Genomic DNA, 55,515 nt, shown 5'->3' with positions numbered 1-55,515 from the left:
GGTGGCGGCCATCGCGCGCAACTGTTCGGTGGCGGCGAAGCGGTCGCCATGGGCGGCCCACAACCGATCCAGCACGGCGACGACATGGGCGATGCCGACCGTGTCCATATGCGCGAAGGGACCGCCGGTATAAGGCGCAAAGCCCCAGCCGAAGATCGCGCCAATGTCGCCATCTTCCGGCGTTTCCAGCACGCCTTCCTCATAGCAGCGGGCGCATTCGATAAGCTGGCGATAGAGGAGGCGTTCCTTCACCGCTTCGACATCGGGCTGATCGTCGGCGCGGGGGAAGAGGTCGGCAATGCCCGACCACAGCATCTTCTTGCCGCCTTCGGGATAGTCGTACCAGCCCTTGCCATTTTTGCGGCCGAGACGGTCGCGTTCGACCATCTGCGTCATGACGTCGTCGGAACGCTGCACGACATAGGCGTCGCCCAATTCCTTCTTCGCGGCCGTCATGACTTTATAGCCAAGCTCGATCGAGACTTCGTCGCTGACCGCGAGCGGGCCGACCGGCATGCCAAGCTGCTTGCCGGCATTTTCGATGAGCGCCGGGTTGATCCCCTCGGCGACCAGTTCGGCGCCTTCCTGTACATAGGTGCCGAAGCAGCGCGAGGTGTAGAAGCCACGGCTGTCATTGACGACGATCGGCGTCTTTTTGATCTGGGCGACGAAATCGAGTGCCTTGGCAATGGCGGCCGGGCCAGTTTCTTTGCCGAGGATGATTTCCACCAGCGGCATTTTTTCGACCGGCGAGAAGAAATGGACGCCGATGAAATTGGCGGGCTTGGACCAGGCGGTCGCCAGCTTGGTGATCGGCAGGGTGGAAGTGTTGGAGCCGAAGATGACGTCTGGACCGAGGACCGCTTCGACCTGTTTGGTGACTTCGGCCTTGATCGTTACATCCTCGAATACCGCTTCGATCACGAAGTCCGCACCGGCGAGATCGGCATAGTCGGCGGTGGGGGTTACGCGGGCGAGCGTTGCCGCCACTTTCTCCGGCGTCATGCCTTTGCCCAGGCGCTTCTTGAGCACCGTTTCGACATGGGCCTTGCCCTTTTCCGCATAGGCGATGTCACGGTCGAACAGCACGACCTCCATCCCCGCCTGCGCGGCGACGGTGGCGATGCCAGCGCCCATCATGCCCGCGCCGAGCATGGCGAGCTTCGTGGTGGGCACCTTGGGTTCAGCCTTGGGACGGCGCGCGCCGCGTTCGGCAGCCTGTTTGTTGACGAACAGGCTGCGGATCATGTTGCTTGCCTGCGGATCGGCGGCGACCCTGGCGAAATATTTGCTTTCGATGCGGATTGCGCGGTCGAAGGGGAGTTGCGCGCCTTCATAGACGGCCGAGAGCAGGGCGATCGGCGCGTTCATGTTGCGCTGGGTCTGCTTGAGGGTCATGGGCAGCGCGCCGACCATCGTCTGGACGAAGCCGGGGTTGAACTGACCGACGCCGCCGGGGAATTTGAAGCCCTTGACGTCCCAGGGCTGGGTGTTGGCGGTGGGGTTGGCCTTCACCCATTCGCGTGCTGCCTCGACTGCCGTGCCCTGCGGCACGACCTGATCCACCACCTTTAGCATGGCGGCTTCGGCGGGGCGGAACAGCTTGCCCTGCAGCATGTACATGAGGGCGGCCTGCACACCCATCAGGCGCGGCAGACGCTGCGAACCGCCGCCGCCGGGGAAGAGGCCGATGAGGATTTCGGGCAGGCCAAGCTGGGTTTTGCTGCTGTCGCCGACAAAACGGCGGTGGCAGGCGAGCGCGAGTTCGAAACCGCCGCCGACGCAGGTGCCCTCGATCGCGCAGGCTACCGGCTTGCCGCAGGTTTCGAGGCGACGGAACAACTGGTTGAGGATGAAAACCTGGTCGAAGATGGCGGCGGGGGCAGGACGGCTGCCATCCTTGGTCGCGAGCATGGAGCCGAAATATTTAAGGTCCATACCGGCCATGAAGCCGCTGTCCTTGCCCGATGCGATGACTGCGCCCTTGATCGCTTCCTCGGACGCGATGCGGGTGATGGCGGTGTCGAGATCGGCCAGGAAGTCGGGGCCGATGACGTTCATCGACTGGTCGGGAACGTCGATCGTCAGCGTGGCGATGCCGTCGGCGTCGGTGGTGAATGCGATGGTCTGCATGATGATGCTGCCTCTTCCAACTCCGTTCGTCCTGAGTAGCCATTGAGCCTGTCGAAATGGCGTATCGAAGGGTGCTTCGATACGGGGCTTCGACTTCGCTCAGCCCCTACTCAGCACGAACGGATTTTGTTGTTTCTTAAATACGCTCGATGATGATGCCGGTGCCCATGCCCGCGCCAACGCACAGGTTGATGAGCGCGGTGCCCTTGCCCGATCGTTCCAGTTCGTCGAGCGCAGTGCCCAGCACCATCGCGCCGGTCGCGCCCAGCGGATGGCCCATCGCGATTGCGCCGCCATTGACGTTGATCTGGTCATGGTCGAGCTTCATCGCCTGCATATAGCGCAGCACGACGCTGGCGAAGGCTTCATTGAGTTCCCACAGGTCGATGTCGGCGGTGGTCATGCCCGCGCGGGCGAGCAGCTTGCCCGCGACGAATTCCGGGCCGGTCAGCATGATCAGCGGTTCAGAGCCGATCGAGGCCATGGCGCGGATGCGGGCGCGGGGTTTGATGCCATATTTGTCGCCCATATCCTTGTTGCCCACCAGCACGGCGGCCGCGCCGTCGACGATGCCGCTGCTGTTGCCGGCATGGTGGATATGGTTGACCCGCTCCAATTCGGGGTAGCGGAGCAGGGCGACGGTGTCGAAGCCGGGCATTTCCTCACCCATCGCGGTGAAGGCGGGCTTGAGCGCACCGAGCGACTGCATAGTCGCTTCGGGACGCATATGTTCGTCATGGTCGAGGACGACCTGGCCCATCACGTCGCGAACGGGGACGATCGACTTGGCGAAACGGCCTTCGTCCCACGCCATCTTGGCGCGCTTCTGGCTCTCGACGGCATAGGCGTCGGCATCGTCGCGGCTGATGCCGAATTTGGTGGCGATGACGTCGGCGCCGATGCCCTGGGGGGCGAAATAGGTTTTGTACGCGACCGCCGGGTCCATGGCGAGCGCGCCGCCATCCGATGCCATCGGCACGCGGCTCATGGACTCGACGCCGCCGCCGATGGCGAACAGGGCTTCGCCAGACAGCACCTTGGCCGCGGCGATATTTACGGCTTCAAGGCCGGAGGCGCAGAAGCGGTTGACCTGAACGCCTGGCGTGGTCAGGGCATAGTCGGCGTTGAGGACGGCGGTGCGGGCAATGTCCGCGCCTTGTTCACCGACCGGCGTCACGCAGCCCAGAATGACGTCGTCGACATCGACGGTGTCGATCGCGGCGCGATCGCGGATCGCCTCAAGCATTTGCGTCGCGAGCTGAACGGGGGTGATTTCGTGCAGCGAACCGTCCGGCTTGCCCCGGCCACGGGGTGTCCTGACGGCGTCGTAAATATAAGCTTCCATGTGGCTTTCCTCTCCGTGGGTCGCCCCTGCCGGGCGCATCGGATACCGGCACTGAATGTATTTACGTTTACGTAAAGTGCAAGCGGGAAATATGTTTTTCTGCCCCTACTGGCCCTGACGTAGCGGCAGTTTGCGCCCGTTGCGGGTTTGACGCTGCGGTCCAATTCCGCTTCATGGGGGGCGTGTCCCCAGCCGAGTCTCCCCCCGCGCCGTCGCCCTTCTCCGTCCCTACCTTTCGCGCGATCTGGATGGCGAGCCTGGCGTCCAATTTCGGCGGGCTGATCCAGTCGGTCGGCGCGGCGTGGATGATGATTTCGCTATCGGCGTCGCCGATGCTGATTGCGCTGGTGCCTGCGGCAACGACGCTGCCGATCATGCTGCTGTCGCTGTGGGCGGGGGCGGTCGCCGACAATCTGGACCGGCGCAAGGTGATGATCGCCTGCCAGAGCTGGATGCTGGTGGTGTCGGCGTTGCTGGCGGTCACGGCCTGGGCCGGGTGGATGACGCCCTGGCTGCTGCTCGCGTTCACTTTTGCGCTGGGATGCGCCACGGCGATCAATGGCCCGGCCTGGCAAGCGGCGGTCGGCGACATGGTGCCGCGCGCGATCTTGCCGAGCGCGGTGGCAATGAACTCGATGGGCTTCAACCTGGCGCGAAGCGTCGGCCCGGCGCTGGGCGGCGTCATCGTCGCGACGGCGGGGGCGGCGGCGGCGTTCCTGACCAATGCGGTCAGCTATGTCGGGCTGCTGGTAGTGCTGTCTCGCTGGGAGCCTGAACTGCCGCCCAAGATCTTGCCGCGCGAGCGGCTGGCGTTGGCGATGCGGGCGGGGGTTCGGTATGTCGCGATGTCGCCCAATATCCAGTTGGTGCTGCTGCGCGCGGCGGTGTTCGGCATTGGCGCGAGCGCCGTGTCGGCACTGATGCCGCTGGTGGCGCGCGACATATTGGGGGGCGGCGCGCTGACCTTCGGCCTCACCAGCGGCGCGTTCGGGTTGGGGGCGGTGACGGGGGCCTTGTCGACCCGGCACTTGCGCGCGCGGCTGTCGGTCGAACATATCGTGCGCTATGCGGCGCTAATGCTGGCGCTGGGGACGGCGATCACCGGTATGAGCAGTTGGCTGGGGCTGGCGCTGCTTGGCTATCTGCTGGCCGGGTTCGGCTGGGTCACGGCGCTGTCGACCTTCAACGTGTCGGTGCAGATGTCCGCGCCGCGCTGGGTGGTGGCGCGGTCGGTTTCGCTCTATCAGATGAGTGCTTTTGGCGGGATGGCGATCGGTGCTTGGCTATTCGGCTGGCTGGCCGAAAGCCAGGGCGTGGTCGAGGCGCTTTATGCGTCGGCGGCGGTGCAGTTCGTGGCGGCGCTGATCGGTCTGATGCGCCCGCTGCCGCAGATTGGCGACGATAATCTGGACCTGCAGAATAGGTGGCGGGAGCCGGATACGGCGGTGCCGGTCGAGCCGCGCAGCGGGCCGGTGGTGGTGACGATCGAATATCGCATTCCGGCCGGATCGGTCGTGCCGTTCCTGACCGCGATGAGCGAGCGGCGGCGGATAAGGCGGCGCGATGGGGCGCATGGCTGGTCATTGATGCGGGATTTGAGCGATCCTGAACTGTGGATCGAGCGCTATCATGTGTCGACCTGGCTCGATTATGTGCGGCATAATCAGCGGCGGACCGTCGCCGACATCGCCAATAGCGATGCCATCTGGGCCTTGCATACGGGGCCGGTGCCGCCGGTGGTGCATCGGATGCTGGAACGGCAGACCGGATCGCTGCCGCTCAGCCGTGCGCCCGATCCACGCGAGATGGCCGATGCGATGACCGACCCGACCCGATCAAGTTGATCCGCCGGGTACTGGCGGCACGCTGCTCACCAGATCCTCCGGCGTGTCGATATCGTGCAGGATGCCGACGCTGGTGTCGATCTGGAGGCCATGGCTGAGCAAGGCGCGCGCGCCCTGATCCCCGCGCAGGCGCAGCAATTCGGGGAAATGCTTGCGGCCGATGAAGGCGGGGGGCGAGGAGGAGAAGCCGTCGGTGCTGGCGACGACCGAGCGGATATCCTCGGCCGCGAGGCAGATGCGGTTATAATGGCTTTGCGGCACGTCGGGCATGTCGGCGAGGCAGATGAGGATGCCGCGCACGCTGTTGATCGGCATGAGATGTTCGACCGCGCGCACGATACTGCCCGAAATGCCGTCTTCGGGGCGGTCATTGACGATGATAGTGTAGCCGCGTCGATCCAGTTTGCGGTGGAGGACCGGGGCGACGTCGATCGGCCGGACCACCGCGACCAGTTCGGCAAAGGCCATGGAGGCGACGGTTTCCAACGTGTGCGCTGCGACGGGCTTGCCACGCAGGTCGGCCATGAGCTTGTCATCTTCGCCGAAGCGGGACGACATGCCCGCGGCCAGAAGCACGGCGGCGATCCGTTCAGTGCGCATGAGGTAATTGTTTGAAGGTCATTATTGTTCGTTCACGATCCCGTTCGGTGCCGATTTGCCACCCGTGCGATACCATGTCCAGTCATCCCGAAAGGGCTGGCCATTACAGGATCAAATCCTTATATGCGGGGCAATTAAGAAGGAGTGGCGCTGTTCATGGCATGTGATCCCGATGCGGAAACCGTTGGCAACGGCAAGGAGCCGGTTCCGTCCGAAGTGGCGGATGCGATCCGCACGTTGATCCGATGGTCGGGCGACATGCCGGAACGCGAAGGGCTGGTGGAAACGCCGGAGCGGGTCGCGCGGGCGTGGCGCGAATATTGCCGGGGCTATGGCGATGACCCGGCCTATCATCTCTCGCGCATCTTCCACGAAGTGGGCGGCTATGACGATGTCGTGTTGCTGAAGGACATTCCGTTCCAGTCGCATTGCGAACATCATATGGCGCCGATCGTCGGCAAGGCGCATATCGCCTATCTGCCCGGCGATTATGTGGTCGGCATTTCCAAGCTGGCGCGCGTGCTGCATGCTTTTGCCAACCGCTTGCAGGTGCAGGAACGGCTGACGTCCGAAGTCGCCAACTGCATCTGGGAGCATCTGAAACCCCAGGGCGTGGCCGTGGTGATCGAGGCGACGCATGGCTGCATGACCGGGCGGGGCGTTCGCACGCCGGGCGTCATCATGAAGACGAGCCGGATGCTGGGCGTGTTCCGCGACGATGAAAAGTCGCGCGAGGAAGTGCTGAAGCTCATCGGTTCATGAGCGAAGAAGAACGTCCCTATCGTCCATTGGGCAGCGCGCGGCCTTCCGTAGAGCCGGTCGGCGCGTTGCCGCTGGCAACCAAGCGGCTGGCGCTGGTCACGGGCGGGCATCGGCGGCTGGGCGGGATCATAAGCGGGGCATTGGCCAAGGCCGGCCATTCGCTCGCGATCCATGGCAGCCATGATACGCGGCTCGATTCCCACCTGGCGCTGACGCTGGAGGCGCAGGGCACCGAGTGGGACGGCTTCGTCGTGGATTTCGCCGACCCCGAAAATGCCGAGGAATTGATCGCGCGGGTGGCCGAGCGGTTCGGTCGTCCGCCCGACATATTGGTCAACAGCGCCGCGATGTTCGGGCAGGACCGGATCGACACGGTGACGGCGGATGAGTTGATGCGCCACTATGCGGTCAATTGCGCAGCGCCCGCGATGCTGACCAAGGCGTTCGCAACGGTTCCGGCCGGCACGGGCGATCGTTGCATCATCAATATTCTCGACCAGCGGATTGACCATCCCCATGGCGACCAACTGGCCTATACGCTGTCCAAGCTGGCGCTGGCGGGGCTGACGCAGACGAGCGCCAATGCGCTGGCGCCCAAGGTGCGGGTCAATGCGGTCGCGCCGGGGCTGACCATCGCGACGCCCGATTATGATCCCGACCAGATGGCCCGGCTGGAAGCGATGATGCCGCTTGGCCGGTTGCCGCAGGCCGACCAGATCGCGCAGGCTGTCCTCTATCTGGCCGATGCGACTGCGGTGACCGGGCAGACGCTCTATGTCGATGGCGGCGCGCACCTCAAAAGCTATGACCGGGATTTCATGCATCTGTGCCGATAGGCTTGGCGGAAATGCTAGGGCGCAAGGGGGTGGCGGATGGCGTCGCTTGTCCATAGAGCAGAGTGGATAATTGATCCTGCCCTGGAAGGGGAGGTGGCTGGCGCAGCCAGACGGAGGGGTGTCCCGCTATCGAGAGGGTGACACCCCTCCGTCAGCCCTGCGGGCTGCCACCTCCCCCACAGGGGGAGGATTTATCGGAATTGATGCGGTCTTGATTGGCAACGCAATAATGGGAGATGGCAATGACCTATGAAACGATCCTGGTCGAACAGCACGACGCGGTCACGCTGATCACGCTCAACCGGCCGCAGGCGTTGAATGCGCTCAACGGGCAGGTGCTGAGCGACCTGAGCGCCGCTTTCGCCGCCTATGATGCCGACCCGACCCAGCATTGCGCGATCCTGACCGGCAGCGAAAAGGCGTTTGCGGCGGGTGCGGACATCAAGGAGATGGTCGACAAGGACGGCGCCGATTTCTTCCTGCAGGATTTCTTTTCCGGCTGGCAGACCCATGTGGTCGCCACCCGCAAGCCGTGGATCGCGGCGGTCGCTGGCTTTGCGCTGGGCGGTGGGTGCGAACTGGCGATGATGGCGGATTTCATCATTGCGGCGGATACGGCGAAATTCGGCCAGCCTGAAATCAAGCTGGGCGTCGCGCCGGGCATGGGCGGATCGCAGCGCCTGACCCGCGCGGTCGGCAAGGCCAAGGCGATGGACATGTGCCTGACGGGTCGGATGATGGGCGCTGAGGAAGCCGAACGGTCGGGGCTGGTGAGCCGGATCGTGCCTGCCGCCGAGCTGCTGGACGATGCGCTCAAGACCGCGGCCGCCATCGCCGCGATGCCGCCGATGGCCGCAATGGTGAACAAGGAAATGGTGAATATCGCGTTCGAGACGGGCCTTGCCCAAGGATTGCTGACCGAGCGGCGCATGTTCCAGATACTCACTGCGACCGAGGACAAGAAGGAAGGCATGACGGCCTTCGTTGAAAAGCGGCCGGGGGTCTGGAAGGGCCGCTAAGTCTGTGTGACGGATCGGCAACAGACGCGGATTTTGTGACAGATTGATGGCGGCTTTTCCCAGCACCCTCGTTTCAGAAGGAAACTGAATAACGAAATATGGAGAGGTGCGACGCCCTGCGCGTCACCCTGATCGGCTCATGACACCCAGGGAGCCTCTTCATGTCCGTCCATTTTGTCGTCCGTCCGTCCACTCGCGCGCTGCTGCTGGCCTGTGCCGCCGCAGCCCTGGTTCCTGCCGCCCATGCGCAGGAGCCGGTCGGCGATGACGAGACGAGCATCACCGTTACCGGCCGCCGTATTTCGCAATCGTCCGAGGCGATCGGCGAGGATAAGGTGAGCAATGTCGTGGCGGTGACGCGCGAGGCGCTGCTGTCCGCGCCGTCGGGCATTTCGGGCCTGAAAATGCTGGAGCAATTGCCCGGCTTCAACGTGCAGACCGATGGGGCGCTGGGCCTCTATGAATTCGGCAACAGCGTCCAGACCCGCGCGTTCAACCTGGATCAGATCGGCTTCATCGTCGATGGCATCCCGACGGGCCGCAGCGATGCGTTCGGCGGCAGCCCGGTGTTCCGCTATGTCGACAATGAAAATCTGGGCGTGGTCGAAGCCGCGGTGGGCGCGGGCGATGTGAGCCTGCCCAGCTATTCGACGCTGGGGCCAGTGGTGCAATATAACAGCATCGCGCCGCAGGAGGATATGGGCCTGTTCGTGTCGCAAAGCTTTGGCGATTTCGGGCTGAAGCGGACCTTCATCCGCGCCAGCACGGGGCAGGTCGGGCCGTTCCGCGCCTATGTGAGCCGCACCAAGCTGGACAGCGACCTGTGGCGGGGCGTCGGCACGGTCGATCGCGAGCATTGGGAGGCGCAACTCCACGCCGATCTGGGCGGCGATAGCTGGGCGCGGTTCAAATTCGTGTCGAACGACTTTTTCGACTATGACTCGCCGACGCTGAGCCGCACACTCTACAATTCCGCGACGCCGGATGTGGGCGGCAACACCGGCCGGGATCGTGGCTATATCGCCGTCGTGCCCAACAGCACGCCGGGTTTTGCGCCGGTGGAGGGCGGCCCGGCCTTTTCCAACAGCAACTATACCTACACCTATAATCTCGCGCTCAACGTGCGGAAGGACAAGCTCTATGGTGGCACTGTCCATCTGGGGATAGCCGATGGTGTATGGGCCGAAGCGACGGCCTATTATGAGGATAAGGGCGGCTATGGCGTGTCGCCCGACAGCTATGCCAACAGCCTGCTACAATATACGCGGCAAACGGCGGCAGGCCTGGCGCTGACGGCGCCGCGCGGTACGCAATATGGTCTATCGACGGTGGGCGGCGACCGCTATGGCCTGACCACCAAACTCCATTGGGACATGGGCGCGCATAGCGTGGAGGCGGGCCTGTGGGCCGAGGTCGACAGCTATAATCGCACCCAGGCACGGTTCAACACGACCGACGGGTCGCCCGCCAGCGCGCCCAACCTGGACGAACTCGTCTATGTGCGGCGCGACTATCAGTCGGAACGGCATACGACGCAGGCGTTCGTCAAGGACCGCATTTCCTTGATGGATGACAGCCTGATCTTCGACCTGGGAATCAAGGCACTGCATATCGACTATCGCCAAAGCGGCTATCGCGACTTCAACGACTATTATCGCAATGCGGGCACCGCCGCTGCGCCCGTCTGGGTTGCGGGCTGGGGACCGCAGACCAACCGGGCCAGCTATGGCGACGGGTTCCTGCCGATGGCGGGCGTCCTCTACAAGATCGACAACCAGACCCAGATTTTCGCCTCTTATGCCGAAAATATGGCTTTGCCCAAGGGGATGGACGACATCTTCTCCGTCGCGCTGAACAGCAGCGCGGCCGTCGTGCCTGCTCCTGCACCGGAACGGTCGCAGAATTTCGAGGCGGGCATCCGCACCAACCAGGGGCAGTTCTATGCGTCGCTGGCGGGCTATTACACCAAGTTCAAGAACCGCATCCAGTCGATCACGGGCATCCTGCCCGGCACGACCAACGTCACCGAAACCTTCTTCCAGAATGTTGGCCGGGTAACGGCCTATGGCGCGGAATTCAGCGGCACGTTCAAACCGTCCGCACTCAATGGCCTTGCCTATTTCAACCTGAGCGCCACCTATAATATAGCCAAGTTCAAGGACGATATCGTCACGCCCACGCTCACCTATGCGACCGATGGCAAGTTCATTCCCGACAGCGCCAAATGGATCGTCAATGGCGGCGTGACGATCGAACCGGCGAGCTGGCTGGTGGGCAATATCTCCGGCAAATATACCAGCCGCCGCTGGTCCACCTTCGTCAATTCGCCGGGTTCGAGCGTGCCGGGCTTCACCGTGTTCAGCGCCTATGTCGATATCGGCGATGGATTCAGCCTGGGGCCGGTCAAGAGCGTGAAGGCGCGGTTCAATGTCGACAATCTGTTCGACAAGGATGTGCTGTCCTATATTTCCTCGACCGTGACGGGCGATGGCTTCTTCCGGCCGCTGTCGCCGCGGACGTTCCAGTTCACCATTTCGGGTGAAATCTGATGCGGGTTGGACTTATGATGGGGGCAGCGCTGATTGCGCTGCTCCCGGTCGCCGCGTCGGCGCAGGCTGTGCCGAAGAAGGTGCAGCAATTGCATCAGAAGCTGCTGACGCTCGACAGCCATCTCGACACGCCCGCCTCGCTCGACCTGCCCGATTGGTCGATCGACGAGGAACATGGGGTGCATAGCGACTATACCCAGGTCGATTTGCCGCGCATGAAGAAGGGCGGGCTGGATGGCGGTTTCTGGGCCATCTATACGGGGCAGGGGCCGTTGACGGTCGAGGGCTTTGCCAAGGCGCGCGATTTCGCGCTGATGCGGGGCGTGTCGATCCGCGAGATGGTGGCGGCAGACCCGGCCAATTTCGCGCTGGCATTGGAGGCCAAGGACGCCGCGCCGATCGCGGCGGCGGGCAAACGGGTCGTCTATATGTCGATCGAAAATGCCTATCCGCTGGGCGAGGATATCGGCCTGCTCCAGACCTTCTACGACATGGGTGTGCGGGTGGTGGGCTTTGCCCATTTCGCGCATAACCAGTTTGCCGACAGTTCGACCGACCCGTCGAAGAAGCCGCGCTATGGCGGGCTTAGTCCGCTGGGCAAGCAATTGCTCAAGGATATGAACCGGCTGGGCATAATGCCGGATGCCTCGCACAGTTCGGATCAGGTGTTGGACGATCTGCTGGCGCTGTCGACGACGCCGGTGCTGCTGACCCATTCGGGGTGCAAGGCGGTCTATGACCATCCGCGCAATATCGACGATGATCGGTTGAAGGCGCTGGCGGCCAAGGGCGGCGTCATTCAGATGAACGCTTATGGAGCCTATCTGAAGGCGGCCAAGCCCAACCCCGAACGGCAGAAGGCGATGGGGGCGCTGTTCGCGTCGATGCGGGATGGCGGCAAGATGACGGCGGAGAAGCGGGCGGAACTGCTGGGCAAGCGGCAGGAGATCGACCGGCTCTATCCTGAGACCGAGCGGGCAACCTTCGATGATTTCATGGCGCATATGCTGCATGCGCTCAAGGTCGTGGGGCCGGATCATGTGGGGATCGGTGCGGACTGGGATGGCGGCGGCGGGGTCGTCGGCATGGAGGATGTGCTGGACCTACCCAGGATCACCGAGGCGCTGTTGAAGGCGGGCTATAGCGAGGCGGATGTGCAGAAGATCTGGGCGGGCAATGTGTTGCGCGTGCTGGCGGCGGCTGAGGCGGGGAAGGGGAAGTGATATAATTCCCCAAGGCCGTCATCCCGGCGAAAGCCGGGATCTCACTTTCTTCTTACGCCGCCAAAGGAAGTGAGATGCCAGCGTTCGCTGGCATGACGGGGGTGGGTTACTTCCCCTCCAGCATCTCGATCATGAGCGAGAAGTCGCGACCGGCTTCGCCCTGGTTGGCGAGGAGTTGGTAGAGGGATTCCGCCACATTGCCCATCGGGACCGAGGCCCCGACCGAGGCGGCGGCTTCGGTGGCGAGTTTCAAGTCCTTGAGCATCAGGCCGACGGCGAAACCGCCCTGATAGCCATTGTCGGATGGCGATTGGGGGCCGACGCCGGGGACGGGGCAGTAGCTGGTCATCGACCAGCTTTGGCCCGACGAGACGCTGGAAATGTCATAGAAGGTCTGCGGATCGAGGCCCAGTTTCTTGGCCATGGCGAAGCTCTCGCAGGTGGCGACCATGGTCGCGCCGAGCAGCATATTGTTGCAGATTTTGGCGGCCTGGCCATTGCCCGCGCCGCCGGCGTGGATGACCGCCTTGCCCATGGCCGAGAGGATCGGTTTGGCGCGTTCGAAGGCGGCGTCGGTGCCGCCGACCATGAAGGTCAGCGTGCCGCCATTGGCGGCTGCGATGCCGCCGGAAACGGGGGCGTCGACCATGTCGAAGCCGCGATCCGTCGCCGCGTCGATCACGCGGCGGGCGGTGGCGACGTCGATGGTCGAGCAATCGAGGAACAGCGCGCCGGGTTTGGCCGCACCATAAACTTCGCCCGAATAGACGCTTTCGACATGCTTGCCGGCGGGCAGCATGGTGACGACGGCGTCGGCGTCAGTCGCGGCGTCGGCGGCACTGCTGGCGCGGATGGCGCCGAGCGATTCCGCTTTAGCCAGTGCTTCCTCCGACAGGTCGAAGGCGCGGACGGCATAGCCATGCTTGAGCAGGTTGGCGGCCATGCCGCCGCCCATATTGCCGAGTCCGATGAAGGCGATGGTCTGGGTCATGATGCTCTTCTCTCCTGCTTAACTTCGCATATTTCCCGTAAAAACGGACATATTCGTGCGCGGCCCTGATCCTATCGGAAAGCGGGCGGCGTGGGGCAGGCAGCGTGCATGGGGACCATAGCAGGTGCCTGCGGTGTAGGACAGATCAGGTCGCGAGCGCCGGGAGTGGCGTCCATTGCTGGTCGGCGGGCAGGGCTGCGAAGATCGTATCGATCATCGCGTCGCTGACCTCTTCCAGCGTGGCCGGGTTCCATTGCGGCTTGTTGTCCTTGTCGAAGATCAGCGCGCGCACGCCTTCGACGAAATCGGGGCGGCGGATGATCGCGCAGGCAAGGCCATATTCCATCGCCATGTTGGAGGCGAAATCGGGCTGGGCCGCGCCTTCGATCAATTGGCGCAGGGCGACCTTGATCGTCTGGGGCGATTTGGTGGCGAGGGTGGCGCGCTGCTTGGCGGCCCATTCGCTGCTGTCGGCGTCGAGCGCGACGACGATCTCCTCCGCCTTGTTCGAGGCGAAGAGGCGGTCGATGTCGGGGCGGGCGGCTTCGAGCTTGGAGGGCGGGGGCGTTTGTGCGGCGGCGTCGAGGATGGCGGCCAGGCTGGCAGGGTCGGCGAGGATGCGCGCCTTTACGTCGTCCACTGTTTCGGACGGCATATAATGGGTGGCGAGCCCGATCGCGGCGCAATCCGCGCCGTCGATCCGCGCGCCGGTGGCGGCGAGCCATGCGCCGACCCGGCCGGGCAAGCGGGGGAGATACCAGCCGCCGCCCACGTCTGGGAACAGGCCGATGCCGGTTTCGGGCATGGCGAAGGTCGTGCGTTCTGTCGCGACCCGGTAACGGGCGGGGAGCGAGATGCCGACGCCCCCGCCCATGACGATGCCGTCGATGAAGGCGACGATCGGCTTGTCATAGACGAACAGCAGATGGTTCATGCGATATTCGAGGTGGAAGAAGCGTTCGGCTTCGACGCAGTCGGATTTGGCGCTGTTGGCGATGAGCGCGATGTCGCCGCCCGCGCAGAAGCCGCGCCCTTCGCTATGGTCGATCATCACGGCGGTCACGCTGTCGTCGCTGCGCCAGGCGAGCAGGGCGCTGTTGATCGCGTCGCACATGGCCGGCGTCAGGGCGTGGATGGCCTTGGGGCGATTGAGGCGGATGCGGCCGATAGTGTTTTCGATGAAAGTGAGAATGTCGTCTGTCACGCTGACCTATCTTTCCGTTCGCCCTGAGCCTGTCGAAGGGCCGTTTTTCTTGAAGAAAAGTGGAGGGCTTCGACAAGCTCAGCCCGAACGGCTTTTGAGCTAATCCCGCAACATGTCCCGCGCGATGATCATGCGCATGACCTGGTTGGTGCCTTCGAGAATGGAATGGACGCGCAGGTCGCGCCAGAAGCGTTCGACGGGATAGTCCATCAGATAGCCGTAGCCGCCATGGAGTTGCAGCGCGCGGTCGACGACGGAGGAGCCGGTGTCGGTGGCGAAGCGCTTGGCCATGGCGGCGAAGCGGGTCTTGTCCGGGGCATTGTCGGTCACCTTGACGGCGGCGGCGTAGAGCAGGGTGCGGGCGGCCTGAAGCTCGGTTTCCATGTCGGCCAGCGTGAACTGGGTGTTCTGGAAGTCGGCGATCGACTGGCCGAATTGCTTGCGGTCCTTGGTATATTGGACGGCTTCGTCGATGCAGCGCTGCGCGCCGCCGAGCGAGCAGGCGCCGATATTGAGGCGGCCACCGTCGAGGCCCGCCATGGCGATGGCGAAGCCCTGTCCCTCGCTACCCACGAGATTGGCAGCGGGGACGCGGACGGCGTCGAAATTCACTTGCGCTGTGGGTTGGCTGTGCCAGCCGAGCTTGCGTTCCTGCGCGCCGAAGCTGACGCCGGGCATGTCCTTGTCGATGACGAGGCAGCTGATGCCCTTTGGCCCTTCCTGCCCCGTGCGGACCATGACGAGATAGACTTCATTCTCGCCGCCGCCGGAGATGAATTGCTTGGAGCCGGTGACGACATAATGGTCGCCATCCTTCACCGCCTTGGTCTTGAGGCTGGCGGCGTCGGAGCCTGCACCCGCTTCGGTCAGGCAATAGCTGGCGATGCGGGTCATGGGGATGAGGTCGGGGAGATAGGCGGCCTTGAGCGCGTCGCTGCCATAGCTGTCGATCATCCAGGCGGCCATATTGTGGATCGAGATGAAGGCGCTGGTGGAGGGGCAGCCATAGGCCATGGCTTCCATGATGAGCGCGGCTTCGAGGCGGCCGAGGCCGATGCCGCCGGCGCTTTCGGACACGTAGATGCCGCCGAAACCCAGTTCGGCCGCCGCGCGGATCGTGTCGCGGGGGAAGATGTGGTGTTCGTCCCACTCGGCCGCGTGCGGGGTGATCGCGTCGGCGGTGAAGCGGCGCGCGAGTTCCTGGATTTCGCGTTGGTCGTCGGTGAGGTCGAATTGGGTCATGATGGCTTGTCCATACTGTATTTTCCGTCATGCTGACGGACGTCAGCATCCATTAGCGTGGCCCCCGAATGGAACGTCAACCTTGCGTCTATCTGTTGAGCAGTGGTCGTCATGCCACGATCTATATCGGCGTCACATCTGATTTGATGGGTAGGTTGCACCAACATCGCACCGGCGCGGTTCCCGGCTTCACATCGCGCTATAATGTGAAGCGACTGGTTCATTATGAAGTGGCCGAGACGATGGAGGCGGCCATCTTGCACGAGAAGCAGTTGAAAGCCTGGAAGAGGGCGTGGAAGGTGGCGCTCATCGAGAAGGATAATCCGTTCTGGGAAGATCGGGCCGTCATGCTGGGCTTTCCGCCTTTGACGTAGAGCGAATGGATCCTGACGTTAGCTGCGCTGCCCTTCGGGTCGTCAGGATGACGGGGGGAGAGGTAGTGCCTCCCCCCAAATCCCTTACCCCATGGTCGGGATGACGAAGGCGTTGGCGGCATCGCCCACGCCGCCGTCGGGCCAGCGCTGGGTGATCGTCTTGACCTTGGTCCAGAATTTCACGCCTTCCATGCCGTGCTGGTTGGTGTCGCCGAAGGCCGAGCGTTTCCAGCCGCCGAATGTGTGATAGGCGACGGGGACCGGGATGGGTACGTTGATGCCGACCATGCCGACATCGACGCGGGCGGCGAATTCGCGGGCGGCGTGGCCGTTGCGGGTGAAGATGGCGACGCCATTGCCATATTGATGCTGGCTGGGCAGGGCGACGGCTTCTTCGAAACTGTCGGCGCGGACCATTTGCAGGACCGGGCCGAAAATCTCTTCCTTATAGGCGCTCATGCCGGTGGTGACATGATCGAACAGGGTCGGGCCGACGAAGAAGCCTTCCTCATGGCCTTGCAGCGTGAAGCCGCGGCCGTCGACCACCAGTTCAGCGCCTTCATCGACGCCGGTCTGAATCCAGTTTTCGATCTTCTGCTTGTGTGCGGCAGTGACGACCGGGCCATAATGGGCTTCGGCATCGGTGGAGACGCCGACGCGCAGGGCTTCGATCGCCGGGATCAGCTTTTCGCGCAGTGCAATGGCGGTCTTTTCACCGACCGGCACGACGACGGGCAGCGCCATGCAGCGCTCGCCCGCCGAACCGAAGGCGGCGCCGGACAGGTCGTTGACCACCTGGTCGAGATCGGCGTCGGGCATGACGATGCCGTGATTCTTTGCGCCGCCCATCGCCTGGACGCGCTTTCCGGCGGCGACGCCGCGATTATAGACATAATGGGCGATGTCGGACGAACCGACGAAGCTGACGCCCTTGATATCCGGGTGGTCGAGGATGGCGTCGACCATTTCCTTATCGCCCTGAACGACCTGGAGGATGCCATCGGGCAGCCCCGCTTCGCTGAACAGTTCAGCGAGGCGGACAGGGACCGACGGGTCACGCTCGGAGGGCTTGAGGATGAAGGCATTGCCGGTCGCGATGGCGACGCCCGACATCCAGAGCGGAATCATGCCGGGGAAGTTGAAGGGGGTGATGCCAGCGCCGATGCCGATCGGCTGGCGGAAGCTGTAGACGTCGATGCCCGGCCCTGCGCCTTGGGTATATTCGCCCTTGAGGACGTGGGGGATGCCGCAGCAAAATTCGATGACTTCGAGGCCGCGCTGAATGTCGCCCTTGGAGTCCGCGATCACCTTGCCATGTTCGGAGCTGAGCAGATGGGCCAGCTCGGTCATGTTCGCTTCTACCAGCGCCTTGAAATTGAACATGACGCGGGCGCGACGCTGCGGGTTGACGGCGGCCCAGGCGGGCTGCGCTTTCTTGGCAGCGGCGACGGCGAGGTCGAGCAGGGCAGCATCGCCCAGCGCCACGCGGGCCTGGACACCGCCATTATTGGGATCGAACACGTCGCTATAGCGTGTCGCTGGCGCGTCATGGGTGAAGGCGAGCTTGTGCGAAATCTCACGCATGGAAGGCATCCTCTCAAATTGTTGCCGCCTTCTAGGCTGCTTGCGTTATTGCAAGCAATGGGGAAGTTATGCATGGGTGGCCTGCAATTTTGCAGGGGTGGGGCGGCATGTTCGATTGGGATGACCTGCGCGTGTTTCTGGCGGTGGCGCGGGCGCGCAAGGTGGCACCGGCAGCGCGGGCGCTGGGGATCGACGCGACCACGATCGCGCGGCGGCTGGCGCGGCTAGAGAAGGCGCTGGATGCCGAATTGTTCGAAATGGGTGCGGGTGAGCGCAGCCTGACGGCGCGGGGGCAGGAATTGCTGGGCCATGCCGAGGCGGCCGAGAGCGCGGCGCTGGCGGCGGTCGAGGAGATGCGCGGGCAGGAGCGCACGCTGGCGGGGCAAGTGCGGCTGTCGGTGGCGGAAGGGTTCGGCACCTGGGTTTTGGCGCCGGGGATGGGCGATTTCAACCGGCGGCATCCGGGCATCAGGCTGGATCTGATCACGGCATCGGGCTTCCTCAATCCGTCCAAGCGCGAGGCGGATATGGCGGTGATGCTGGCGCGGCCGCAGCGCGGGCGGTTGATGGTGCGGCGGCTGGGGGATTATCGGCTGCATCTTTATGCGTCGCCCGACTATCTGGCGCGGGCGGGGCGGCCGGACACGCCCTCTGACCTGCGCGGGCATACGCTGATCGGCTATGTGCCGGAGTTCATCTTTTCGCCGGAGCTGGATTATCTGGACGAGGTGGAGGCGGGGCTGGAGGCGCATCTGCGGTCGACCAGCATCATCATGCAGCAGCGGATGATCGCGGAGGGGGCGGGGATCGGCGTGTTGCCGGACTTTATCGGGCGGCGCGACGCAGGGCTGGTGCAGTTGATGGCCGAGCGGGTGGAGATTACGCGCAGCTTCTGGCTGGTGATGCATGGTGACCTGCGCAAGCTGGCGCGGATCGCGGCGGTGGCTGATTGGCTGCAAGAACGCATCGAAACGCTAAAGCCAATCGACGGGACGGCTCCGGCTCGCTAAGGGAGTCGCGATGGATAGAGAGCGGTCGTATTTCGCCCATGCAGCATAAGCCCAAGCGCAGCCGGGCAATCGCTCTTCCGAGCGGGGAATTTCGCGCCCGCGCCACCGAGTATCTCGATTTCCTGGCCGCCTGGGTCCAGAAGCCGCGCCAGACCGCGTCGGTCGTGCCGTCCAGCCGCTATCTCGCCCGCCTAATGGTGGCGCAGATCGATCCGAGTGATGGCCGGGTACTGGAACTGGGCGGGGGAACGGGCGTGTTCACGCGGGCCATCCTGAAGACCGGCCTGCCGCCCGAAAAGTTGGAGGTGGTGGAGATCAACCCCGCCTTTGCGCGTGGGTTGCGGCGGCATTTTCCACAGGTATCGGTGCTGGAAAGCCCGGCGCAGATCGTGTCCACCGCGACGGCGGGGGAACCGGGCGATTATCAGGTGGTGGTGAGCGGGCTGCCGCTGCTGGCGATGGACCGCTATATGCATCACGACATATTGTCCGAATCCTTCCGCATGTTGCAGCCGGGGGGCAGCTTCGTGCAGTTCACCTATTCGATGCGGCACCCGGTTAACCGGGAGGTTATCGAGGCGCTGGGGCTGGATGTCATGCGGGTCGGCCAGACGGTGCGCAATTTTCCGCCCGCGACCGTATTTAGGTTCACGCGACGGGGCGAATAGGGAGGGCAAATAGGTTGCGTTTGGCAATCTTCTCCCTATCTTTGCCGCACTGCAAAAAGGGGCTGAGCCATCCATGGCATCCATCATTACCATCGACGGCCTGACCAAACGCTATGCGTCAGGATTTGAGGCGCTCAAGGGCGTTGACCTGACCATCGAGGAAGGCGAGATTTTCGCGCTGCTGGGGCCAAATGGCGCGGGCAAGACGACGATGATCTCCATCATCTGCGGCATTGCGCGCGCGACGGGCGGCAGCGTGACGGTGGCCGGGCATGACATTGTGCGCGATTATCGTGGCGCGCGGTCGGCGATCGGGTTGGTGCCGCAGGAATTGTCCACTGACCAGTTCGAGCGGGTGATCGACACGGTGACGTTCAGCCGGGGGCTGTTCGGCAAGCCGCGCAACCCGGCCCATATCGAAAAAGTCCTGCGCGACCTGTCGCTGTGGGACAAGCGCAACAGCAAAATCTTGGAATTGTCGGGCGGCATGAAGCGCCGGGTGATGATCGCCAAGGCGCTGAGCCATGAGCCGCGCGTGCTGTTCCTGGACGAGCCGACCGCTGGCGTGGACGTGGAGTTGCGCCGCGACATGTGGACGCTGATCGGCGAATTGCGCCAGACCGGCGTCACCATCATCCTGACCACCCATTATATCGAGGAGGCCGAGGAAATGGCCGACCGGGTGGGGGTGATCAACCGCGGCGAGTTGATGCTGGTCGAGGATAAGGTCGCGCTGATGAAAAAGCTGGGCAAGAAGACGCTGAGCGTCGTGCTGGCCGAGCCGCTGACGAGTGTGCCCGGCGAACTGGCCGAATGGGACGTGACGCTGAAAGATGATGGCCATGAGATCGAATATATTTTCGATACGACGGCGGAGCGGACCGGGGTGTCGTCGTTGCTGCGGCGGTTGGGTGACCTGGGCATCGCGTATAAGGATCTGAATACGCGGCAGAGCAGCCTGGAGGATATTTTCGTGAGCCTGGTTCATCAGGAGAAGGCGGCGTGATGCTCCAGAATTTGCGCGCCATTGCGGCGATCTATCTGTTCGAGTTGCACCGGTTTCGGCGCACGTTGATGACGGGACTGCTCGTGCCGGTGATCACGACATCGCTCTATTTCGTGGTGTTCGGCGGCGCGATCGGGTCGCGGATGACGGAGGTGGACGGGGTTCCCTATGCCGCCTTCATCGTGCCCGGCCTCATCATGATGTCTATGTTCACCGAGAGCATCTTCAATGCGAGTTTCGGCATCTATATGCCCAAATTCACCGGCACCATCTATGAATTGCTGTCGGCGCCGGTGTCGGCGACCGAGACGATCATCGCCTATGTCGGCGCGGCGGCGACCAAGTCGCTGATCGTCGGCAGCATCATTTTCCTGACCGCGCATCTTTTCGTCGATGTGCAGGTCGCGCACCCGTTCGCGATGGCGGGGTTCATGGTGCTGATCGCGATCAGCTTCTGCCTGTTCGGCTTCATCCTTGGCGTATGGGCGCAGAGTTTCGAGCAGTTGCAGGTGATCCCGATGCTGCTGATCATGCCGATGACGTTTCTGGGCGGGGCTTTTTATTCGGTGCAGATGCTGGCCGAGCCGTGGCGGACGATCACCTTCTTCAACCCGATCGTCTATCTGATTTCCGGGTTCCGCTGGACCTTCTTTGGTCAGGGGGATGTGGGGATCGAGTTCAGCCTGTTGTTCGTCGCGGGGATGTTGGCGGTGTGTATCGCCATTATCGCCTGGATGTTTCGGACGGGGTATCGGTTGAAGAAGTGACGGGGGCGCGCGCGCCCCGACCCGTTCGTTTCGAGCGAAGTCGAGAAACGCTGCGGTCAGGTTTCTCGACTTCGCTCGAAACGAACGGAGGTTTTGCGCAGCCGCCCGCGCTGCCACCGCCCGCGCCACGCTTTCCATCCTCGAAACGAATGGAGGTTTTGCGTAGCCGTCCGCCGATCAGGCGGCGGCGCTTTCCGGGGCTACGGCGAACAGGGTGACGTTGCGATATTTGTCGTCATTCTGGTCGTAGAGGCCGTGCATTGCCTCGAATTGCTCATCCAGCACCTTGAGGTCGGACAGGCCGACCAGCTTGAAGGTGCCGAGCTTGAGTTCGCGCGGGGGGGTGCCGTCGCGATCGACGGTCACAGCGTCGATGAACAATTCGTCATGGCGCGTGTAGAGGATGTGCGGGGCCAGGGTGACGACCATCTTGTTATAGGTCACCTTCAGGCACTTCTGGAGCGCGATCGCTTCAAAAATCTCGGTCGGGGCTTGCATGATGTCCGATTCATGACCGATTTTGCCGATTCTTTCAATTGCTTTGTGCGCCGCACCATGGACGCGCGACGCAATCAGGCCGGGACGAGGCCCAGCCGTTCGCGTAAGGACCAGCGGATGACCAGCAATAGCGCGACGACGCCGAGGCCGCTGGCGAGGCCGAGCCAAATGCCGAGGCCGTCCATGCCGAGCGGAAAGGAGAGCAGGCTGCCGATGCCGATCCCCACCAGCCAATAGCCGATGAGCGCGAAGATCATCGGGATGGTCGTGTCCTGCAACCCGCGCAGCACGCCCGCGCCGACGGCCTGCGCGGCATCGACAAGCTGAAACAGGGCGGCGATGGCGAGGAAGCTGACGGCGAGGCTGATGGTCCGGGCATTGGCCGGGTTGTCGAGGTCGAGGAACACGGAAACCAGAGTGCGCGGCATCAGGATGAGTGCGGCGGCGGCGGCGGCGGCAAAGCCGGTGCCGAGGATAAGTGCCAGCCAGCCGGCGCGGCCAATCCCGGCGCGGTCGTGCCGCCCATGGGCGATGCCGACGCGCACGGTGGCGGCCTGGCCTATGCCCATCGGCACCATGAACACCAGCGCCGCAATCTGGATGGCGACCGCATGGGCGGCGAGCGAGTCGCGGTCGATCAGCCCCATGAGCAGCGCCGAGGCGTTGAACACGGTGGTTTCAAAGCCCAACGTGATCGCGATCGGCAGGCCGAGCGCCCATACCTGCCGCTGGCGTTCGCGGTCGCGGGTCCAGAAGCCGCCCATGATGCGATAGCGGCGGAAGCGCCGGTCGATCAGGATGACGCCGAGCAGGCCGAAGAAGAGGAAGGCCGAGGAGATGGTGCCAGCGAGCCCGGCACCAAAGAGGCCAAGCGGCGGGAAGCCAAGATGGCCGAAGATCAGCGCCCAGCCAATCAGCAGGTTGAAGGGCAGCGCGCAGAGCATGATGAGCAAGCCCCAGATCGGCCGTTCCAGCGCAGCGATGAAGGTTCGCAATGTGGTGAAGCCGAGAAAGGGGAGCAGCGCCCATTGCATGCCGTGCATCAATCGTCCGGCATCGCGCGCCAGGTCGGCATCCTGCCCCATGGCCAGCAATATCGCCTCGCACTGCCACAGGATAACCCAGGCGGGGAGGACGAAGAAGAGGGCGGCGCGCAGCGTCTGTTGCACGGTGCGGCGCACGTCGCGCACCGAATGGCGGCGGCGGCCGCGCTCGCTGGCGATCAGCGGCGAGGCGGCGGTGACGAGGCCCATGCCGAAGAGCAGGAAGGCGTGGAACAGGTTGATGGCGAGTGCGCCTGCGGCGACCGCTTCTGCGCCAAGGCGGCCGAGCAGCAGCAGGTCGGTCGCGGCGATCGCCGACCAGGCGATATTGCCCGCGATCATCGGCAGCGCGAGGGCGATGAGGGCGCTGGCTTCGATGCGCCATGGGGAGGGGTGGGTCACGGCCATGGTCCAAAAGATCGGGTGTGCCGTTGCGCCCTGGGCTCCTGCTTGCGCAGGAGCACGGACCGTTGGCTTAATGCTTTTTCTTGAACAGATGCAGGACGGCGACGATGATGGCGCCGATTATGAGGCCGACAATGCCTGCGCCGATGGCATTGACCACCCAATCGGCCACCGGGCCGATGGCGGGGAGTGCCTGGGCCGCGCCCTGCGCCAGGTGGTGGATCATGTCGGGGATCAGATCGAGATGATATTCGTGCAGGCCGTGGACGATGAGGCCACCGCCGACCCACAGCATCGCGGCGGTGCCGACTACGCTCAATATCTTCATCAGGATCGGCATCGCCTTGACCAGGCCACGGCCGATCGCGCGGGTGACGTAGGAGGCGCGCTGGGCGAGGTGGAGGCCGATATCGTCCATCTTCACGATGAGGCCGACGACGCCATAGACGCCCGCGGTGATCCCGATGGCGACGACGACCAGGACGATCGCCTGCTCCCAGATCGGCTTGTCCGCCACCGTGCCGAGTGAGATCGCCATGATTTCGCCCGACAGGATGAAATCGGTGCGGATAGCGCTCGATACTTTCTGGTCTTCCAATTCGGTCGAATTGAGGGTCGCCAGCGCTTCTTCGGCGACGTCATGGCCGCCCTGTATCGCCTCCAGCAGCTTTTCCGCCGCCTCGAAACAGAGGAATGCGCCGCCCGCCATCAGCAGCGGTGGCAGCAACCAGGGCGCGAGCGCGCTGATGAGCAATGCGGCGGGCAATAGGAAGAGGAGTTTGTTGCGGATCGATCCCTTGGCGATTTTCCAGATGATCGGCAATTCGCGTTCGGCGGTGAGGCCCATGACGTAATTGGGGGTCACGGCGGCGTCGTCGATCACGACGCCTGCCGCCTTCGTGCCGGCCTTACCAGCCGCGGCGGCGACATCGTCGAGCGAGGTCGCGGCAAGTTTGGCAATGCCCGCGACATCGTCGAGCAGCGCGATCAGACCCGAAGGCATGGACGGTCATTCCCCTGTTATGGACGGTGATTGGCCGCCCCGTGCGCGGGCTTCATAGAGGGCGCGTCGCGGGGGAGCAATGGAGGTTTGGTTCAGTAATTGCCCGGCGGGTCGCTGGCGGGAAAGCTCTCGTCCGACTGTTCGTCCACTATATCCCAATCCGCTTCGGCAATGCCCTCTTGCGGTCCGGCGTCGCGGACGATGCCGGAGGAACCGACCGCGCCGCGATCGTCGGGCACCTTGCCGTCGCCCATCCATGCGCGCCAGCCTTTGAGCGCGATGGCACCCAGACCCGTGACGATGGCCAGTTTGAATAGCCCCTTCATGATTGCTTCTCCCGCTCATGATGTATGTGGACCCAGTCGGCGGGATCATGGCCGACCGCTTCGGAGGTCAGCCGGATTTCGCCTTCCTCGTCCGACCCGCCCGAATCGGCTTCATTTGTCGCGGGCGGTGCCACAGTCCAGCGTTCGCGCAGGGCGGCGTCAATCATCGCTTCCCAGATCGCCGCATCGCCGACGGCGCGCATGGCTTCGTCCGGCTCCTTCATCAGGGCGAGGATGCTGGCCGCATCCTGAACGCGGGCGGGCCAGTCGTCGGGTGCGTCCGTGGCGAGATGGCGGGCCAGCTTTTCGATCAGGGCAGGGTTTTTCATGATGGCGCAACGCGCCGCGCGGGGCGGCGTTCCGTGCGTCAGGGTGCTGCCTTGCGCACTGGCTTGCGCCTACGGGCGAGGAAGAAGCGCAGCATGGCGCGCGAGGCGTCGGGACCGGCGGGGTCGGTGTAGGACCCCGCGCGCGCGCCGCCGGACCAGGCGTGGCTGCTGCCATGGACGGTCCAGTTTTCCAGCATGACGTCGCCCTTTGCGTCCCGATGTTCGGTACGGGTGAAGGCGCGGCCGCCCTCCGACGTGCCTTGTTCGGACCGGCTGACCAGCGGGCCGTGGGGCGACCGTTCGAGCAGCGATAGGAAGCCATCGGCGTTGGAGGGATGGACGACGGTGTCGGCGTCGCCGTGGAAGACGATGGTCGGGCGGGGGCGAGGTGTGCGGCCGGTCGGGGCTTCGCTCGTGGCGCGGCCGCGCATGGCGGCCAGCGCGCCGCTGACGGTGCTGACGTCGCCACGGGTCAGCGCCGAATGGATGCCGACCGCGACGAACAGTTCGGGATAGGCCTGGCCGATGATCGCGGCCGCGACGCCGCCGGCGGATATGCCCGCGATATAGACGCGCGTGGGGTCGGCGCGGGCCAACGCGATGGCGTGGCGGGTCAGTCCGGCGATCAGGGCCGGTTCGCCCTTGCCGCGTAGCTGGTCGCCGGGGCGGTGCCAGTTCCAGCAGCGGGCCATATTGGCCGACCGGGATTGTTCGGGATAGAGCATAATGACGCCATGTTCGTCGGCGAGTTGGTTCATGCCGGTGCCGGTCGCGAAATCGCCTGCCGATTGGGAACAGCCATGCAGCATCACCACGATCGGCATACGACGGCGCGCGGAGCCGGTCGGCGTGTAGAGCTTATAGCGGATCGTGCCGTGCTTGCTTTCGAACAGGCCGTCGATGAAGCTGCCGGGCAGGGGGCGAGCGGCCGGGGCTGGCTTGGCGATCCGCTTGGCGGCGGGCTTGCGGGTCGGCACCTTTATCTTGGGCTTGGGCTTGGGCTTGGGTTTGGCAGGGGTGGTCAACACGCCATGCATAGCCAGCGCAGCCGACATCGGACGGCCCTTCTGCATCAGTCTTGCGGCCTTCATTGCCGACGCGAACGGATTTCTCATGGGACATACCTTGCTGGCGGGGGGCTGTAGGCCAACCTAGATGCAAGCCAGAACAGGGTAACGGGCCGCGCACCGGTTCGATCCCGCAGTGCAGCATTTACTTGGGTGCCAAGGGCCAACCCGTTGGTGTGTGCCAACAAAAAAGCCGCCCGTTGCCGGGCGGCTTTCTCGTTCGATCAGAAGCGAAGGCTCAGGCGTCTTCGGCCGGGGCTTCGTCTTCAGCCTTGTCCATGGCGATTTCGCCAGGCTCAGCATTGGGATCATAGTCTTCGGTGAAGCCGCTCTCGTCCTTTTCGAACAGATCAGCCATCACGTCCACGCCTTGCGACTGGAGATCGGCTTCTTCCGGCGAGCGGGCGACGTTGACCTGGATCGTGGTCACGACTTCAGGGTGCAGCGCAACCTTCACGTCGAACACGCCGAGCGTCTTGATCGGGCGTTCCAGCACGATCATCGACTTGGTCACGTTGGTGATGCCCTGGGCGCTGAGCGCTTCGAGGATGTCGCGAACCGCAACCGAACCATAGAGCGCACCAGCGTTGGACGACTGGCGGATCAGGACGATCTGGGTGCCGTTGACACCATCGGCCGCGGCTTCCGCGTCGGCGCGACGGGCAGCGTTGTCGGCTTCGATCTTGGCGCGGTTGGCCTCGAACACCTTTTTATTGGCGTTGTTGGAGCGCAGCGCCTTCTTGTTCGGCAACAGGAAGTTACGGGCGTAGCCGTCCTTGACGGTTACGACGTCGCCAATGGCGCCGAGCTTCTCGATGCGTTCGAGCAGAATGATTTCCATGGGGCTTACTCCCTTACTTCACGATGTAGGGCAGCAGGCCCAGATGACGGGCGCGCTTGATGGCCTGGGACAGTTCGCGCTGCTTCTTGGCCGAAACGGCCGTGATGCGGCTGGGGACGATCTTGCCGCGTTCGGACACGAAGCCCTGCAACAGACGGACGTCCTTATAATCGATCTTCGGCGCATCCTTGGCGGCGAAGGGGCAGCTCTTGCGGCGGCGGAAAAATGGGCGTGCCATGGTTCAGGTCTCCTTATTCGCCAGCGGTTTCTTCGCGGTCGCGGCGCGGGCCACGATCACCACGATCTTCGCGCGGGCCACGATCGCCACGGTCGCCGCGGGGACCGCGATCACCACGTTCCGAACGCTCCTGCTTGCGCATCATCACCGACGGGCCGGTTTCCAGCTCGTCGACCTTGACGGTCATGTAGCGGATGATGTCTTCGTTGATCTGGGTCTGGCGCTCCAGCTCCGCGATCACATTGCCCGGCGCGTCGATGTTCAGCATGACGTAGTGCGCCTTGCGGTTCTTCGCGATCTTGTAGGCGAGCGAACGCAGACCCCAGGTCTCGACCTTGGTAACCTTGCCTTCATTCTCTTCGACGATCTTGGTGGCGATTTCCGCCAGCGCGTCCACCTGCGCCTGTGCCAGATCCTGGCGCGCAAGGAACACATGCTCGTACAGAGCCATGATAATGCCTTTTCTGTTGGCCGATTGCTGACGCGCACCCCATGTGCAGCGCCCCTCCGGCTGTCGTCTCGTTCCGTATCTTCGCACTAGAGCGAGTCACCCCGGTCCGTCGCGAAGGCGGGCCTATGGCGGAAATGTGGGGGAAAGGCAAGGAGAGATGGAATCCTGCTCCGTTCGCCCTGAGTAGAGGCTGAGCGCGTCGAAGCCTCCTATCGAAGGGTTGGCTTGGCTCCTGTCCTTCGATACGCCACTTCGACAAGCTCAGCGGCTACTCAGGACGAACGGGGTGGGGTGTGTGAGCGCGGAGGGAATGAGCGTATGGCAGTCGGCATTGCGGCACTATCACTGATCCTGCTGATGATCGCGGCCTATCGGGGGATGAGCGTCATCATCATGGCGCCGTTGCTGGCGATGCTGGCGGTGTTGCTGACTGATCCGGCCGCCGTGCCCGCCGCCTTTTCCGGCCTGTTCATGGAGAAGGTGGCGAGTTTTCTGAAACTCTATTTCCCTGTGTTTTTGCTCGGCGCGCTGTTTGGCAAGCTGGTCGAGATTTCGGGTTTTTCCCGCGCGATCGTGACGGCGGTGATCGGCGTGGTGGGCGCGGGGCGGGCGATTCCCGCGATCATGCTGGTGACGGCGTTGCTGACCTATGGCGGGGTGTCGGTGTTCGTCGCGGTGTTCGCCGTCTATCCCTTTGCCGCCGAGATGTTCCGCCGCGCCGACATTCCCAAGCGGCTGGTGCCCGCGACCATCGGCCTGGGCGCGATTACCTTCACCATGGATGCGCTGCCCGGAACGCCGCAGATCCAGAATATCATTCCGACCAGCTTCTTTGGCACGACCACCTGGGCCGCGCCGGTGCTGGGGACGATCGGTTCGGTCTGTATCGCGGTGATGGGACTGGCCTATCTTGGCTGGCGGCGGCGGACGTTGATGGCGGCGGGCGAGGGCTATGGTGCGCCTGAAACGCTGGTGAACGAGCCGGAGCCGGTGGAGGATGCCGCCCCGGTGCATCCGCTGATCGCGCTGCTGCCGCTGTTGGTGGTGGGGGTCGGCAATCTGGTGCTGACGATGGCGATCCCGCGCTGGGTGAGCGGCGATGTTGTCACTTTGTCACTGGTGGGGATGGCTGCGCCGGTGGAGGTGCAGGTGGCGCAGGTGTCCGCGCTATGGGCGGTCGAAGGCGCATTGCTGCTCGGCATTGCGACGATCCTTGCCTTCGCGTTTCGGACGGTGGCCAAGCGCTTTGCCGAGGGGGCGAAGGCGGCGGTTGGCGGGGCTTTGCTGGCGGGGGTGAATACGGCGGTGGAATATGGGTTCGGGGCGGTGATCGCGGCGCTGCCCGGTTTTCTGGTCGTCAAGGAGGCGCTCAAGGCGATCCCCAATCCGTTGATAAACGAGGCGATTACGGTGACCTCGCTCGCCGGGATCACCGGATCGGCATCGGGTGGCCTGTCGATCGCGCTGGCGGCGATGGCGGACCAGTTCATGCTGGCGGGCGATGCGGCGGGCATCCCGCGGGAGGTGTTGCACCGGGTGGCGTCGATGGCTTCGGGGGGGATGGATAGTTTGCCGCATAATGGCGCGGTCATCACGCTACTCGCGGTGACGGGGCTGACCCATCGGCAGGCTTATAAGGATATTTTCGCGCTGACGCTGATCAAGACGCTGACCGTCTTTGTCGTGATCGCGGTCTATTATCTGACCGGGCTGGTCTGATCCCTTATCGGGTGGCCGAGCGGTGCAAGTCCGCCGAGCCGATGAAATGGGCGCGGGTCGAGGGGCCGGCCCGTTCCAGCAGCGTGGCGACCTTATCTTTCAAGCTGTGCGAAGGCCGGGCGGGGTCGTCATAGGCCATGGCCCATTGGCCAAATTCGCGTGTCTCGATCGTGCCTTCGCGCAGCTTGACGACGGCGCGGTGGCGGGGGTCGTCATAGATGCGGGCGAAGATGCGTTCGACGGCGTCCCTTGGCCCTTCCAGCACCTGGAGGAAGCGGCGCGAGTTGAACAGCAGGAGGCCAGTCACATCGTCGCGCTGATTGTTGACGGCAGAGAGTTGCGCGACTTCAGCGCATTCCTGCGGCGTGACCGTGCCGACGACGGTGCTGATATACATGATCTGATGCAGTGGCATGGATGGTCCCGGCTCGGCGCTTTGGTATCTTATAGGAGAAAACCCCTTAATATGGGGTATTTAACCTGGATCAGACATGACGATGCCCCAGGGGGGAGAGAGAACCCCTGGGGCATCCATGCGACCCTCCGGCTGGTGGGAGGTATGGGATTTAGCGGATCGCGCCGCCGATGACCGCGCCGATGATGCCGCTGGTGAGGGCGATCAGGACCGCGTCGTTACCCGACTGGACCCACTGATAGCCGCGCGGCGGGGCGTTGAGGCGATAGCCGCTATAGTTGTTGATCACCCGATAGTTGGTCGCCTGGCGACGGTCGAAGCGCTGACCCTTGGCCCAGCGGTGATTGACCACGGCGGCGCGGTTCGGTTGATAGGCGTTGCCGCGATACACGACATTGCCATTGTTGCGCACGACGGGCTTGTTCACGACGGTCTTCTGCTTGACCACGGTGCGGCCGTTGGGTTTTTGCTTGACGACCGTGCGGGTCTGTTCCTGGCGATGCTGCGCGCCGTAGCTTTGTGCCTGCGCCTGCGCGCTGATGAGGGGGCTGGCGACCAGGGTGGTGGTGGCCAGGGCCATGATGATCTTCTTGAACATATATTTGCTCCTTTGCCTGTGTTTCGGGCGCCGTCTCTGGCGTCGAAGACAGAGATAGGCCCCGCTTGTCGCGGGGATGTGCCGAGAAGGGGCAAAGAGTGTCGGAAATTGTATCAAGTGGGTGTTTGGGCTGAATGGCTGTTCAGGAATGGCCGGATTTCAGGGGTTTGGGCGCTAGAGCGTGATGACTTTACTCAGAACCGTTCGTCCTGAGTAGCCCCTTCGACTGCCTGCCAAGGCAGGCGCTCAGGACAGGCATTGAGCGAAGTCGGAGTCGCAGACGACCGAAGGGCAAATGGCGTATCGAAGGATATACAGCGTAGCCGACCCTTCGATACGGGTCTTCGACAAGCTCAGCCCCTACTCAGGGCGAACGGAGTAATGCGACTTAACGTCATCCCGCTCTAGATCGATAGCTGCACACCCCTCCGTCTGGCTGCGCCAGCCACCTCCCCCGCCGGGGGAGGATGAACGGATTTCTTACTCGTGCCGCAGGGCGTCGATGGGGTTGAGGGCGGCTGCGCGTCGGGCGGGGAAATAGCCGAACACGACGCCGATCGCCGCCGAAAAGACGAAGGCGATCAGGTTGACCTTGATGTCGAAGAGGAAGGGCACCTGCATCAGCGGGGCGATGGCGGCGGTTGCGGCCAGCGCCAGTAACAGCCCGATCAGGCCGCCGAGGCAGGACAGCACGATCGCTTCGACCAGGAACTGCATCAGCACTTCGCGCGCGACGGCACCGATGGCGAGGCGGATGCCGATTTCGCGGGTCCGCTCGGTCACGGACACCAGCATGATGTTCATGATGCCGATGCCGCCGACGAGCAGCGAGATGGCGGCCACGGCGCCGACGATCTGGGTCAGGATGGTGGTGGTGCCGGTCAAGGTGTCGCTAATCTGCTTGGTGTCGAAGACGTTGAAATTGTCTTCGGACCCGGCTTTGATCTTGCGCCGTTCGCGCATCAGTTCTTCCAGGCTCGTCTGCACGGTGCTGGTGTCATAGGCATCGTCCACCGCGACCATGATCTGGCTGATGTCGCGGTCGCCGGTGAAGCGGCGTTGGACGAATTTGATCGGCATGACGACGACATCGTCCTGATCGCCAAAGCCGCCCTGGCCGCGTGTTTTGAGCGCGCCGATCACCTGGCAGGAAATGCCCTTGATCCGCATCCGCTTACCCACCGGGTCCGCGCCCTGGAACAGGTTGGTGCGCACGGTATTGCCGATGATGCAGACCGGACGACCGGCCTCTTCTTCTTCCGGCAGGAACAGGCGGCCGACATCTGTGGTCCATTGCTGCACCTCGGAATAGGCCGATGTCGTGCCATAGACGGTGGTGGACCAGTTATTGCCTTCATAGATGGCGGTGCCGCTCGATTGTACCAGCGGCGCGACGGCGCGCACGCCGGTCAACTGGTTCTGGATGGCGGTGAGGTCGGCGGGCTTGAAATCGGGCGGGCGCGGGCCGCCGCCGCCGCGACCAAAGCCCTGGCCGGGCCGCAATTGCAGGACATTGGCGCCGAGCGAGCTGATCTGCTCACGCACGGCGGCGGTCGCGCCATTGCCCAGCGTTACCATGGTCACGACCGCGGCGACGCCGATGATGATGCCGAGCGTCGTGAGGAAGCTGCGCAACTTGTGCCGGTTGATCGCGCGGAAGGCGAGGGTGATGGTGGTGCCTAGCATCCGAAGTCTCCTCGCCCCTTTGGGGAGAGGATAGCGGCGCTTGCCAGCTTGCTGGCTAGCGCCGCTTGGAGAGGGGGCAGCGATCCGCCGCGAGGGCATGCCCCCCTCTTCCAACTCCGCCTAAGTCGCTTCGCGCCTAAGGCTGCGTATCCTTCTCCCCCGCGGGGAGAAGGCTTGATTGCTATCCCCATCACGCCGTCACCTCGTTATCGATCCGTTCGACCAGGCCGTCCTTGAAATGGACGATGGTTCGCGCGAAGGCGGCCATGTCGGGTTCGTGGGTGACCATCAGCACGGTGATGCCGCTATTCTGATTGAGATCGGTCAGCAATTCCATGATTTCCACCGATCGTTCGGAATCGAGGTTGCCGGTCGGTTCGTCCGCCAGCAGCACGTCGGGGCTGGTGACGATGGCGCGGGCGATGGCGACGCGCTGTTGCTGGCCGCCCGACAGTTCGGCGGGCGTATGGTCCCACCATTGTTTAAGGCCGACCTTGTCGAGTGCGGCCATGCCGAGATCATAGCGCGTCTTCTTGTCCTCACCGCGATAGATGAGCGGGAGTTCGACATTTTCGAGCGCGGTCGTGCGGGACAGGAGGTTGAAGCCCTGGAACACGAAGCCGAGATAGCGGCGGCGCAGCAGGGCGCGCTGGTCACGGTCCAGCGTTTCGACATGGTGCCCCTTGAACAGGAAGGTGCCCGCCGAGGGCACGTCGAGGCAGCCAAGGATGTTCATGGTCGTCGATTTGCCGGAGCCGGATGGTCCCATCACGGCGACGAAATCGCCTTGTTCGATGTCGAGGTCGATACCTTTCAAGGCCTGAAAGGCGGTCGGGCCTTCGCCATAGACTTTTGTGACCCCGCGCAGCGAGATGATCGGTGCGATCGCCATGCGCCTTACGTCCCGCTCGGCCGGCCAGTGCCGCGCGTTTCGGTGGGGGCGACGGGGGCGGTTTCGGGGGCCTTGTCGCCCGAATTGCCGAGCGAGCCGACGCTGGCGGGCTTGCCGTCCGTTGCCGGATTGCGCTGGCGATCGGGGGCCTTGGCATCGGTTGCAGCGGGGCGCTGGTCCTCGGCCGGGGCTTCCTGGCCCGCTGCCAATTGCCCGGTGATGACGCGCATCCCTTCCTTGATCTCGCCGCCGGTGATGGCGGTGCGCGATCCGTCGCTGGCGCCGATGGTGACTTGCACCGCCTTGGGATTGCCATCCTCGCCCAGCACATAGACGGTCTGGCTGCTGCCTGCGCCGAAATTGACCTGGCGCGCATTGCCGCCGCGCCGCATCCGGCCGGGGCCGGGCAGGACGCTGGTGATGCCGCCGCCCTTTGCGCCTGCGCTGGGCTTGAAGCGCAGCGCGCTGTTGGGAATGAGCAGCACGTCGCGCAATTCCTGCGTCACGATGTCGGCGGTCGCGGTCATGCCGGGGCGCAGCGTTTCATCTTCGTTATTCACCGTCAGAACGGCGGTGTAGGCGACCACGGTGCCGGTCGTGCTGGTGGTGGTCGTAGAGGTTGACGAGGTGCTGCTGGCGTTCGAGCCGACATTGACGCGGGCCACCTTTGCGGGAAAGGTGCGACCGGGGAAGGCGTCCACCGCGAAGGTCGCGTTCTGGCCGTCCTTGACCTGGCCGACATCGGCTTCATCGACCGACACTTCGACCTCCATCTGGGTCAGGTCTTCGGCGATGGTGAACAGCACCGGCGCGTTGAAGGAGGCTGCGACGGTCTGGCCCGGCTCGATATCGCGCGAGAGGACCACGCCGGTTACCGGCGAGACGATCTGGGCGATCGAGAGGTTGGTTTGGGCAGACGAGAGCTGCGCACGGGACACATCGACCTGCGCCTGCGCCGACCGCAGGCTGGCGACCGCGCCCTCATAATTGGCGCGGGCCGTGTCGATTTCCGTCTTGGCGGGCACCTTGCCGCCGGACAATTGATAGACGTTGAGTTGGCGGTCGAGGGTCGCCTTGGCGAGCGCGACCTGGGCCTGCGCCTGCGCGACGCTGGCTTGCGAAGCCGAGACCTGTGAGCGGTTCTGGTTCACGGAGTCGACCAGGCGGCGGGTGTCGAGTTCGGCGAGCCGCTGACCGCGCGTCACCCGATCATTGACGTCGACATAGACGGCGGTGATCTTGCCCGACTGTTCTGACCCCACATCGACCTGATTGACGGGCTTGAGGTTGCCGGTGGCGGACACGGCGACGGTCAGGTCGCCCTTGCGCACTTCGCGGGTCGCGTAGTTGGGTTTGTCGTCGCCCGAAAAACACTGCGACACCAACAGGATGGCGATGAGCAGCGCGACGCCGATGCCGCCCCGGATCGCCCATTTGCGCCAGGGTTTGGCGGGCTTGGCGCCCAGAAATTCGTCGAGGGCCGGATCGGTGGTCACGTCATTGCTCATGATTTTTGCTCATCGATGGGGCGGTTGTCCATGCTCTGCCAGCCGCCGCCCAGCGCATCATAGAGCCGGGCGATGGCCAGAATTTCGTCGGATCGGGCGGTGGCGAGGCTGTTGCGGGCGTTCAAAAGGGTGGTTTCGCTATTCGACAATGTCTGGAAGTCGATAAGGCCTGCCTGATATTGGCTGCGCGCCAGCAGGGCGGCGTTGTTCGACGCATCATAAGCGATGGTGAATTCCGTCTGGCGCGCCCGCGCGCTGGCGAGTGAGGCCATGGCATTTTCGACATCCTCCAGGGCGGTCAGCACGCTTTGCTTGTAGGCGGCAAAGGCAGCGTCGGTCGCCGCCCGTTGCGATCGGACCTGCGAGGCCAAGCGGCCGCCGTCGAAGATGACTTGCGACACATTGGCGAAGAGGCCGCCGGTGATCAGGCTGAACAGATCGCTGAAGGCGTTTGACGTGGTGCCCAGATTGCCGCTGATGCCGAGCGAGGGATAGAGTTGCGCTTCGGCCACGCCGATGCGCGCGGTCGCGGCGGCGAGCGCACGCTCCGCGCTGCGCACGTCGGGTCGCTGGCGTAGCGTATCGGCGGGGATGCCCAGCGCGATCTGCGACGTGGCGGTGGGGATGGGGGCGGGCGTTTCGAGCGTGCGGGTCGCTTCGCCCGGCGCCTGTCCGGTCAGGACGGCGATGCGGTTGAGGCTGCCGCGCAGGTTCGCTTCCTGCTGCGGGATGGAGGCGCGGGTTTGCGCCAGTTGCGCGCGGGCCTGCTGTTCATCGAGCGAGGAGACGAGGCCCGCCTGCAAGCGCCAGCCCGCTATGTCGAAATTATCCTGCTGCACCTGCTGCGTTTCGCGGGCGATGCGCAATTGTTCCTGGGCAAGCCGCGCCTGGACATAGTTGGTGACCAGTTCGGAGATGATCGTCATCCGCACGGTCGCGAGATCATAGCCCGATCCGGCCAGTTCGGCCCGCGCGGCTTCGGCCGAGCGGGAGAGTTCGCCGAACAGGTCGATCTGCCAACTGGCGGATGTGTTGGCGGAATAGCTGCTCGACCAGTTGCTGGCACCGGTGCTGATGACATTTCCGCTGTCGTCTACGCGCGTGCCGCCCGCCTGGCTGCGGTAATTCTTGCCGCCATTGCCCGAAGCATTGAGCTGCGGCAGGAAGGCGGCGTTGGTCTGTGCCAGGCTTTCGCGCGCTTGCCGCAGCCGCGCCTGGGCCTGGACGATATCCAGATTGTTGGCGATGGCCGTATCGATCAGGGCCGAGAGCGTCGGATCGTTGAGCCGGGTCCACCATTGGGCCAGATCGGCCTCATTCTGGGGCGTGCCGACACTCTGATAATAGGAGGCGGGCACCCCCATCGATATGGCCTGTGGCGGTCGATAGTCCGGGCCGACGGCGCAGGCCGACAGGCTCAGCGCCGTCCCGCATATCCCTGCAAAGCGATATCGCACCTTTTCCTAGCACTCCGTCATCGTTAAAGGGGCCGCCACGCGCCAGAACAGATGGCGGGAAAGCGTGCGCGACCTGACTGCCGCAGGGTCGTGTACGTCTCAATGGCATTTATGTCTCAAAGTGTAACGACGTTGAATATCGGCGCTTTTTTGGTTGATGGTTAGAGGATGGATGATGCGCGCATTTGTATTTCCGGGTCAGGGCAGCCAGTCGGTCGGCATGGGCAAGGCCTTGGCCGACGCCAGTCCCGCCGCGCGGGAGCTGTTTCAGGAGGTCGATGACGCCCTGTCGCATCATCTGTTTCGGTTGATGGTCGAAGGACCGGAGGATCGACTGACCCTCACCGAAAATGCGCAGCCCGCGATCATGGCCAACGCCATTGCGACGTTGCGCGTTATGCAGCGCGAGGGCGGTTTTTCGATCGCGCAGAAGGGCGATTATGTCGCTGGGCATAGTCTGGGCGAATATAGTGCGCTGTGCGCTGCCGAGGCGCTCGACGCTGGCACCACCGCGCGGCTGCTCAAGCGGCGTGGCTATGCGATGCAGGAAGCCGTGCCGGTGGGCGAGGGGGCCATGGCCGCTTTGCTGGGTGCCGACATCGAAAAGGCGCAGGCTTTGGCGGATGCGGCGGCGCAGGGCGAAGTCTGTGCCGTCGCCAACGACAATGATCCAAGCCAGGTCGTGATTTCGGGCCACAAGGCGGCGATCGACCGCGCCGTGGCGATGGTGAAGGAGCATGGCATCAAGCGCGGTATCTTGCTGCCGGTGTCCGCCCCGTTCCATTGCGAATTGATGCAGCCTGCGGCCGACGCGATGGCGCAGGCCTTGGCGGAGGTCGCGCTGGTCGCGCCGCTGCTGCCGGTCTATGCCAATGTGCTGGCCGCGCCGATTGCAGAGCCGGACGAGATCAAGCTGCGGCTGGTCGAGCAGGTGACGGGGCGGGTGCGCTGGCGCGAGTCCGTTGCGGCGATGTGGGACGCAGGCGTTACCGAGTTCGTCGAAATCGGCGGCAAGGTGCTGACCCCGATGATCAAGCGCATCGCGCCCGATGCCACCGTGCGCAGCATCGTGACGATGGACGATATCGAGGCTGCGCTGGGCGCGCTGTGAGCGCTGTCTTCACCCAGCGGGACGGCGCGGTCCTGACGGTCACGCTCAACCAGCCCGACCGGCGCAATCCCATCTCCGATCCGGCGATGGTCGATGCGCTGTGCGCTGTGTTCGAGGCGGCGGATCGCGACCTGTCGATCCATGTCGCGATCCTGACAGGCGCGGGCAGCGCTTTTTCGTCGGGCGGCGACCTGAACGCGATGCGGCCTGACGCGGGGGGCTTGCGCGCGGGCCTGCCGGCGCAGACGCGGCGCAATTATCGGGCGGGCATTCAGCGCTTGCCCTTGCTGTTCCAGGCGATCGAACTGCCGGTGATTGCGGCCGTCAATGGCCCGGCGATCGGTGCGGGGATGGACCTCGCCTGTATGTGCGACCTGCGGATTGCGGCGCAATCGGCGCGCTTTGCCGAGAGTTTCGTCAAGCTGGGGCTGGTGTCGGGGGATGGCGGGGCGTGGTTGTTGCCGCGCATCGTCGGCTTTTCCAAGGCCAGCCAATTGTCGCTGACTGGCGAGACAATCGACGCGGAGGAAGCGCTGCGGATCGGGTTGGTGGGTGCTGTGGTGCCCGACGCGGACCTGATGGACGTCGCGCGTGCGCAAGCCGACGCCATCGCCGCCAATCCGCCCCATGCGACCCGCATGACCAAGCGGCTGCTGCGCGCGGCGCAGACGGCGGAATTGAACCACATACTCGAAATGGCAGGCGCGATGCAGGCGCTGGCCCATGCGACGGCGGACCATGACGAGGCGATCGACGCCTTTTTCGACCGCCGCCCACCACAGTTCAAAGGAGACTGACCGGCCATGCTATAGGGTTGCGGGTACAGGATTTGGTCACGCGGAGGCGCGGAGACGCGGAGGGAATTTGGCGGATATCGATCGCATCAGCGGAGACGTTCTTGACCTCGCCTTGCGGATGCATCGCGACCTGGGGCCGGGACTGCTTGAAAATGTGTACGAGATGATCCTGGCGGCCAAGCTGACGGCCATGGGCCATCGGGTCGAGCGGCAGAAACCCGTCGACATCAGCTATGATGGTTTGGATTTCGCTGCCGCTTTCAGGATCGATCTTTTGGTCGATGACCGCTTGCTGGTAGAGATCAAATCGACCGAACGCCTCCACCCTGCCCATGCAAAACAATTGCTGACCTATCTTCGCCTGACCAACCAGCCCGTAGGGCTTCTGATCAATTTCGGCGGCGCCACGCTCAAGGAAGGGGTGAAGCGCATAGTCAACGACTATGTCCCCTCCGCGTCTTCGCGCCTCCGCGTGAACCAAGTGGAATAAGGAGACTGACCATGTTTGACCTCACAGGAATGACCGCGCTGGTGACGGGCGCTTCGGGCGGGATCGGGTCCGAGATTGCCCGGTCGCTGGCCGCGCAGGGGGCGACGCTGGCGTTGTCGGGCAGCAATGAAGACAAGCTCAAGGCGTTCGCGGCGGAGCTGGGCGGGGATCATAAGACTTTGGTGTGCAACCTGTCTGACCCGGCTTCGGTCGATGCGCTGGTGCCGCAGGCGGTCGAGGCGTTGGGCGGCAAGCTTGACATATTGGTCAACAATGCGGGGGTGACGCGCGACAATCTGATCCTGCGGATGAAGGATGAGGAGTGGTCGACCGTGATTGCGGTCAATCTGGAAGCCGCGTTCCGCCTGTGCCGCGCCGCCGCCAAGCCGATGATGAAGGCGCGGTTCGGGCGGATCATCTCGATCACCTCCGTCGTGGGCGTCACCGGCAATCCGGGCCAGTCCAACTATTGCGCGTCGAAGGCCGGGATCATTGGCATGTCCAAATCGCTGGGCCAGGAACTGGCGAGCCGGGGCATCACCGTCAATTGCGTCGCGCCCGGCTTCATCCGGTCGGCGATGACCGATGCGCTGAACGACGCGCAGAAGGGGGCTATCCTGCAGAAAATCCCGGTCGGCGACTTGGGCGATGGCGCGGATATCGGTGCGGCCGTGGTGTATCTCGCCAGCCGCGAGGCGGGTTATGTCAACGGCCAGACGCTGCATGTGAACGGCGGCATGGCGATGATTTGAGGCTAAGCACCTCGGTGATTCTTGTTCCCCGGCGGAAGCCGGGGTCCAGGAGCGGCAGGGGATGTACCCAGATACCCTGGACCCCGGCTTTCGCCGGGGAACAAAAAAGGGGCAGTTGGAGCAGAATTGGGCGTTCCTAAGCCCCCATATCCTCCAGCGCGGTGAAGCGTTGCGACCATAGCGCGCCATAGACCGCCATCCATTGCACCACCGGGGCCAGGCCCTTGGTGCGGGCGCTGTAGAAGGTTTCGCGTCCGGCCTTGCGGGCCGTCACGAGCTTGGCGCGTTTCAGCTTGCCGAGGTGGCGCGATACCATGGGTTGCGATACGCCCGCGATCGCGGTGAGCGCATGGACGCTCTGTTCGCCTTCGCGCACGAGATATTCCAGCAGCGCGCGGCGAGTGCCGTCCGACAAGGCCTTGAACTGGGCGTCGATCGTCGCGCCGCGATTATCTTCCTGTAATCCAACTGTCATCGGTCAGTCATAACCATAGGGTTATCAATGGGTCAACCATTGTTGCCGATTTGGACCTTCGCGCGCCGTTAACCAAAAAAACTTTGGGTCGGGATGGGCGTGAGTCTTTTGAGTCACACCGCCCTATCTTGAGTCCCGCGCGACTCGCCAGACTCCATATCTTGTGGTTCCCCGCTTCGTTCTCCCCGACATCTGTGTCGTTCTGTATCGGGCAGGCCAAGGTGGCGGGCTTGACGCCGGACTCCCAAGGACTCATCGCTATTGTTCAAGACGAACGGGGGTTTTTACGCATGGGTGTCATGGAGCGGGTCGCACCGGCGCGACGGAAAAAGGCGATCGCACCGATCGCGGTCGCAGCGGCCGAGATTGCGACCGATTGCCTGCTGCGGGGCGATTGCATTGCGCAGATGGCGGCGCTGCCCGACAATTGCATCGACATGATTTTTGCCGATCCGCCCTATAATCTGCAACTGGGCGGCGACCTGTTCCGGCCCGAGGGCGGACGGGTCGATGCGGTCGATAATGACTGGGACAAGTTCGATACGCTGGGCGCCTATGACCGCTTCACCAAGGCATGGTTGAAACAGGCGCGCCGCATCCTGAAGCCCAATGGTAGCATCTGGGTGATCGGCAGCTATCACAACATCTTCCGCGTCGGCACCGCGTTGCAGGATGAAGGTTTTTGGATCCTCAACGACATCATCTGGCGCAAGGCAAACCCGATGCCCAATTTCAAGGGCACGCGCTTTACCAATGCGCATGAGACGCTGATCTGGGCCAGCCAGGGTGAGGACGCCAAATATACGTTCAACTATAAGGCGATGAAGACGCTCAATGACGAGCTGCAGATGCGGTCCGACTGGGTGCTGCCGATCTGCGGCGGGCAGGAGCGGTTGAAGCGCAACGGGACCAAAGCGCATCCGACACAGAAGCCGGAATCGCTGCTCTATCGCGTCATGCTGTCCTGCACCAAGCCGGGCGATGTGGTGCTTGATCCTTTCTTCGGGACGGGCACCACTGGCGCGGTAGCCAAGCGGCTGGGGCGCAAATGGATCGGCATCGAGCGGGAGGAATCCTATATCGAGGTCGCGCTGGAGCGGATCGAGGCGGCGCTGCCATTGGATGAGTCCGCGCTCACCATCATGCAGAGCGCCCGGTCGCAGCCCAAGGTCGCGTTCGGTACGCTGGTCGAAACGGGCTATTTGAAGCCCGGCGCGGTTCTGACGGACGCCAAGCGGCGCTGGCAGGCGGTGGTGCGGGCCGACGGGTCGCTGGCGGTGGGGAGCGATACCGGGTCGATCCACAAGATCGGCGCTACGTTGCAGAATGCGCCGAGCTGTAATGGCTGGACCTTCTGGCATCATGAGGCCGAGGGCGGGTTGAAGCCGATCGATACGCTGCGCCAGACCTATTTGCTGGCGAACGAGCCTTAAGCGCCGCCACGACTACGCCGTCATCCTGACGAAAGTCAGGATCCATTGGCTCTGGCGTTGCGCGTTTCTGCAGGGCTAGAGCCAATGGATGCTGAAACAAGTTCAGCATGACGAAAGAGGGGAGTCCCGCTCGATGACATTGCCCGCCATTCCCGCCGATGCGCGCCTGTACCTGCGGCCGACATGGTTCGTGCCGTCGCCGATCGGCCTGCCGGACGGGTCGGTGGCGCGGATGGGTAATGGGCTGATCTGGTTTCAGGGCTATGAACTGAGCGCCTTTGCCGGGCGGGAGCGGGTGGCGCGGGTGACGGTGCCGGTGGCTGGGTTCGCCGATGCGATCGCCAGCTTGCCTGATGTTTTGGCGGAGCGCGCGCAGAGGCTGGCCGCCAATATTTCCGCGACCCGCGCGCCTTTGGTCCTTGGTGAGCGGACCATCCGGTTCGATGCGCCGCAGGTGATGGCGATCCTGAACGTCACGCCCGACAGTTTTTCCGACGGCGGCAAGCATGTCGGCGATCCGCAGGCGGCGGCCGATGCGGGTTTTGCGATGGCGGCGGCGGGCGCGGCGTTGATCGATGTGGGGGGCGAGTCCACCCGGCCGCGCGCGGACAAGGTGTGGGAAGGCGATGAGATCGCCCGCATCGCGCCGGTGATCGAGCGGCTGGCGGCGGCGGGCGTGCCGGTGTCGGTGGACACGCGCAAGGCGGTGGTGATGGAAGCGGCGCTGGCCGCCGGTGCGAAGATCGTCAATGATGTCAGCGCGCTGGCGCATGATCCGCGCAGCATGGAGGTCGTGGCCGGGGCAGGCTGCCCGGTCATCCTGATGCATGCGCCGTCGGCAGGCGATGATCCGCATGACAATCCTGCAGGCTATGGCGATGTCGTGGCGGATGTGTTCGATCATCTCGAACGGCGGATCGCGGCCTGCCTTGATGCTGGCATCGCGCGGGATCGGATCATGGTCGATCCGGGGCTTGGCTTTGGCAAGTCGCTGGCCGACAATCTTGCGCTGGTGAATGGGCTGGCGACGTTTCAGGCGCTGGGCGTGCCATTGCTGTTTGCAGGCAGCCGCAAAAGGCTAATCGGTGCGCTGTCGAACGAAGCGCCCGCTGCCGACCGACTGGGCGGTTCCATCGCGCTGGCGTTCCGTGCGGCGCAGCTCGGCGCGCAGATGGTGCGGGTGCATGACGTCAAGGAAAGCGTCCAGGCCTTGCACCTGTGGCGGGGGTTGGCGGACGCCGGATTGAGCGCGATTTAGATGCAGGTATTATTTTACCCGTCAGGAAAGCCGCCATATCGCTTGACTTGGACGGCTTCCCCAGTCATTAGCGCCCCACTTCCGGGGGTCGGTGAAGGCCTGCGGTTCTTTAATTCATTCTGGAGTATTGGCACCATGAAGGCGCTGATGAAGACGACCAAGTCGGCAAGCCCGGCAACGGTTGATAAGAAGTGGGTCCTGATCGACGCGGAAGGCCTCGTCGTCGGCCGTCTCGCTTCGACCGTGGCAAATATCCTGCGTGGCAAGCACAAGACCAGCTTCACGCCCCATGTCGATTGTGGTGACAATGTCATCATCATCAACGCGGGCAAGGTGAAGTTCACCGGCAAGAAGCTGACCGACAAGATCTATTACAAGCACACCGGCTATGCCGGCGGCATCAAGGAAACCACGCCCGCCAAGATTTTGGAAGGCCGTTTCCCTGAGCGCGTGCTTGAAAAGGCGATCGAGCGCATGATCCCCCGTGGCCCGCTGGGCCGCCAGCAGATGCGCAACCTGCGCGTCTTCGCCGGTGCCGAGCATCCCCATGAAGCCCAGAACCCCGAAGTGCTCGACTTCGCGTCGCGCAACCGCAAGAACAAGGTGGGTGCATAATGTCCGATAACCGCCAGTCCCTGTCCGACCTCGCGGCGATCGCCGCCGAAGCGGCTGCCGCTCCGGCTGCAGCGCCTGCTGCTCCTGAAGCCGCCGCGACGCCAGCTGCTCCGGTTGAAGCCGAAGCGCCTGCCGCTCCGGTCGAGCCTGCAGCGCCCACCATGCCGCTGCGCGCGCAGGAAATCGACAACCTCGGCCGCGCCTATGCGACCGGTCGTCGTAAGGATGCCGTTGCCCGCGTCTGGGTGAAGCCCGGCACCGGCAAGATCACGGTCAATGGCCGCGATCAGGAAATCTATTTCGCGCGTCCGACCCTGCGTCTGGTCATCAACCAGCCCTTCGGCGTCACCGACCGTAACGGTCAGTATGACGTGATCGCCACCGTCAAGGGCGGCGGTCTGTCCGGCCAGGCCGGTGCGGTCAAGCATGGCATCGCCCAGGCGCTGACCAAGTACGAGCCTGCGCTGCGCAGCGCGGTCAAGGCCGAAGGCTTCCTGACCCGCGACAGCCGCGTCGTCGAGCGTAAGAAGTACGGCAAGGCGAAGGCGCGCAAGAGCTTCCAGTTCTCGAAGCGCTAAGTCGATACCGACTGCAAGTTCAGGAAAGGGGCCGGTTTTCCGGCCCCTTTTTTCGTGCGCGCGCTTCGTGTGATCGCTTGAGTGCCCCGTCCCGATGCAATAGCCTGCGTGGCGACAGGCGGATGCCGGGGGATGTTCGGGGGTTTATGAGACAGACGATGTGGATGGCGATGCCGATCGCCACGATGATTGCCGCGCCGGCTGTGGCGGGCGAAGCGCCGCTCTATCAGGCGGCACCCGCCTGGGTGGAGAAGGCCAGCGTGCCGCCGCTGTCGAGCTTCGAGGGCGAACCGCCGACGATGCTGTTATTCGACAGCCAGCAGCGCGTCGAGGATGGCCGCCTATGGAGCTATGCCGATGTCGCGACCCGCGCGGGGTCGGCCGAGGCGCTCGCTCAGCTATCGTCGCTCACCCTGCCATGGGCACCCGACAAGGGCGACCTGATCATCCATGAAGTATCGATCCTGCGCGGCGACCAGGTGATCGATGCGCTGGCGGGCGACAAGCGCTTTGCTGTGCTGCGCCGGGAAGAAAATCTGGAAGCGCGCCAGATTACCGGCGTCCTGACGGCGACGCTGGCGGTCGAAGGGGTGCAGGTCGGCGATATCGTCCGCCTTCGCTATACGACGTCGATGAAAGATGACGCGCTCGGCGGACATGTCCAGGGTGCGATGGGGCTGTTCGCCGCGCCGCTCCGAATGGGACAGGGGCGGCTGCGTGTGCAATGGGATGAGCGCAGCGCGGCGAAGTGGAAATTGCTGGCCAAGGATGCAGTGGTCAAGCAGCAGAAAAAGGGCGCGTTCAACGAACTGACCGTCGCCCTGCCATTGGTCAAGCAGCCGGAGATGCCGGAGGATGCGCCGTTGCGCTATCGGCATCCGCCCTTGTTCGAGCTTTCGACCTTCGCGTCCTGGGCCGATGTATCGAAGACGATGGCACCGCTCTATGCGACCGAAGGGCTGATCGCGCCGGGTAGCGGGCTAGCGGGCGAACTGGACAAGCTCAAGGCATCGGGCGGGTCGCCGCGCGCGAAGGCGGCTGCGGCGCTGCAACTGGTGCAGGATAGTATCCGCTATCTGGCGATCGGCATGAATGGCGGCAATTATGTGCCCCAGACCCCGGCGCAGACCTGGACGCTGCGCTATGGCGATTGCAAGGCCAAGACCTTGCTGTTGCTGGCATTGCTGCGGGGCATGGGGATAGAGGCAGAGCCGGTGCTGGCCAGTTCCGCCATGGGTGATTTCGTGCCCGAAAGGTTGCCGAGCGTCGCCGCGTTCGACCATGTGCTGGTGCGCGCGACGATCGATGGCGAGACGCTGTGGATGGATGGCACGGGCAGCGGCGCGCGGATCGACGATCTGGGCGATACGCCGCCTTTCGGCACGGTGCTGCCGGTGCGGACGGCGGGTGCGGACCTGCTGCCGATCCAGACCCGCGCCAACGCGCGGCCGATCATAGATATCGCGATCGAGGCCGACGAGAGCGGTAGCGTTCGGCTGCCCAGCGTCTTCGATGCGGTGGCCGTGTTGCGCGGCCCGGCGGCGTCCATGATCAATGTCGCCCTGGGCCAACTCGATACCAAGCAGCGCGCTGACATGGTGCGCGGTTTCTTCATGCGGCAAATGGGACAGTCGCAGTTCAGCGACGTCAGTGTCGCGATGGATGCCGCCACGGCGACCACGACGCTGAAAGCGCATGGCGTCACGACGACGCCTTGGCGCCTGGAGGATAATCGTCATCGACGTAGCATTGGCCGGGGCGTCAACGACATCAGCTTCGCGCCCGATCGCGGGCGTCCGGCGTGGATCGATATTCCGGTGGCGACGCCGCCGCCGTCGGGGGTGCGCTATCGGCTCAAATTGCGCTTGCCCGATGGCGGCAAAGGCTATGTGCTGGAAGGCGACCAGAATGTCAGCCAGTCGATCGCCGGCTTCACGATCAAGCGCAACGTCCAGTTGCGCGACGGACTGCTCGAACTGGACGAACGGATGGATTCGACCGGGGTCGAGATTGCGGCGGCGCAGGTGCCCGACGAACGTGATCGGCTTGCCACGGCGCAGGCCTTGGCCCCGCGCTTGATCGCCCCGGCCAAGCCGACCTTGCACTGGGACGCGCCTTATGACGTGGTGGCGAACTGGCCGCAGGTCAAAGCGGGCGAGCAGGCTTTTACGAAGGCGATCGCCGACGACCCGGATAAGGCATCGGGCTATAGCGACCGTGCGAGTTTCCGTTGGGGCGTGGGCGATCGAAAGAAGGCACTCGCTGATCTCGACAAGGCGATTTCTATCGAACCGGACATCAATCGCTATCTCAACCGGGCTGATCGGAGGTTCAAGCTGGGCGATGTGCCCGGCGCGCTGGCAGATGCACGAATGGCGCGGCAACTCGACCCGTCTGCCTTTAGCGCGATCAGCGCTGTTACCACTTATCTCGCCGAAAGTGACAAGCTGGACGAGGCGCTGGTGATGGTGGATCAGCGGATCGCCATCGGCGGCGAAACTCGCGATGCCTATCGTCGGCTCAAGGCCAGCCTGCTGGGCACCTATGGCGATGCGGCCAAGGCGGTCGAAATGCTCGACGCGCATATTGCGGAGAAGCCCGGCCTGACGGCGCTGCTCAACGAACGCTGCTGGGTCAAGGGTACGCGCAACATCATGCTCGATAGTGCCCTCACGGATTGCACCCGTGCGATCGAAACGAGCACCGTCACCGTGGCTGCGCTCGATAGCCGTGCCATGGTGTGGTTCCGCATGGGACGCTATCAGGACGCGTTGCAGGATCTTAATGCCGTGATCGATCAAGGGCCGGGGCAGTCGCAGAGCCATTTCATGCGCGGAATCGTTCTGCATCGGCTCGGTCGCGGTGGAGAAGGCGAGTCCGATATTGCCTTAGCGCGCAGGATAGACCCGCGTACCGACGCGGACTATGCGCGGTTCGGCATCAAGCCGTGATCATCGCAACAGCTATCGGCGATTTCGTTACGGGAGCGGTTTGACGGCAACCTTTATTCTGATTGTCGGTTGAATAGGCAACACCAACCAACAGGAGACTGAACATGGGTGAAGCAACTGACAAGCTGAAGGCTGCTGGCAACAAGCTGGTCGGCAACGTCAAGGAAGCCGTGGGCAAGGCGACCGACAATGAGCGTCTGGAAGCCGAGGGCAAGGCCCAGCAGGTCAAGGGCACCGGTCAGGATGTGGCTGGTTCGGTCAAGGGCGCGCTCGGCGACAAGATCTGACGCTACCGCCTTTAAGTAAGCAGGAAGCCCCGCCCTTTAACCGGCGGGGCTTTCTTTTTGCGTCAGATAGGCCTTCACGTCTCGCCGCAATTCCCCGGCGCACAGATACAGCGCGATGACGTTGGGAATGGCCATCAGGAAGAAGCTGGAATCGACGATCCCGACGACCCGGCCCAGGTCGATCGCGGCGGCAGGGGGCAGGGCGACGACATAGAGGATTTTGTAGGTCCATTGCGCGCGCGCACCGTGGCCGAACAGATAGCCCCAGGCCTGCAGGCCATAGAAGCCCCACGCTACCAGCGTCGAATAAGCGAACAGGAACACCACGACAGCCAGCAGCCAGGGGAACCAGGGCGAAACCTGGGCGAAGGCGGCCGAGGTGATGGCAATCCCCTCCAGCCCGCTATTCCATGTGCCCGCCACGACCAGCGCCAATCCGCCGAGGCCGCACACGATCATCGTGCCGAGCAGCGGCTCCAGCAGGGCCACCAGGCCTTCGGATACGGGATGGCGCGCGCGGGCGAGGCTGTGCGCCATGACGGCCGAGCCGACACCAGCCTCGCTGGCGAACACCGCGCGGCGCATGCCCGCGACGAAGGCACCCACTGCGCCGCCGGTGGCTGCATTGCCGGTCCAGGCACCGTCCCAGATCAGCACGAGCGCGCCGGGGATGGCGCCCAAGTGCAGGATCAGAATCGCGAACACCCCGAACAGATAGACCGCGACTTTCAGCGGGGTCAGCCGCTTGGCGACTTCGCCCAGCCAAGCCGCGCCGCCCAGCGTCACCAGCGCCACCGCGCAGGCCAGGAAAATGCCATAGCCCCATCCGTTGGTGAGGCCAGTGACGACCTTGACCTGCGCGAAACTCTGGTTGACCTGCACCATCGGGATCGCCCCGAACAAAGCGAAAAAGGCGTAGGCACCGCCCAGCGCCAGCCCGACCTTGGGCCAGCCGCGCGCCGCGCCAACGGCCTTCAGGACATACATCGGCCCGCCATGGACATGGCCCTGGGCGTCGAACACGCGATATTTGAGGCCGAGCGTGACTTCCGCCATCTTCACCGTCATCGCGAACCAGCCGATGACGAACATCCACAGGATCGCGCCCGGCCCGCCCATCGTCAGGGCGACGGCGACGCCCGCAATATTGCCCAGGCCGATCGTGCCCGACAGCGCGGTGCTGAGCGCCGCCCATTGGCTGACATCGCCCTGCGCTTCGCCCTTTTCGGGCTGGGTGCGCAGGATGCGGATCGCGCGGCCGACCTGGGTGATATTGGGGAAGCCCAGCAATAGCGTGAAGAACAGCATCGGCAGCGCGAGATAGAGGACGATCAGTTCGATCTGCGTACCCAACATCGGCAGCTTGAAGAACACGGCGGCCGAGATGGCATCGACTATGGCGTTGAAATTTTCCATTCTGCGCCGATGGCGCGAGCCTGCGAGAAAGTCGATCAAAGATTGCTCTTTCCCCCTCCGTTCGCCCTGAGTAGGGTCAGAGCGAAGTCGAAGGCCCGTATCGAAGGGTCTCGCGCTGCGCATGTCCTTCGATACACCGCTTCGACTTCGCTCAGCGGTTACTCAGGACGAACGGATTTATGGGGGTCATCCCCAAAGCATGAGAGACATATGTGAGCAGGCAATATTTCGGCACCGACGGTATCCGCGGGCGCACCAACCAATGGCCCATGACCCCCGACCTGGCGATGAAGGTCGGCATGGCGGCGGGCACGCATTTCCTGCGTGGTGCCCATCGCCATCGCGTCGTGATCGGCAAGGATACGCGGCTGTCGGGCTATATGGTCGAAAATGCGCTGGTCGCGGGCTTTACCGCCGTCGGCATGGACGTGGTGCAATTCGGGCCGATCCCGACGCCTGCGGTTGCGCTTCTCGCCCATTCGATGCGCGCGGACCTGGGCGTCATGATTTCGGCCAGCCACAATCCCTATTTCGACAATGGTATCAAGCTGTTTGGGCCGGATGGTTACAAACTGTCGGATGAGGATGAACTGAAGATCGAGGCACTGATCGGGCAGGAGATTGCGCTCGCGCCGTCCAAGGATATTGGCCGCGCTCGGCGGGTCGAGGATGCGCGTGGGCGTTACATCCATGCGGTCAAGTCCAGCTTTCCTGCCGATTTGCGGCTCGACGGCCTCAAGATCGTGGTCGATTGCGCCAATGGTGCGGCCTATCAGGTCGCGCCGTCCGCGCTGTGGGAATTGGGCGCGACCGTCGTGGCGGTGGGGGTCAGCCCCAATGGCACCAACATCAACGACGGCTGTGGATCGACATCGCCCTTGCTGTGCCAAGAAACCGTCGTCTCGTCGGGCGCGGATATCGGCATTGCGCTGGACGGCGATGCGGACAGGCTGATCGTGGTCGATGAGAAGGGCCAGATCGTCGATGGCGACCAGATCATGGCGCTGATCGCGACCAATTTCGCGCGCGACGGTATGTTGCGCGGCGGTGGGCTGGTGGCGACGGTGATGTCCAACCTGGGACTGGAACGCTGTCTGGCGGGGCAGGGGATCGCGCTGGAGCGCACCAAGGTTGGTGATCGCTATGTGCTGGAGCGGATGCGCGAGGGGGGGTTCAATGTCGGGGGGGAACAGTCGGGGCATATGATCCTGTCCGACTATGCCACCACCGGCGACGGCACGGTCGCGGCGTTGCAGGTGCTGGCCGCGCTGGTCCGGTCGGGCAAGCCCGCCAGCGAGACGCTGCACCAGTTCGATCCGGTGCCGCAGTTGCTCAAAAATGTGCGCTTTGCCGGGGGCAAGCCGCTGGAGCATGGAGACGTGCAGCACGTCATCGCGCAGGCTGAGGCGGAACTGGCCGGATCTGGTCGCCTCGTCATCCGCCCGTCGGGGACGGAGCCTGTGATCCGGGTGATGGCCGAGGGCGACAGCGCAGACCAGGTGAGGGACGTGGTCGAGCGGATCTGCGCTGCGGTTGAGAAGGCGGCGGCGTGAGTCTCCATTGTCGTCGTCATCCCAGCGAACGCTGGGATCTCGCTTGCTTTGGTTCGAGAAGAAGAAAAAGAGAGATGCCAGCGTGCGCTGGCATGACGGAGATGGGCGATGCTTGAGATGCACCCCGATTGCGAGCGCTGCGGCGCGGACTTGCCCGCCGATGCACCGGGCGCGTTTATCTGTTCGTTCGAATGCACTTTTTGCGCGACCTGTGCCGAGGCACTGGACGATCGTTGTCCCAATTGCGGCGGTGAATTGATGGACCGGCCGACGCGGACGGGCAAGGCGCTGGCCGCCAATCCCGCCGCCACCGTGCGCAGGCATAAGCCATGACACCTGCGCGGATTTTGATCATCGCCGGGTCCGACAGTGGCGGGGGCGCGGGGATTCAGGCGGACCTCAAGACGGTGACGCTGCTTGGCGGATTTGCCATGACCGCAATCACCGCGATCACGGCGCAGAATACGCTGGGGGTGCAGGGCGTCCATCCGATCCCGACCGACATGGTGCTGGCGCAGATGGAAAGCTGTATCAGCGATATCGGCGTCGATGCGGTGAAGATCGGCATGATTGGATCGGCGCAGACGGCGATGGCGGTAGCGGAGCGGCTCACGGTGCTTGATGGCGTCCCTATCGTTTTTGATCCTGTCATGGTCGCGACGAGCGGGTCGTTGTTGGCGGATGCGGATACGATTGCGGCTTTCCACAAGTTGATGGCCATCGCGACTTTGGTGACGCCCAATATTCCTGAACTGGCGGCGCTCGGCGGGGAGGCGATCGCGGCGCGTTTTGGCACCCATGTTCTGGCCAAGGGCGGGCATGGCGAGGGGGTGATGCTCACTGACCGGCTGATCGGGCCGCATGGCGTTGCCGAAACCTGGAGCGATGCGCGGATCGACACGCCGCATACCCATGGCACCGGCTGCACCATGGCCAGCGCGATTGCGACTGGGTTGGGGCAGGGGATGGCTTTGCCTGACGCGATCACGCGGGCGCGGGACTATGTGCGGTCGGCGTTGAAGCTGGCGCCGGGCTTTGGCGGTGGGCATGGGCCGATGGGGGCGCCGTTCACTTTCCATGCCTGATTTTGCGCATGAAAGCCTGCACCATCCGGGCCTTGTCGCCGGGGTGGATGAAGCGGGGCGGGGGCCGTTGGCGGGGCCGGTGGTGGCGGCTGCGGTTATCCTTCGGGTCGAGGATTGTCCGCAGGGGTTGGACGACAGCAAGAAATTGTCTGCAACTCGCCGGGCGGCGCTGGAGGTGGAGATCAAGGATCGGGCGGTCTGCTGGGGGCTGGGGGTTGCCAGTGTCGAGGAGATCGACCGGCTCAATATCCTTTGGGCGACGATGTTGGCGATGACTCGGGCGGTTGCGGCGCTGGGGCGGGATTGCGCGCATGTGTTGGTCGATGGCAATCGCTGCCCGGACTGGCCGCATGCGTCGAGCGCGATCGTCGGCGGCGATGCCAAGAGCCTGTCGATCGCCGCGGCCTCCATACTCGCCAAGGAAGCGCGGGACCGGATGATGGTGGAGGCAGCAGCGCGCCATCCGCATTATGGCTGGGCGAGCAACAAGGGCTATGGCAGCGCGCAGCATCTCGCGGCGCTGCGGACGCATGGGCCGACTCCGCTGCATCGGCGCAGCTTTGCGCCGGTTGCGCAGTTGGTGCTGCTTTAGGGGGCATCCCCGCAGCGCCACGCGCCACTGTGACTTGTCTCCCCTCCCCGGCGGGGAGGGGCCGGGGGAGGGGGAGCGAGGCGAAGCCGAGCGTCCACGCTGGCGGCGGTACACCCCCACCCAACCTCCCCCTCAAGGGGGAGGGGTTTGGTAGCGCGGGATCAATGTCCATTTCTGATCTCCTGACCCAATCCCACCCCGCTGTCCCAAGGCGGGACCGATGCGATAAAGCGCTTGTCTGCCTCTGGTGCGCGGCGGGGTTATGGTTAAGAAAGGCTTATGCTTTTCTTCCGGCTGCTTATTCTCCTGTGTTGCGCGTCTTTTTGTGTGCCGTCCGTGCGGGCGCAGGTTGTCGATGGGCCGCTCAGGCCGGGGGCGTATAGCTGGAACGATGATGGGGTCGCGGACGGGCCGCTCTACCTGATCGTCAGCCTCGCGCGGCAGCAGGTCCATGTTTATCGCGGCGACCGGCTGATCGGTGCGGCCAGCGTGTCGACGGGGACGAAGAACAAGGCCACGCCGACCGGCAACTTCCCGATCCTGCAAAAGCGGCAATGGCACCGCTCCAACCTCTATAGCAATGCGCCGATGCCCTTCATGCAGCGGCTGACCTGGGACGGGATCGCGCTGCATGCAGGGCATAATCCGGGCTATCCCGCCAGCCATGGCTGCATCCGGCTCCCTTATGCCTTTGCGCAAAAGCTGTTTGCGCTGACGCGGATCGGCACGTTGACGGAGGTGACGACCGACCGGCTGAGCGCCGCGCTGATGCTCGACCCGCTGGTGCTGGGCGATGCTGGCAGCAGCGTGGTGACGTTTGGGATGGGGGGCGGAGACATGCGCGGCGGGGCGGGGGCGTTTGCGCCGAGTCTGGCGATCGATCCGGGGATTTTCGGGAGTTGGGGGCGGTGGTGACGGGCCGGAGGCGCGCTCCGCAATTTTGCAAAATCATGTAAAGTTTACACCGTCGCTGGCCGAGCGTTTGTGCGGGGGACAGACGGGTGGCGTGAACTTCGCAATAGGCGAATTTTTGCGAAGTGGGGGGTGCTGCGCGCATGGGTGTGCGCGAGGGGTGAAGGGGCGTACCGGGAGAAAGAGCCGGGCGAGCATGGCATAGGTTGGGGGATGTAGGACAGGGGTGTCGACCGGGATCAAAGTCCGTCACTACCTCACTTGCATCGTGTAACGATACGCGATACAATTCCTTATGATCATCGGGTTCCGGCACAAGGGGCTTGAGACCTTTTATACCAGCGGTACAACGCGGGGCATTCAGGCATCCCATGCGAAGAAAATCCGTAATATCCTGGGCCTGCTCGACGTGGCGGCGGGGCCAGCGGATATGCATTTGCCGTCCTTCAAACTGCACGCTCTGAAGGGCGATCTGAAGGGGCATTGGTCGGTGTGGGGCAATGACAATTGGCGCGTGACGTTCCGCTTTGTCGGCACCGATGCCGAACTTGTCGATTATCAGGATTATCATTGAGGCCATGACGATGATGCATAACCCTCCCCATCCCGGCGAATTGCTGCGTGATGAAGTCATTGTGGCGCTCGGCCTGTCCGTCACCGAAGCGGCCAGCCGTCTCGCCATGTCGCGTGTCGCCCTTTCGCGCGTGCTGAATGGCAAGGCGGCGATCAGCCCTGATCTGGCCCTGCGGCTGGAACAGGCGGGGACAAGCACGGCGCGGGCGTGGCTGGCCATGCAGGCGAATTACGACCTGTGGCGCGCGCGCGAGAATGGACAGCCGGTGGTGCGGCGGTTGCAAGAGTTGGCGTGAGGTAGGGCACCTACCTCCAACTGCTAGGCAGTTTTTGCGGGTATCGCCGATCGCAGAAAATGTGTGCTGCTGACCAGGGTATCGGGTGTAGCAGACGTGGTGTCACTAGTTGCCTGAGCCACACGTCGCCCGAGACGGCTGAATTGCGAAAAGGCGACCTTTAGTGCTTTAACGCTTATCGAGGGCGCGCATTAATGACTGTGACGGATCGATACGTCCACGCTATGTTTCCTAAGCAGGAGAAAAAGATGCGATTGCTTCAAGCGCGGGTTACCGGTTTTCAGTCTTTTGAGGATAGCGACGACGTATGTTTTGGAAGTGGCGCAAATTTAATCGTAGGACCAAACAACGTTGGCAAAAGTGCGTTTCTGCGAGCGCTTCAACCAACGCTCTCGGACGATCGACATCGCACCCCGATTGAGTGGAGAGACGAGGCGCTACCATCACCTTCGATTAAACTGCGTATCGAAGTCAGCGGTTCTGAAATAAAACGCGCGGTTTCCAGAAATGCGCCGTGCATTATTCCCGCTCCGGCCGGTGTGCCGGGCAGTCCGGTAGGCTACGTTCAACAACTTCTCGATGGGCCACCCTTCTTCATCAACTTGGAACATCGTCCCGGTCGCGAATTTGCAGCGCCATATCCTTCGCATGGGCTATTTAAATGGCTAGGATACGGCCAGGCAGTAGCGGCCAAGCTAGTTACGAATAATGGGAATATAGAAATAAGCGCACACAATAATAGCGAAGACACTTTGCCAGCTACTATTCATAACTTGTGGAGATCAAAAATGTTCTGCTTTTCCGCAGAACGTTATAGCATCGGGCAAACATCGACCGCTCATATTGAACGACTAGATCAGAATGCTTCTAATCTAGCCGCTGTTCTGGCCACACTGTCTGGTGATCGGGGCGATCTTTTTGACAAGCTCGTATCACATCTTCGTGAGTTGTTTCCGACTGTTGGAAATATAAGTACGCGTATACAGCCTGGAAATCCTGGAGTGACTGAAATCCGTGTTTGGCCGACGATAGAGCGGCAGAACGTGGGTCTCAGTTTTCCACTAACGCAAAGTGGCACCGGGGTTGCTCAAACACTCGCACTACTGGTTGCAATAATGACAGTCGAGGATACTGTGATTGTTGTGGACGAGATTAATAGTTTTCTTCACCCTGCCGCCGTTAAGGCTTTGCTCCGCATTCTCCAGACTGAGTATGCACAACATCAGTATATCATCTCCACCCATGCTCCCGAAGTAGTTGGATTTTCCAATCCATCCACGGTACATTTAGTTAAGCGAAACGGGTACAAGTCGACAATCAGTCGGCTCGATCCAGCAGAGGTTAGCACGTTTCGTGAGGTAGCTTCTCATCTAGGTGTATCGATGGCGGATGTTTTTGCTGCTGATCGCGTTATCTGGGTAGAAGGTGAAACTGAAGAAACCCTTTTCCCGTATCTTTATCGTGAAACGGTTGGCCCGGTTCCGCGTGGTACAATTTTTACCACGGTGGCTGCAACCGGCGATTTCGGCGCCAAGCGTAGAGATAAGAAAATTGTATACGAAGCCTACTCACGGCTCAGTTCGGCGGTAGCAACTCTTCCGGTAAAGGTTATTTTTGGTTTCGATACGGAGATGCTGGCTGACCTAGAGAAAGCGGACATGGTACGGGAATCGCGTGGACGGCTGCGGTTTCTCCCTCGGCGGCATCTAGTGGATTGATCGGAACGAATGAGTCCGTTGGGGGATTCCCATGCTGTCTGCGCCGTGCGACGATGCAGCATGCGAACGGGTATCGAGATCGAGGTCACTGCACCGGACACGAAGCGGCTTGAGGCGATCGTCGCGGCGCGCTGGTCGCCGCAGAAGCATGTCTGGCGGGCGCGGATCATTCTCTTGACGGCTCAGGACTTTGGCACCCAGGCGATCATGGCGGCGACCGGAAAATCGAAGACATGTGTTTGGCGCTGGCAGGAACGGTTCATGGCCGAAGGCGTAGATGGGTTGCTGCGCGACAAGACACGGCCTCCGGGGATCGCGCCTCTCGATGCGGCTTTGGTGGACAAGGTCGTGGCGCTAACGCTGGAACCGCCCAGCCATGAGGCTACGCATTGGACGGTGCGTGCAATGGCCAAAGCCATTGGTATCGCGGCGTCATCGGTTGTGAAGATTTGGCACGACCACGGTCTGGCACCCCATCGGTGGCGCAGCTTCAAGCTGTCCAACGACAAGGCTTTCGCCGAGAAGTTGCACGATGTCGTCGGGCTCTATGTCTCGCCGCCTGCCCACGCCATTGTGTTGTCAGTCGACGAAAAGAGCCAGATCCAGGCGCTCGACCGTACCCAACCGGGCTTGCCGCTGAAGCGGGGGCGCGGGGCAACCATGACGCACGACTACAAGCGTAACGGGACCACAACCTTGTTCGCCGCGCTCAATGTCCTGGATGGCTCCGTGATCGGTCGCAACATGCAGCGGCACCGGCATCAGGAGTTCATCCGCTTCCTGAACGCCATCGAAGCCGAGATGCCCGCTGACAAGGCCATCCACGTCATTCTCGACAATTACGCGACCCACAAGCAGCCTAACCCGTCTTATTCAGCGGTGGGGCTTTGAGGGTTGGCGGGAGTGGCGTAAGCCTTTGGCTTGCTGTAGGAAATTGGATGTCTAGACCAACCTGCAGCGAGGCAAAAAATGCCACAGGCCACACCCGCC

Annotated in this window: 54 protein-coding genes and 1 pseudogene (1 of these 55 only partly in view); 31 read left to right on the top strand and 24 right to left on the bottom strand. The window is 63.4% G+C overall.

Features of this window, described 5'->3' with window-relative positions:
- Together SxD43FB_RS15500 and SxD43FB_RS15495 are read right to left on the bottom strand one after the other, a co-directional pair.
- Positions 1 to 2,133, bottom strand: partial view of a 3-hydroxyacyl-CoA dehydrogenase NAD-binding domain-containing protein gene (locus tag SxD43FB_RS15500; protein ID WP_096062974.1) — the 5' portion only. It extends 45 nt beyond the left edge of the window; 2,133 of the gene's 2,178 nt are visible here — the first part of the coding sequence; its start codon is at positions 2,131 to 2,133; the stop codon falls past the left edge of the window.
- Positions 2,134 to 2,269: 136 nt separating this feature from the next.
- On the bottom strand, positions 2,270 to 3,478 hold the full coding sequence (locus SxD43FB_RS15495) for an acetyl-CoA C-acetyltransferase (protein WP_096062973.1): 1,209 nt from the start codon (positions 3,476 to 3,478) through the stop codon (positions 2,270 to 2,272).
- Positions 3,479 to 3,651: 173 nt separating this feature from the next.
- On the opposite strand from SxD43FB_RS15495, the gene SxD43FB_RS15490 reads away from it, so the two are divergent.
- Positions 3,652 to 5,322 carry an MFS transporter gene (locus tag SxD43FB_RS15490; RefSeq protein WP_096062972.1) on the top strand — a complete coding sequence of 557 codons (1,671 nt, stop codon included), beginning with the start codon at positions 3,652 to 3,654 and terminating at the stop codon, positions 5,320 to 5,322.
- Here the strand turns inward: SxD43FB_RS15490 and SxD43FB_RS15485 are convergent.
- The gene (locus SxD43FB_RS15485) at positions 5,314 to 5,922 is read right to left on the bottom strand and encodes a nucleotidyltransferase family protein (RefSeq protein WP_096062971.1); all 609 of its coding nucleotides are present in this window, start codon (positions 5,920 to 5,922) and stop codon (positions 5,314 to 5,316) included. The genes SxD43FB_RS15490 and SxD43FB_RS15485 overlap by 9 nt on opposite strands.
- A 156-nt stretch (positions 5,923 to 6,078) precedes the next feature.
- Here SxD43FB_RS15485 and folE point away from each other — a divergent pair, with 156 nt between their 5' ends.
- The 5 genes from folE to SxD43FB_RS15460 all read left to right on the top strand — a co-directional run bounded on the left by folE (position 6,079) and on the right by SxD43FB_RS15460 (position 12,311).
- Positions 6,079 to 6,684, top strand: coding sequence for a GTP cyclohydrolase I FolE (gene folE, locus SxD43FB_RS15480; protein WP_037480530.1), 606 nt, complete (start codon positions 6,079 to 6,081; stop codon positions 6,682 to 6,684).
- Positions 6,681 to 7,520, top strand: coding sequence for an SDR family oxidoreductase (locus tag SxD43FB_RS15475; RefSeq protein ID WP_096062970.1), 840 nt, complete (start codon positions 6,681 to 6,683; stop codon positions 7,518 to 7,520). Before folE ends, SxD43FB_RS15475 begins: the two co-directional genes overlap by 4 nt.
- A gap of 242 nt (positions 7,521 to 7,762) precedes the next feature.
- A complete protein-coding gene (locus tag SxD43FB_RS15470; RefSeq protein WP_096063011.1) occupies positions 7,763 to 8,539 on the top strand; it encodes an enoyl-CoA hydratase-related protein in 777 nt (258 codons plus the stop codon).
- Positions 8,540 to 8,700: 161 nt separating this feature from the next.
- Positions 8,701 to 11,088 (top strand): TonB-dependent receptor, encoded by a 2,388-nt coding sequence (locus SxD43FB_RS15465; protein WP_096062969.1) that lies wholly within the window; start codon positions 8,701 to 8,703, stop codon positions 11,086 to 11,088.
- Complete coding sequence (locus SxD43FB_RS15460; RefSeq protein WP_096062968.1) at positions 11,088 to 12,311, top strand: dipeptidase; 1,224 nt, start codon at positions 11,088 to 11,090, stop codon at positions 12,309 to 12,311. The genes SxD43FB_RS15465 and SxD43FB_RS15460 overlap by 1 nt, the downstream gene beginning before the upstream one ends.
- Positions 12,312 to 12,417: 106 nt before the next feature.
- Here the strand turns inward: SxD43FB_RS15460 and mmsB are convergent, their stop codons facing one another.
- The 3 genes from mmsB to SxD43FB_RS15445 all read right to left on the bottom strand — a co-directional run bounded on the left by mmsB (position 12,418) and on the right by SxD43FB_RS15445 (position 15,748).
- Positions 12,418 to 13,302: a 3-hydroxyisobutyrate dehydrogenase gene (gene mmsB, locus SxD43FB_RS15455; RefSeq protein ID WP_096062967.1), complete on the bottom strand. Its 885-nt coding sequence runs from the start codon at positions 13,300 to 13,302 to the stop codon at positions 12,418 to 12,420.
- A gap of 145 nt (positions 13,303 to 13,447) precedes the next feature.
- Positions 13,448 to 14,506: an enoyl-CoA hydratase/isomerase family protein gene (locus tag SxD43FB_RS15450; RefSeq protein WP_096062966.1), complete on the bottom strand. Its 1,059-nt coding sequence runs from the start codon at positions 14,504 to 14,506 to the stop codon at positions 13,448 to 13,450.
- 99 nt (positions 14,507 to 14,605) lie between these two features.
- Positions 14,606 to 15,748 carry an acyl-CoA dehydrogenase family protein gene (locus SxD43FB_RS15445; RefSeq protein ID WP_096062965.1) on the bottom strand — a complete coding sequence of 381 codons (1,143 nt, stop codon included), beginning with the start codon at positions 15,746 to 15,748 and terminating at the stop codon, positions 14,606 to 14,608.
- A gap of 68 nt (positions 15,749 to 15,816) precedes the next feature.
- On the opposite strand from SxD43FB_RS15445, the gene SxD43FB_RS15440 reads away from it, so the two are divergent.
- Entirely contained in the window at positions 15,817 to 16,122 is a 306-nt protein-coding gene (locus SxD43FB_RS15440; protein WP_096062964.1) for a GIY-YIG nuclease family protein, read from the top strand.
- An 84-nt stretch (positions 16,123 to 16,206) separates the two neighbouring features.
- Here SxD43FB_RS15440 and SxD43FB_RS15435 read toward each other — a convergent pair whose 3' ends face one another.
- The gene (locus tag SxD43FB_RS15435; RefSeq protein WP_069066486.1) at positions 16,207 to 17,706 is read right to left on the bottom strand and encodes a CoA-acylating methylmalonate-semialdehyde dehydrogenase; all 1,500 of its coding nucleotides are present in this window, start codon (positions 17,704 to 17,706) and stop codon (positions 16,207 to 16,209) included.
- Positions 17,707 to 17,813: 107 nt separating this feature from the next.
- Between SxD43FB_RS15435 and SxD43FB_RS15430 the strand changes: the two genes are divergently transcribed.
- From SxD43FB_RS15430 to SxD43FB_RS15415, 4 genes are all read left to right on the top strand, one after another.
- Positions 17,814 to 18,716, top strand: coding sequence for a LysR family transcriptional regulator (locus tag SxD43FB_RS15430; RefSeq protein WP_096062963.1), 903 nt, complete (start codon positions 17,814 to 17,816; stop codon positions 18,714 to 18,716).
- A 38-nt stretch (positions 18,717 to 18,754) separates the two neighbouring features.
- Positions 18,755 to 19,384 (top strand): methyltransferase domain-containing protein, encoded by a 630-nt coding sequence (locus SxD43FB_RS15425; protein ID WP_096062962.1) that lies wholly within the window; start codon positions 18,755 to 18,757, stop codon positions 19,382 to 19,384.
- Between the two features lie 73 nt (positions 19,385 to 19,457).
- Positions 19,458 to 20,390 (top strand): ABC transporter ATP-binding protein, encoded by a 933-nt coding sequence (locus SxD43FB_RS15420; protein ID WP_037477391.1) that lies wholly within the window; start codon positions 19,458 to 19,460, stop codon positions 20,388 to 20,390.
- Positions 20,387 to 21,157, top strand: coding sequence for an ABC transporter permease (locus SxD43FB_RS15415; RefSeq protein ID WP_096062961.1), 771 nt, complete (start codon positions 20,387 to 20,389; stop codon positions 21,155 to 21,157). Before SxD43FB_RS15420 ends, SxD43FB_RS15415 begins: the two co-directional genes overlap by 4 nt.
- Before the next feature lie 177 nt (positions 21,158 to 21,334).
- Here the strand turns inward: SxD43FB_RS15415 and SxD43FB_RS15410 are convergent, their stop codons facing one another.
- From SxD43FB_RS15410 to rpsF, 9 genes are all read right to left on the bottom strand, one after another.
- Entirely contained in the window at positions 21,335 to 21,655 is a 321-nt protein-coding gene (locus SxD43FB_RS15410) for a hypothetical protein (RefSeq protein WP_037479154.1), read from the bottom strand.
- A gap of 74 nt (positions 21,656 to 21,729) precedes the next feature.
- Entirely contained in the window at positions 21,730 to 23,106 is a 1,377-nt protein-coding gene (locus SxD43FB_RS15405) for an MATE family efflux transporter (RefSeq protein WP_096062960.1), read from the bottom strand.
- Between the two features lie 67 nt (positions 23,107 to 23,173).
- Complete coding sequence (locus tag SxD43FB_RS15400) at positions 23,174 to 24,106, bottom strand: DUF808 domain-containing protein (protein ID WP_096062959.1); 933 nt, start codon at positions 24,104 to 24,106, stop codon at positions 23,174 to 23,176.
- Positions 24,107 to 24,198: 92 nt separating this feature from the next.
- Positions 24,199 to 24,432 (bottom strand): hypothetical protein, encoded by a 234-nt coding sequence (locus SxD43FB_RS15395; protein WP_096062958.1) that lies wholly within the window; start codon positions 24,430 to 24,432, stop codon positions 24,199 to 24,201.
- On the bottom strand, positions 24,429 to 24,761 hold the full coding sequence (locus tag SxD43FB_RS15390; protein ID WP_096062957.1) for a hypothetical protein: 333 nt from the start codon (positions 24,759 to 24,761) through the stop codon (positions 24,429 to 24,431). The genes SxD43FB_RS15395 and SxD43FB_RS15390 overlap by 4 nt, the downstream gene beginning before the upstream one ends.
- Before the next feature lie 38 nt (positions 24,762 to 24,799).
- Positions 24,800 to 25,876, bottom strand: coding sequence for a PHB depolymerase family esterase (locus tag SxD43FB_RS15385; RefSeq protein ID WP_096062956.1), 1,077 nt, complete (start codon positions 25,874 to 25,876; stop codon positions 24,800 to 24,802).
- A gap of 190 nt (positions 25,877 to 26,066) precedes the next feature.
- Positions 26,067 to 26,669, bottom strand: a complete 603-nt coding sequence (gene rplI, locus SxD43FB_RS15380) for a 50S ribosomal protein L9 (protein WP_037475137.1) — start codon at positions 26,667 to 26,669, stop codon at positions 26,067 to 26,069.
- 13 nt (positions 26,670 to 26,682) lie between these two features.
- Positions 26,683 to 26,907, bottom strand: coding sequence for a 30S ribosomal protein S18 (rpsR, locus tag SxD43FB_RS15375; RefSeq protein WP_006950194.1), 225 nt, complete (start codon positions 26,905 to 26,907; stop codon positions 26,683 to 26,685).
- A gap of 13 nt (positions 26,908 to 26,920) precedes the next feature.
- The gene (rpsF, locus tag SxD43FB_RS15370) at positions 26,921 to 27,358 is read right to left on the bottom strand and encodes a 30S ribosomal protein S6 (protein WP_037475143.1); all 438 of its coding nucleotides are present in this window, start codon (positions 27,356 to 27,358) and stop codon (positions 26,921 to 26,923) included.
- Between the two features lie 318 nt (positions 27,359 to 27,676).
- Between rpsF and SxD43FB_RS15365 the strand changes: the two genes are divergently transcribed.
- Positions 27,677 to 29,077 carry a GntP family permease gene (locus tag SxD43FB_RS15365; protein ID WP_096062955.1) on the top strand — a complete coding sequence of 467 codons (1,401 nt, stop codon included), beginning with the start codon at positions 27,677 to 27,679 and terminating at the stop codon, positions 29,075 to 29,077.
- A 4-nt stretch (positions 29,078 to 29,081) separates the two neighbouring features.
- On the opposite strand, the gene SxD43FB_RS15360 is transcribed toward SxD43FB_RS15365, so the two are convergent.
- The 6 genes from SxD43FB_RS15360 to SxD43FB_RS15335 form a co-directional block, all read right to left on the bottom strand.
- Entirely contained in the window at positions 29,082 to 29,492 is a 411-nt protein-coding gene (locus tag SxD43FB_RS15360; RefSeq protein WP_255245747.1) for a BLUF domain-containing protein, read from the bottom strand.
- 151 nt (positions 29,493 to 29,643) lie between these two features.
- On the bottom strand, positions 29,644 to 30,090 hold the full coding sequence (locus SxD43FB_RS15355) for an RcnB family protein (RefSeq protein ID WP_096062953.1): 447 nt from the start codon (positions 30,088 to 30,090) through the stop codon (positions 29,644 to 29,646).
- A gap of 480 nt (positions 30,091 to 30,570) precedes the next feature.
- Positions 30,571 to 31,776 (bottom strand): ABC transporter permease, encoded by a 1,206-nt coding sequence (locus SxD43FB_RS15350; RefSeq protein WP_037479463.1) that lies wholly within the window; start codon positions 31,774 to 31,776, stop codon positions 30,571 to 30,573.
- 190 nt (positions 31,777 to 31,966) lie between these two features.
- Positions 31,967 to 32,668: an ABC transporter ATP-binding protein gene (locus tag SxD43FB_RS15345; RefSeq protein WP_096062952.1), complete on the bottom strand. Its 702-nt coding sequence runs from the start codon at positions 32,666 to 32,668 to the stop codon at positions 31,967 to 31,969.
- A gap of 5 nt (positions 32,669 to 32,673) precedes the next feature.
- A complete protein-coding gene (locus SxD43FB_RS15340) occupies positions 32,674 to 34,176 on the bottom strand; it encodes an efflux RND transporter periplasmic adaptor subunit (RefSeq protein WP_096062951.1) in 1,503 nt (500 codons plus the stop codon).
- The gene (locus SxD43FB_RS15335; RefSeq protein ID WP_096062950.1) at positions 34,173 to 35,633 is read right to left on the bottom strand and encodes an efflux transporter outer membrane subunit; all 1,461 of its coding nucleotides are present in this window, start codon (positions 35,631 to 35,633) and stop codon (positions 34,173 to 34,175) included. The genes SxD43FB_RS15340 and SxD43FB_RS15335 overlap by 4 nt, the downstream gene beginning before the upstream one ends.
- Positions 35,634 to 35,808: 175 nt before the next feature.
- Between SxD43FB_RS15335 and fabD the strand changes: the two genes are divergently transcribed.
- From fabD to fabG, 4 genes are all read left to right on the top strand, one after another.
- Positions 35,809 to 36,744, top strand: coding sequence for an ACP S-malonyltransferase (gene fabD / locus SxD43FB_RS15330; protein ID WP_096063010.1), 936 nt, complete (start codon positions 35,809 to 35,811; stop codon positions 36,742 to 36,744).
- A complete protein-coding gene (locus SxD43FB_RS15325; protein ID WP_096062949.1) occupies positions 36,741 to 37,541 on the top strand; it encodes a crotonase/enoyl-CoA hydratase family protein in 801 nt (266 codons plus the stop codon). Before fabD ends, SxD43FB_RS15325 begins: the two co-directional genes overlap by 4 nt.
- 67 nt (positions 37,542 to 37,608) lie before the next feature.
- The gene (locus SxD43FB_RS15320) at positions 37,609 to 38,031 is read left to right on the top strand and encodes a GxxExxY protein (protein WP_096062948.1); all 423 of its coding nucleotides are present in this window, start codon (positions 37,609 to 37,611) and stop codon (positions 38,029 to 38,031) included.
- Between the two features lie 11 nt (positions 38,032 to 38,042).
- Positions 38,043 to 38,783, top strand: a complete 741-nt coding sequence (gene fabG / locus SxD43FB_RS15315) for a 3-oxoacyl-[acyl-carrier-protein] reductase (RefSeq protein ID WP_096062947.1) — start codon at positions 38,043 to 38,045, stop codon at positions 38,781 to 38,783.
- Positions 38,784 to 38,919: 136 nt separating this feature from the next.
- On the opposite strand, the gene SxD43FB_RS15310 is transcribed toward fabG, so the two are convergent.
- Positions 38,920 to 39,258: a metalloregulator ArsR/SmtB family transcription factor gene (locus SxD43FB_RS15310; RefSeq protein ID WP_096062946.1), complete on the bottom strand. Its 339-nt coding sequence runs from the start codon at positions 39,256 to 39,258 to the stop codon at positions 38,920 to 38,922.
- Between the two features lie 290 nt (positions 39,259 to 39,548).
- On the opposite strand from SxD43FB_RS15310, the gene SxD43FB_RS15305 reads away from it, so the two are divergent.
- The 6 genes from SxD43FB_RS15305 (at position 39,549) to SxD43FB_RS15280 (ending at position 46,380) form a co-directional block, all read left to right on the top strand.
- Positions 39,549 to 40,691, top strand: a complete 1,143-nt coding sequence (locus tag SxD43FB_RS15305) for a site-specific DNA-methyltransferase (RefSeq protein WP_096062945.1) — start codon at positions 39,549 to 39,551, stop codon at positions 40,689 to 40,691.
- A 133-nt stretch (positions 40,692 to 40,824) separates the two neighbouring features.
- Complete coding sequence (folP, locus tag SxD43FB_RS15300) at positions 40,825 to 41,949, top strand: dihydropteroate synthase (protein ID WP_096062944.1); 1,125 nt, start codon at positions 40,825 to 40,827, stop codon at positions 41,947 to 41,949.
- A 135-nt stretch (positions 41,950 to 42,084) separates the two neighbouring features.
- Positions 42,085 to 42,564 carry a 50S ribosomal protein L13 gene (gene rplM, locus SxD43FB_RS15295; protein WP_037473167.1) on the top strand — a complete coding sequence of 160 codons (480 nt, stop codon included), beginning with the start codon at positions 42,085 to 42,087 and terminating at the stop codon, positions 42,562 to 42,564.
- Positions 42,564 to 43,142, top strand: coding sequence for a 30S ribosomal protein S9 (rpsI, locus tag SxD43FB_RS15290; RefSeq protein ID WP_096062943.1), 579 nt, complete (start codon positions 42,564 to 42,566; stop codon positions 43,140 to 43,142). Before rplM ends, rpsI begins: the two co-directional genes overlap by 1 nt.
- Positions 43,143 to 43,288: 146 nt before the next feature.
- The gene (locus SxD43FB_RS15285; RefSeq protein WP_255245746.1) at positions 43,289 to 46,093 is read left to right on the top strand and encodes a DUF3857 domain-containing protein; all 2,805 of its coding nucleotides are present in this window, start codon (positions 43,289 to 43,291) and stop codon (positions 46,091 to 46,093) included.
- 104 nt (positions 46,094 to 46,197) lie between these two features.
- Positions 46,198 to 46,380 (top strand): CsbD family protein, encoded by a 183-nt coding sequence (locus SxD43FB_RS15280; RefSeq protein WP_096062941.1) that lies wholly within the window; start codon positions 46,198 to 46,200, stop codon positions 46,378 to 46,380.
- 36 nt (positions 46,381 to 46,416) lie between these two features.
- On the opposite strand, the gene SxD43FB_RS15275 is transcribed toward SxD43FB_RS15280, so the two are convergent.
- On the bottom strand, positions 46,417 to 47,796 hold the full coding sequence (locus SxD43FB_RS15275; protein WP_096062940.1) for an amino acid carrier protein: 1,380 nt from the start codon (positions 47,794 to 47,796) through the stop codon (positions 46,417 to 46,419).
- Between the two features lie 212 nt (positions 47,797 to 48,008).
- Between SxD43FB_RS15275 and glmM the strand changes: the two genes are divergently transcribed.
- From glmM to SxD43FB_RS15230, 9 genes and pseudogenes are all read left to right on the top strand, one after another.
- Positions 48,009 to 49,349 (top strand): phosphoglucosamine mutase, encoded by a 1,341-nt coding sequence (gene glmM / locus SxD43FB_RS15270; RefSeq protein ID WP_096062939.1) that lies wholly within the window; start codon positions 48,009 to 48,011, stop codon positions 49,347 to 49,349.
- 108 nt (positions 49,350 to 49,457) lie between these two features.
- Positions 49,458 to 49,682, top strand: coding sequence for a DUF1272 domain-containing protein (locus SxD43FB_RS15265; protein ID WP_096062938.1), 225 nt, complete (start codon positions 49,458 to 49,460; stop codon positions 49,680 to 49,682).
- Positions 49,679 to 50,434 (top strand): bifunctional hydroxymethylpyrimidine kinase/phosphomethylpyrimidine kinase, encoded by a 756-nt coding sequence (thiD, locus tag SxD43FB_RS15260; protein ID WP_096062937.1) that lies wholly within the window; start codon positions 49,679 to 49,681, stop codon positions 50,432 to 50,434. Before SxD43FB_RS15265 ends, thiD begins: the two co-directional genes overlap by 4 nt.
- Entirely contained in the window at positions 50,427 to 51,026 is a 600-nt protein-coding gene (locus tag SxD43FB_RS15255) for a ribonuclease HII (RefSeq protein WP_096062936.1), read from the top strand. Before thiD ends, SxD43FB_RS15255 begins: the two co-directional genes overlap by 8 nt.
- A 279-nt stretch (positions 51,027 to 51,305) precedes the next feature.
- Positions 51,306 to 51,941, top strand: a complete 636-nt coding sequence (locus SxD43FB_RS15250) for a L,D-transpeptidase family protein (RefSeq protein WP_096062935.1) — start codon at positions 51,306 to 51,308, stop codon at positions 51,939 to 51,941.
- A 292-nt stretch (positions 51,942 to 52,233) separates the two neighbouring features.
- Positions 52,234 to 52,512, top strand: a complete 279-nt coding sequence (locus tag SxD43FB_RS15245) for a type II toxin-antitoxin system RelE/ParE family toxin (RefSeq protein ID WP_096062934.1) — start codon at positions 52,234 to 52,236, stop codon at positions 52,510 to 52,512.
- Between the two features lie 10 nt (positions 52,513 to 52,522).
- Complete coding sequence (locus SxD43FB_RS15240) at positions 52,523 to 52,807, top strand: HigA family addiction module antitoxin (protein ID WP_096063009.1); 285 nt, start codon at positions 52,523 to 52,525, stop codon at positions 52,805 to 52,807.
- Positions 52,808 to 53,055: 248 nt separating this feature from the next.
- Positions 53,056 to 54,525 (top strand): AAA family ATPase, encoded by a 1,470-nt coding sequence (locus SxD43FB_RS15235; RefSeq protein ID WP_176482799.1) that lies wholly within the window; start codon positions 53,056 to 53,058, stop codon positions 54,523 to 54,525.
- Positions 54,526 to 54,585: 60 nt separating this feature from the next.
- Positions 54,586 to 55,386: pseudogene (locus SxD43FB_RS15230) on the top strand (IS630 family transposase); the annotation flags it as partial.
- Positions 55,387 to 55,515: the final 129 nt, after the last annotated feature.

The organism is Sphingobium sp. D43FB (assembly GCF_002312805.1).
Classification (GTDB): Bacteria; Pseudomonadota; Alphaproteobacteria; order Sphingomonadales; family Sphingomonadaceae; genus Sphingobium.
The sequence above is the reverse complement of the archived record's forward strand: the minus strand, read 5'-3'. Positions and strand labels throughout refer to the sequence as shown.

Bases quoted from the DNA above. Each gene is read 5' to 3' on its own strand.
- SxD43FB_RS15465 (WP_096062969.1), top strand. From the start codon at position 8,701: ATGTCCGTCCATTTTGTCGTCCGTCCGTCCACTCGCGCGCTGCTGCTG.
- rpsI (WP_096062943.1), top strand. From the start codon at position 42,564: ATGTCCGATAACCGCCAGTCCCTGTCCGACCTCGCGGCGATCGCCGCC.
- SxD43FB_RS15470 (WP_096063011.1), top strand. From the start codon at position 7,763: ATGACCTATGAAACGATCCTGGTCGAACAGCACGACGCGGTCACGCTG.
- fabD (WP_096063010.1), top strand. From the start codon at position 35,809: ATGCGCGCATTTGTATTTCCGGGTCAGGGCAGCCAGTCGGTCGGCATG.
- rpsF (WP_037475143.1), bottom strand. From the start codon at position 27,358: ATGGCTCTGTACGAGCATGTGTTCCTTGCGCGCCAGGATCTGGCACAG.
- SxD43FB_RS15255 (WP_096062936.1), top strand. From the start codon at position 50,427: ATGCCTGATTTTGCGCATGAAAGCCTGCACCATCCGGGCCTTGTCGCC.
- SxD43FB_RS15360 (WP_255245747.1), bottom strand. From the start codon at position 29,492: ATGCCACTGCATCAGATCATGTATATCAGCACCGTCGTCGGCACGGTC.
- SxD43FB_RS15495 (WP_096062973.1), bottom strand. From the start codon at position 3,478: ATGGAAGCTTATATTTACGACGCCGTCAGGACACCCCGTGGCCGGGGC.
- SxD43FB_RS15385 (WP_096062956.1), bottom strand. From the start codon at position 25,876: ATGAGAAATCCGTTCGCGTCGGCAATGAAGGCCGCAAGACTGATGCAG.
- rplM (WP_037473167.1), top strand. From the start codon at position 42,085: ATGAAGGCGCTGATGAAGACGACCAAGTCGGCAAGCCCGGCAACGGTT.
- SxD43FB_RS15425 (WP_096062962.1), top strand. From the start codon at position 18,755: ATGCAGCATAAGCCCAAGCGCAGCCGGGCAATCGCTCTTCCGAGCGGG.
- SxD43FB_RS15395 (WP_096062958.1), bottom strand. From the start codon at position 24,432: ATGAAGGGGCTATTCAAACTGGCCATCGTCACGGGTCTGGGTGCCATC.
- thiD (WP_096062937.1), top strand. From the start codon at position 49,679: ATGACACCTGCGCGGATTTTGATCATCGCCGGGTCCGACAGTGGCGGG.
- SxD43FB_RS15440 (WP_096062964.1), top strand. From the start codon at position 15,817: ATGGAACGTCAACCTTGCGTCTATCTGTTGAGCAGTGGTCGTCATGCC.
- SxD43FB_RS15365 (WP_096062955.1), top strand. From the start codon at position 27,677: ATGGCAGTCGGCATTGCGGCACTATCACTGATCCTGCTGATGATCGCG.
- fabG (WP_096062947.1), top strand. From the start codon at position 38,043: ATGTTTGACCTCACAGGAATGACCGCGCTGGTGACGGGCGCTTCGGGC.
- SxD43FB_RS15340 (WP_096062951.1), bottom strand. From the start codon at position 34,176: ATGAGCAATGACGTGACCACCGATCCGGCCCTCGACGAATTTCTGGGC.
- mmsB (WP_096062967.1), bottom strand. From the start codon at position 13,302: ATGACCCAGACCATCGCCTTCATCGGACTCGGCAATATGGGCGGCGGC.
- SxD43FB_RS15445 (WP_096062965.1), bottom strand. From the start codon at position 15,748: ATGACCCAATTCGACCTCACCGACGACCAACGCGAAATCCAGGAACTC.
- SxD43FB_RS15235 (WP_176482799.1), top strand. From the start codon at position 53,056: ATGCGATTGCTTCAAGCGCGGGTTACCGGTTTTCAGTCTTTTGAGGAT.
- SxD43FB_RS15310 (WP_096062946.1), bottom strand. From the start codon at position 39,258: ATGACAGTTGGATTACAGGAAGATAATCGCGGCGCGACGATCGACGCC.
- SxD43FB_RS15275 (WP_096062940.1), bottom strand. From the start codon at position 47,796: ATGGAAAATTTCAACGCCATAGTCGATGCCATCTCGGCCGCCGTGTTC.
- SxD43FB_RS15265 (WP_096062938.1), top strand. From the start codon at position 49,458: ATGCTTGAGATGCACCCCGATTGCGAGCGCTGCGGCGCGGACTTGCCC.
- SxD43FB_RS15240 (WP_096063009.1), top strand. From the start codon at position 52,523: ATGATGCATAACCCTCCCCATCCCGGCGAATTGCTGCGTGATGAAGTC.
- SxD43FB_RS15400 (WP_096062959.1), bottom strand. From the start codon at position 24,106: ATGCCTTCGGGTCTGATCGCGCTGCTCGACGATGTCGCGGGCATTGCC.
- SxD43FB_RS15420 (WP_037477391.1), top strand. From the start codon at position 19,458: ATGGCATCCATCATTACCATCGACGGCCTGACCAAACGCTATGCGTCA.
- SxD43FB_RS15280 (WP_096062941.1), top strand. From the start codon at position 46,198: ATGGGTGAAGCAACTGACAAGCTGAAGGCTGCTGGCAACAAGCTGGTC.
- SxD43FB_RS15435 (WP_069066486.1), bottom strand. From the start codon at position 17,706: ATGCGTGAGATTTCGCACAAGCTCGCCTTCACCCATGACGCGCCAGCG.
- SxD43FB_RS15390 (WP_096062957.1), bottom strand. From the start codon at position 24,761: ATGAAAAACCCTGCCCTGATCGAAAAGCTGGCCCGCCATCTCGCCACG.
- SxD43FB_RS15485 (WP_096062971.1), bottom strand. From the start codon at position 5,922: ATGCGCACTGAACGGATCGCCGCCGTGCTTCTGGCCGCGGGCATGTCG.
- SxD43FB_RS15430 (WP_096062963.1), top strand. From the start codon at position 17,814: ATGTTCGATTGGGATGACCTGCGCGTGTTTCTGGCGGTGGCGCGGGCG.
- SxD43FB_RS15475 (WP_096062970.1), top strand. From the start codon at position 6,681: ATGAGCGAAGAAGAACGTCCCTATCGTCCATTGGGCAGCGCGCGGCCT.
- folE (WP_037480530.1), top strand. From the start codon at position 6,079: ATGGCATGTGATCCCGATGCGGAAACCGTTGGCAACGGCAAGGAGCCG.
- SxD43FB_RS15405 (WP_096062960.1), bottom strand. From the start codon at position 23,106: ATGGCCGTGACCCACCCCTCCCCATGGCGCATCGAAGCCAGCGCCCTC.
- SxD43FB_RS15305 (WP_096062945.1), top strand. From the start codon at position 39,549: ATGGGTGTCATGGAGCGGGTCGCACCGGCGCGACGGAAAAAGGCGATC.
- SxD43FB_RS15350 (WP_037479463.1), bottom strand. From the start codon at position 31,776: ATGCTAGGCACCACCATCACCCTCGCCTTCCGCGCGATCAACCGGCAC.
- SxD43FB_RS15345 (WP_096062952.1), bottom strand. From the start codon at position 32,668: ATGGCGATCGCACCGATCATCTCGCTGCGCGGGGTCACAAAAGTCTAT.
- SxD43FB_RS15245 (WP_096062934.1), top strand. From the start codon at position 52,234: ATGATCATCGGGTTCCGGCACAAGGGGCTTGAGACCTTTTATACCAGC.
- rpsR (WP_006950194.1), bottom strand. From the start codon at position 26,907: ATGGCACGCCCATTTTTCCGCCGCCGCAAGAGCTGCCCCTTCGCCGCC.
- SxD43FB_RS15460 (WP_096062968.1), top strand. From the start codon at position 11,088: ATGCGGGTTGGACTTATGATGGGGGCAGCGCTGATTGCGCTGCTCCCG.
- rplI (WP_037475137.1), bottom strand. From the start codon at position 26,669: ATGGAAATCATTCTGCTCGAACGCATCGAGAAGCTCGGCGCCATTGGC.
- folP (WP_096062944.1), top strand. From the start codon at position 40,825: ATGACATTGCCCGCCATTCCCGCCGATGCGCGCCTGTACCTGCGGCCG.
- SxD43FB_RS15250 (WP_096062935.1), top strand. From the start codon at position 51,306: ATGCTTTTCTTCCGGCTGCTTATTCTCCTGTGTTGCGCGTCTTTTTGT.
- SxD43FB_RS15410 (WP_037479154.1), bottom strand. From the start codon at position 21,655: ATGCAAGCCCCGACCGAGATTTTTGAAGCGATCGCGCTCCAGAAGTGC.
- SxD43FB_RS15355 (WP_096062953.1), bottom strand. From the start codon at position 30,090: ATGTTCAAGAAGATCATCATGGCCCTGGCCACCACCACCCTGGTCGCC.
- SxD43FB_RS15490 (WP_096062972.1), top strand. From the start codon at position 3,652: ATGGGGGGCGTGTCCCCAGCCGAGTCTCCCCCCGCGCCGTCGCCCTTC.
- SxD43FB_RS15285 (WP_255245746.1), top strand. From the start codon at position 43,289: ATGAGACAGACGATGTGGATGGCGATGCCGATCGCCACGATGATTGCC.